A 57,671-nucleotide genomic window follows, 5' to 3' on the forward strand; every position below is an offset into this window, starting at 1 on the left:
GCCGAGCGAACGGTCGACGGACTATGGGATGCTGTCGGAGCCGTCCTCCCGCTCTTCAAACCCGACGAGTGCGCCAACTACTTCGCCGCCGCCGGCTATGAACCGGATTAAGCCGGATGCGCTCTAGGTTGCCCGGTCTCAGTATCAGGTGCGGCCCAACCGACCAACAACATGCCAGCCAGAACTTGTTCATGTGCTCGCTTGGATATTGTGTTGGTGGTCGCGATGCGCATGAGCGCACCCTTCAATTTTCTGTATAGGGCTGGTGGCGGAATTTTTGCAGCCCAAAACAATCCTGCCCAAGCCGCATCTCTATCGTCTCCGCTATCACTTCGTAAGACTGGCGAAAGATTCGTCTCCGTCCATTCGAGAGCAACGAAGTTTAACCACACGAGGTTGTGGCAGAATATGACAAGGGCGTGGCACCTCGGCTCGCCCCCCAAGGCAAGAAGAGCATTGGCGTGTTTCAGCCAGTTTTCCGGCAGCCCTTGCCCTTTGCCCACCCCGTTCGTCGATGGAGTATTGAAGAGGGCCTGTGCGATCTTTCCAGTGGGCGCATTTAGCGCCTCGGTTGCCCAATCGTGATCGCCAGTTCCCCGGATAATCGCAGAATTGCCGGAGGTAGGGTCGGCACGAATGATATCCGCAATTCTACCAACGACCTCGAAGAATAATGTCTCATCGCGCTGCGAAAGAGCCGTGGACACGTTTACGGCCCACTCTGACAAGGGGTAGATCAGCCCTGAAACGTCCTTCAGCGGATAAGATAGAAGTCGTCTGGCAGTAAGCAGCACGAACCTCGAGCTATCACTCTTGCGAGTCTCCGCCGTGAGGAATGTGCGCCACGCCCATTCAGGGTATTCCCCATTCTTTGCAGCGAGATGCAAGGCTGCCAGTGCTCTAACGGGCTTTTCTTCCACTAATCCGGAGAAAGGCGACCTTTCCACAAACTCTTCGCTCCGCCCGCTGAGCTCTTTAGCCTTTGCCAAGATGGCGGACAGAGGAACTGAGACCAAGCCGGACGTGTCTTTTTCTGTTCGAACCCAGCCAACTCGGCCCTCTAATGATGCAGCTGCCGACGCGGAGTATTCAGGTTTCCACTTGGGAGCGCGACGTTGAAGTTCCTCACTAAGCTTCGCCAGATCAACCCTAAGACTGCAACCTTGGTCTTCTAGCCAATGTACCCGATTGAGGACGGCGAATGCCGACCTTTCTATAAATTTCCGTTCCTCTTCATCCTTCCAGCGATCAGGTCCGGCAACGATTCTTTCCTCAATGCGCTGCTGTACCGTTTCGCTAAGTTCATTCCACCGACGTTTCAGTGACAGAAGCAAGTCCCGTTGGTCACGAGAGCCCCAGAACGCCTCATCGGGCAGAAGTCCGGCCTGTCGTAAAAAATCGTCCACAGGAACTAGCGTATTGTTCCCCATCGCCCATATTCGCAGACGATTGAAAACCGGATCGTCTGAACCCCACGCGCTGACTTCAAATTTGGCTGCTTGAGGATTGATTTCCGCTAACCGCTGCAAGAGAGCGGCATACTCGATTATATGAGAGCCAAGTCCGTGGTTGCGCTCGTATTGATCGTCGCCAACGTTGTCGTCCGCCACGATGGGGCAAATAGCCATCAAGCCGTAGCCCCCGATTTCCTTTTCCAGAAGAACTGCCACCTCTAGATTCCGGCTCAGGGCCCTTACCGTTTGTGCTAACCACTCGTCCGGAATTTCGATTTGCACGTGCTTTTCTGGATATTTTACATCCATCTGCGCAAGATCACCGACCTGCAAATCGGCCCCCGAACTCGGCGGCTTTGGTCCTCCCCAATAGTTACTTTGGGATTCGAAATACGGCTGTCGAATAGATGAGTACTGTCTAACTGCGGCGGAATCCCATCCGTCCTTCGTTATCTGCGCCTCGAGTTCAAAGATATCTCGATGAAATTCGCCCCGATATGAATCCCAACTTTCGAAAAGATACCTCCAGGCCTTACGGATTTCCGGCTTCGAAGGTTGCGAAGCACTTTCCAACTGGCTCCTGATGCGGTCCCGTATGTCGGGATGAAGCGCAAATTGATGCGCCGCCCACCAAACGCTAGCGGCTTGGTTAGACACTCGCGTCAACCAATGGCTCAACACGGAAATGCGGGGCACCAATCGCGGTGCGTTTCTCGACCAGTGTCCACGCAGCGCCGGAAAATTATCGTCTCTGAGCGCCTGACGATCTATGCGGTTTAGTGCGAATGCATCCCACGAACCACTTGGCACTTCTCGTCTTACGTTGTGCTCGTCGGGCTCGGGCTTGTCCGGAACAGAGTCGGAGTCCAACCCGTAAAGGTCGAAAGGATCGACGTATTCGCCCTTCTCTACAAAAGTTCCCAAATGCCCCGGTCTTGCATAGCGGCGATATGGATCAAAAACGCAAAGCCATTCCGCAGGAGGCGGGATTTCCTCTTCTGCAAAGCGTTTCGCACCTTCGTATGATGACACGACGTGTGCCACCTGCCCGCGCTCATGCGGAGCTAGAGCCTCAGGCCCTTGTTGCGACATGCGAATAACGTCTCGATGCCAGCCATCCACATCTCTGGCTCTTGCAGACCAAGCTTCCAATGTCCGCCAAAGCGCTGCATGACCATCAGAGTCATCGTAGGCGATAGCCTCCACTCCTTTGTGGCGCCATCGCGCCGCCGCGTCGGCCTCACCACCGGACTGTAAAGCGTACACATAATCCAGCCGACCGGGAACTTTGTTCAGTGCTTCAAGTAGATATTGGACAGGGGGATCGTCGGCTGCATAACCGACAAAAACGACCACAAACCGCGCCAAAATGGATCGGAAGAACTCCGTCGCCCATCCGTCCGCGAGGTAAGCTCGCCCGAATTCCGAACTCGAGAGAACGAAGCCGTCACCCTCGGCGCCATCGTATGCTTCGGTGGCACGACCGTGGAGATACACAATTCCGTTTAGCTCACCTGCTCGTCGCGGATCGGGAAGTCGCGGCGGCTGCCAAGTCTGAAGATTGCGGCCACATTCATCAAACAATCGGTCAAAGTTGGTTGTGACGAGGCGAACCACGCCGTCGGTACTTGTTGCTAAGTCCAGCAAGACGCGGTGGGCGCTTAAGTCACAGGGTCTGCGTGGCTTCAGCGCGGATGCTACTGCCGCCTCTATATCTCGGGCAACGAATTCACGTTCCAAGAAGCCAAAGACACGATCAGCGGATATCACTCCGGCCACACCAACACGGTCATCGATCTCGCGTGCCTCTTCCACCAGTCGGCACGCAGGGCTGTCTTTAGGCACGCCCAGTGAAGTGATTACCTCTTCCGCAAGGCCGAAGAAGTCAGGAAGCTGCGCTCTAGCCCTAGAAACCCCTGCACCACAAAAGAATACGACGCGCCCCTGATCGCGTGCCCAAAGCAACTCATCAGGGATTGATGGCCCGTCTTTTATGAACCTCACGTGCGCCCCCTTATGCGCGAAAATAATAGAACCCGACACGTAGGGGTCAGACTACAACATTTGTGAGTTGCGTCACCATGCAGCCTCACCTTGCGTCGGGGCGTGACGCTTGGGCGCAGGAGTCAAATGACCCTTTTGGCATGCGCAATGGCCCCTGCTTGGTCACCCGTGATGTCCGCTTTCAGGCATTGGTAAGGTGAACCTTGACGGCTGAGATGGGCGCAAACCCACCGTCGCCTTCCACAACCAAACACCCCAGCCACCACCTTCCCTCCCCGCCGGCTGATCTCTATATGTTCCGGCATGGCTTCCAGACCCCGCAAATCCCCCCGCCGCCCCGAGTCCTCTGACTCGGCGCCCGATGAACCGGCCTTCGATCCGTCCGCGCCGGCGCGGCGCGGGCCGTTGCAGGATTTTTCGGAGGCCTCGACGCGCGCCGACGATGCCGGCGAACGGCAGGGGTTCGGCGAGGCGCCGCAGGCGTCCTTCGACGCTGGCGAAGCCTATGCCGGCTCGATCTCCGGTTGGGCCGAGGAGATCGCCCGGGCGACCGAGACCACGGCGGAACGGGCGGCCGATGCCGGCGTCGATCCGGGCAAGGCAGCGGCTGCCAAGCCGAAGACCGCGCGCGGGCCCAAGGCGAAAGCCGAGCAGAAACCCGGCAAGACCTCCCGTGGCACCTCCATGGGCGGCACCTCCGACCCGAAGCAGCGCGCTGCCGCCGGGCTCAATCCTGTCGCCGGCATGGATGTCAGCCTGGAGGATGCCAAGTCGCTGCCCGAAGGCGGCGTCACCGCGACGGTCGAGGCGCTCACCAAGCTGATCTCCGAGGGCAACCCGCTGATCAAGAACGGCGAGGTCTGGCTGCCGCACCGGCCGGCCCGGCCGGACAAGTCGGAAGGCGGCGTGCCCTTCCGCATCGCCTCGGACTACACGCCCATGGGCGACCAGCCGACCGCCATCGCCGATCTCGTCTCGGGCATTGCCGATCACGACAAGACCCAGGTCCTCCTCGGCGTCACCGGTTCGGGCAAGACCTTCACAGTCGCCAACGTCATCGAGCGCACCCAGCGCCCGGCGCTGATCCTCGCGCCGAACAAGACGCTGGCGGCCCAGCTCTATGGCGAGTTCAAGTCCTTCTTCCCCGACAACGCCGTCGAGTATTTCGTCTCCTATTACGACTACTACCAGCCCGAGGCCTACGTCCCGCGCTCCGACACCTTCATCGAGAAGGAATCCTCGATCAACGAGCAGATCGACCGGATGCGCCACGCCGCCACCCGCGCTCTGCTCGAGCGCGACGACGTCATCATCGTCGCCTCGGTCTCCTGCATCTATGGTATTGGCTCGGTCGAAACCTACACGGCGATGACGTTTCAGATGAGCATCGGCGACCGGCTCGACCAGCGCCAGCTCCTCGCCGATCTCGTCGCCCAGCAATACAAGCGCCGCGACATGGATTTTCAGCGCGGCAGTTTCAGGGTCAGGGGCGACACGATCGAGATCTTCCCCGCCCACCTTGAGGATCGCGCCTGGCGCATCTCCCTCTTCGGCGACGAGATCGAGGCGATCCAGGAGTTCGATCCCCTCACCGGCTCCAAGACCGACGACCTGAAGTCGGTGAAGATCTACGCCAACTCGCACTACGTCACCCCCCGCCCGACCCTCAATCAGGCGGTCAAGCAGATCAAGGAAGAGCTCAAGCATCGCCTCGTCGAACTGGAAAAGGCCGGCCGCCTGCTCGAGGCCCAGCGGCTCGAACAGCGCACCCGCTTCGACATCGAGATGATCGAGGCCACCGGCTCTTGTGCCGGCATCGAGAACTATTCGCGCTATCTCACCGGCCGCCAGCCCGGCCACCCGCCGCCGACCTTGTTTGAATATCTCCCCGACAACGCGCTGGTCTTCATCGACGAGAGCCACGTCACCGTGCCGCAGATCGGCGCCATGTATCGCGGCGACTTCCGGCGCAAGGCGACGCTGGCCGAATACGGCTTTCGCCTGCCCTCCTGCATGGACAACCGGCCGCTGCGCTTCGAGGAATGGGACGCCATGCGCCCGCAGACCGTGGCGGTCTCGGCCACGCCCTCGACCTGGGAGCTCGAAGAATCCGGCGGCGTCTTCGCCGAACAGGTGATCCGCCCCACCGGCCTCACCGACCCGCCCGTCGAGGTGCGCCCCGCCCGCTCGCAGGTCGACGACCTCCTCGGCGAGATCCGCGAGACCGTCGACAAGGGCTACCGCGTCCTCTGCACGGTCTTGACCAAGCGCATGGCCGAGGACCTCACCGAATATCTGCACGAGCAGGGCATTCGGGTCAGGTACATGCATTCCGACATCGACACGCTGGAGCGCATCGAGATCATCCGTGATCTGCGCCTCGGCGCCTTCGACGTGCTGGTCGGCATCAACCTGTTGCGCGAGGGCCTCGACATCCCCGAATGCGGCCTCGTCGCCATTCTCGACGCCGACAAGGAAGGGTTTTTGCGCTCCGAAACCTCCCTCGTGCAGACGATCGGCCGCGCCGCACGCAATGTCGACGGCAAGGTCATCCTCTATGCCGACCAGGTCACCGGCTCGATGGAACGGGCGATGGCCGAGACCACCCGCCGCCGCGAAAAGCAGGAGGCCTACAACGCCGAACACGGCATCACGCCGGCGAGCGTCAAGGCCAAGATCGCCGACATTCTCGACAGCTACTACGAAAAGGACCACGTCCGCGTCGACGTCGGGCCGAACGCCAGGGAAGGCGAGCTCGTCGGCAACAATCTGCGCGCCCATATCGAGCATCTGGAAAAGCAGATGCGCGAGGCGGCCGCCGACCTGGATTTCGAAAAAGCGGCCCGCCTTCGGGATGAGATCAAGAAACTCAATGCCAAGGAACTGGAATTCGGCGGCAACGTCTCCCTCGACGCCGTCGCCGACGCTGGCGCCTCAAAACTGAGCCCTCATCCTGAGGCGGCCGGAACGGCCCTCGAAGGACGAGGGCGCGGCGGAAACGGCGGCGGGACATCCCCTCGCCCTTCGAGGCGCGCTTCGCGCGCACCTCAGGATGAGGGGATGACTGACGCCGACCCCCTTGCCGACGCCGTCGCCATGGAGGAATCCGTCATGGGCCCCTCCACCGGCCGCACCAAGCACGGCAAGAAGGCCAAGCGCGACCGCGCCCCGCAAGGCGACGAACGCTTCGGCCCCCGCGGCGAGGTCCTCAAGGCCCCCGGCTCCGGCACAGTCGCTGCCCCCGCCTCGCTGTTCCGCAAGCCGTCCTTGGATGACATGGGCCCCGGCACAGACACGGCGGTCCCCGACCGCCCGTCCCTGTTCCGCAAGAACACCCTCGACGAAATGACCGTCGGCCGCACCGAAAAGCCCACCGGCAAGGCAAAACCAGAAAAGCCGGCGCCCTCAAAACAGCCGATCTCCCCCCCGGCGGGGGAGATGTCCGGCAGGACAGAGGGGGGCGCGCCGGGCTCGACGTCACAGGCAAGGGACGACTCCCCCGCCCCCATCCGCCGCGAACGCGTCGGCCGCGGCTCCTACGAGGACCCCGGCGACCAGAAGCGAAAGCGGCGGCCTTCGAAGACCGGGCGGCCGGGGCGGTAAGGCCGCAAACACGGGCGCCCCTCTCTCCCCCTTGTGGGAGAGAAAGCCATTCCAAGGCGTTGGGCCGAGCGAAGCGAGGTCCAAACCTTGAGAATGGCAAGAGAGGGGTCTCACCGCGTCAATCGCCGCTAACATCGACCCGTGACACCGCAACGAGGTCGCCGACGTCGGCAAAACCGGATCCGGTGAAACCCCTCTCTTGCGATTTCTATCACTTGGCTACGCCAAGACGATGAAGTCGCTTTCTCTCCCACAAGGGGGCAGGGGTATCGCATATGGAAATGCGCAAAGAACTGAGGGGCGAAAATCTGGAGCCATGGAACGCTTTCGCGGGGAAAAGGAAACTTTCTGCGAGTATCGATTTCGTCCAACGAGCGCCGAATTCGCCATATGCGATAGCCCTGCACAAGGGGGAGAGACGGCGCTCTCGCCCGACGTCATGCACACGCCTCCCAACCGGGCGCCCACCCCTCCGCTTCGTCATCCTCGGCCCGCAGCGTCGGGGATGACGAAGCGTTGGTGACGCGCCCCTTCCGAATACCACCCCCTCCGCCGCGAACGCATCGGCCGGGGCGCCTAACAACCCCGGCAACCAGAAGCGCAAGCGCCGCCCGACCAAGGCCGGCCGGCCGGCCGGGGCGGGGAGGTCGCAAGCACCGGCCAATAGTGTCGCTCCGGCCGAGGCCAAAAGACCCCAATTACCCGCGCATCCTCCGGAGTTTAAAATAGGCCGTCGCATCAAGCCAAAGACAGAGGCAACGGCAACGAAAGCAGCACTCCATCACCTTCATGATTTATCGAATATTGCCATCCTCGAGATACCACGTCGATCGGCGGAACTGAATTTTTTCCAAAGAGAACGATGAACCGCCATGCGTTCGTCGAGAAATATCTCTGCATTGCCCCGAAATATCCAGCGTTGCCGATACTCCTTCCGCTGAACATTTTGCACTTGAAAATCATTACCGACAGCACCCAGCCGATACAAATCAATGATTGCTGCTCTTATAAACTCTTGAGTGAGTATTTTTTTTGAGCGGCACTGGAGATTTTCGACTTCGCTCTGTAGAAAAGTTCTTCCAAGAAAAAATACGAATAAAAACCGAGAAAAAGCGACTCTATTGCTCTAGCTTCCTCGATTGTATATGTTGTAATCAATTCGTCAAAAACCTCTTCCCAGATACCATTTGAGTACGACAATGATGTCTCATCGAATGACGCCTGAGAAAACGATGTTGCCGCCGGCCTAAAATCGCGGGCTACTGACAGACGCCTCACAATATCTCTCGGGCGAAACAAAGAATTGTATAGTAAGAATTGTTTGATCGGTAAATCTCCGATTTTTTCTGGAAAATACACACTCCACACATCACCTTGAAGTGGCACTCCCATTTTCTCTTCGTATGAATTTCGTATCTTCCTTTCGACAATATCTAGAAGCGGATGAGCATCGCTATTCATACCCTCGTCCCAATTAATTCGAAAACCTAGGTCCTGCACATCCCGCGTGACCTCTTGACCAATTTCAGAAACAGAGTGCAAGACCTCAGAACGGACGGCCGAAATAAAGAAGAAACTTGAGCTGTACTCTGACAATTTTTGGTTGAAATTCGTCAAGGCGAATATAAGGTCCCGAACCATTCTACGATCTCGGTCGAACTGATCGGATTTATTGAAAAAAATTTCAAGCTCGTCGAATATTATATAGACCTTTTTTGGAATTCCAGGTATTGCGAGTAGCAATTCATCGAGATCATTGACGATGTCAGAAAATGAATTATACGTTCGATCGCCCTTACCCGCAACGCCTATGTTCAGAGATGCCGTGAGCTTCTCTAAATTTAGCTTAAGATCTATCGATCCGTTGACGGTAAACGGAAGTATCTTTGTGATTTTCTGCCACCAGGTATCCGATTCACTCGCAAATACACTCACATAGTTGGCGACTGATTCCGGTACATCGCCCTCATCATAAATACCCTTGACGAGAAACGCAATCGTCTTGTGAATGTATATCATCCAAAACTGCTTGAAATCTTGCTCAAAGGCAAGACTTCGAGAGTTATCCCTTTCAACAATTGAAAAGCCTGCGATTTTTGAAAGTCCGCTACGCTCTTCCTCCGTAATGTTCGACTTGAATAATACCATATGGGTTACGCAACGCGGATCAGAATCCAGCTGTTCTTTTATAAATCTCAGGAGCGCAGTCTTACCTGTTCCCTTGTTTCCGGCGACAAACACGGTCGATCCGCCCAGTATTTGTCCGATATCAAGAGCCGGAGGCATCACGAATGAATTGAAAAAGACACTTGATCCTATCTTGTTCTGCTTGATTATTTCATTTTTTGCATCAAGATCTCCAAACCGCATATCTGACAAATTGAATGTTTTCATCTCACTGCCTCTAAGGTGTCCTCGTAGCCTCCGTCATAGCGCCGCCCGGCATGTATGGCAATGTAAGGTGGTGCTGAACTTCTCTGCACGTAGGATACGCCTCGGAAGCCAAAGACGACGCGCACGCGTTGGGCGCTGCACCGCAACTCGGCAAAACCACGCTCTTGCGATTTTTATCATTTTGTCTCCCCTGAGGGAGAAAGAACGCTTCGTCCTTCCCCCGCCAATATCTCCCTCCCCATTGCCTACCAACCCCCTGATTCCCCTCACACTCCCCAAAAATCTTATCCCCACCCCCTCACCCTTCCCCCATACTCCCCCCATCGCCGGTCTACCCGACACCAGTCGACGGGAACCGGGCACGGGCGCTCGCCGGCAGCGTTCGCGGGCTGGCGACGCGGTCTTGGCGCTGTTCGCCCTTCCGGAGGGCGGGCGTCCCGGACCGCCTCCCGGTGCCGCTTCCTGAGCCTTTCGAAGGGTGCTCGCGTCATACGGCGCCGGTGCGGATCGGTCCGCTTGGGGTCGCCGCGCTGAAAAGGCGCGGCGGGTGAAGCGCCGGCCGGCGCCTGAACCCTTCGATCAGGTAGGCGACTGTCCCTTGGGAGGCAGACAAAAGCCGCGCAGCGCCCCCCAGAGGCGAGCCGGGCAGCCCTGGCAGTGTCCTACCCCGCCGCCATCATGTGATCGCAGTGGCGGATCTTCAGGCTGTAATAGCCGCGCTTCGTCTCGTCCGCCGTTGCCAGGGCGCGGTCGTAATAGGCGCGCGAGACGGGGTAGACGCCGGTCTTTTCCAGAAGCTCGGCATAGTGCGGATAGGCCGGCTCATAGTCCGGCACGCAGCGCAGGAGCTTCTGGATGGCGATGAAGGCCTTGGGCCATTCGTTGCGGTTGCGGTGATAAAGGGCGACGGCGAGAACGAAGGCGGCGCTGGCGTCGTCGATCTCGATCTGGACGCTTTCGTCGCCGATCAGGTTGATCATCGCATCGAGGCGTTCGGGGAAGCGTTCGACAGCGGGGTCGACCGGCGCCAGCGGCAGGGCGACCTCGGCGGAGGCGAAGGCCAGGGAATGGCCGAGGCGGTTTTCGATGTATCGCTTCGCATTGGGAAACCTGTCGGAGATCATCCCGACCGTGACGTAATGGCGATAGGCCTCTTCGAGCGGCATGTCGGGCCGGTGCAGATAGGTCGTGGCGTAGAACGCCCGGTCGAAGTGAAAGCCCTCGCGAAACGGCAGGCCCTTTTCCAGACCCCGCGTCATGAAATGCTCGATGCAGGTGGCCTTCGTCAGGCTGCGATCGGGCTTTGCGCCGGGCTTCGAAGAGGCCAGGAAACGACTGCCGTAATATCTCTCGTCGAAATAGGAGATGAACATCAGCGGCAGGGCGGGGAACATCTTCTTGATGCGAAGGATGTCGGTGTCTTTCCGGGTTTCCGCTTCCATCTGATCGTGGCCTTCCAGTGCACCGTGGCGAGCGCCGGGCGCCCGCATGACATTCTGCGCGGCTTATCATATGGCCCCATCGCCGGACAATGGATTTGCGCGTGCGGGGACTTTTCGCGTGCGGCGACCGCCATGCGCCAAGGGGGCGGCATGAGACGCCCGTGCCCACGGCCGGCAACGGTCCCCCGGCCCGCGACGGCGGCGGTGGTCGGCACGCTTGCCCTTGGCCTGGAAACTTGATTGTATCCGTTCCAGATCAAACGGAGACCGCCGCCATGTCTCGCATCATCCGAAATCTCGGGAAGTGGCGGCTTGGCCGCAACGACCTCGAGAACCACGTGCTCGACGCGTTCCTGTCGGGCCGGCTCGACCGTCGCTCCTTCCTGCGCCATGGCGCCTGCGTCGGGCTGTCGGTCGCGGCGATGGCCGCGGCCATGAAGGGCTTCGGCTTCGATCCGGTCACGAGCGCGCTCGCCCAGAACGGCAAGCCGGGCGGCACCATCCGCATCGCGCTGATCGCGCCCTCGGGCCTGATCGACCCGGTGACGGTCGCCGACCAGTACGGCCTGCTCGTCCTGCAACAGGTCGGCGACTTCCTGGTGCTCGACGGGCCGGACCTCGTGCTGAAGCCGATGCTCGCCACCGAATGGTCGCCCAACGAGGACGGCTCGGTCTGGACCTTCAAGCTGCGCGACGACGTTAAATTCCACGATGGGCGCAAGATGACGGCGGACGACGTCGTCGCCTCGATCGAGCGGCTCGCCGACCCGGACAACGGCTCGAACGCACTCTCCGCCTTCAAGGGCGTGTTGTCGAAGGGCGGCACGAAGAAAGTCGACGACCACACCGTCGCCTTCCATCTCGACGCGCCGAACGGCAACTTTCCCTATTATCTCTCCTCCGACAATTACAACGCCATCATCCTGCCGGCGGACTATTCCGGCAATTTCGAAGCCGAGATGAATGGGACCGGCCCCTTCAAGCTGGAAAAATACACGCCGAAGGTCGGCGCGACCTTCGTGAAGAACGCCGATTACTGGGGCGGCGCGCCGCTGCTCGATCGCGTCGAGCTGAGCTTCTACGACGACCAGCAGCCGCAGGTGCTCGCCCTTCTCGGCGGCCAGGTCGACGTCATCCAGCAGGTGACGGTGCAGGGCTCGCAGAGCCTGTTCAACAATCCGGCGGTGAAGATCATCCAGCTGCCGTCGAATGCCCATCGCGAGATCCACATGAAGTGCCAGTCCGGGCCCTTCGCCGACAAGCGGGTGCGCCAGGCCATGGCGCTGACCCTCGACCGGCCGCGTCTCGTCCAGGGCCTGTTCCGCGGCATGGGCGTCGTCGGCAACGACTCGCCCTTCGCGCCGATCTTCCCCTCCACCGACAAGACGGTCGAGCAGCGGGTGAAGGACATCGCAAAGGCCAAGCAGCTGATGGCGGATGCGGGAACGAGCGGCTTCGACGTCACCTTCACCACCATGCAGATTCAGGAACTTCCCGCGCTCGCCAGCCTGATCAAGAATGCGGCGGCCGAGATCGGCATCAACGTCAATCTCAAGATCGAGGATTCCGGCGCCTATTACGGCGATGCCGTCCCCGGCAAGTCGGACTGGCTGGATTCGGAATTCGGCATGACCGACTACGGCCATCGCGGCATTCCGAACGTCTTCCTCACCGCGCCCCTGAAGAGCGACGGCACCTGGAACGCGGCGAATTTCAAGAACGCCGAATACGACAAGCTGGTCACCGACTACGTCGCCGCCCTCGATCTCGACGCGCAAAAGGAGGTCGCCGGCAAGATCCAGCGGCTGCTGCTCGACGAAACGCCGATCATCTACCCGTATTTCTACGACTATCTGACCGCCACTTCGCCCAATGTGCAGGGCATTCAGCCGACGGCCATGGGGCAGATCTTCCTCGAAAAAGCGACCGTCGGCTGACGGCTGTGAAATCGCTCTTCGGGCGCTTCCTGCTGCGCCGTCTCGGCCTCAGCCTTCTGACATTGTGGCTGGTGAGCGTCGTCGTCTTTCTCGGCGCGCAGGTCCTGCCCGGCGATCCGGGCCGGGCCGTGCTCGGGCCGCTCGCCGATGCGCGGGCGGTCGCCGCGCTTAACAAGGAGCTCGGCGCCGACCGACCGCCGGTGGAGATCTACCTCTCCTGGGTCGGCGGCATGCTTGAGGGCGACATGGGCCAGTCCTACGCCTACCGGGCGCCGGTGGCGCCCTTCGTCGGCGAAGCGCTGCTGCGCTCCCTGAAGCTCGTCGGGGTGATCTTCATCATCGTCGTGCCGCTTGGCGTTGGGGCCGGCGTCGTCGCCGCGCTGAACGTCGGCAAGCCGATCGACCGGATCATCTCGGTGGCGAGCCTGTCCTTGACCGTGATCCCCGAATTCGTCTCGGCCATCGCACTGATCCTCGTCTTCGCAGTGATCCTCAGATGGCTGCCGCTTTCGGCAAGCTGGCCGGACGGTGCCGGGCCGCTCGTCCAGATCGAACATCTGATCCTGCCGGCGCTGCCGCTGGTGATCGTCCTTTTCGGCTATATCGCGCGGATGGCGCGCGCCGGCACGATCGAGGCACTGTCGTCAGATTACACCCGAACGGCGATCCTCAAGGGCCTGCCCTGGCGAACGGTGCTGATCCGCCATGTCCTGCGCAACGCGCTGGTGCCGACCATCGCCGTCATCGCCGCCCAGACCGGCTATGCGCTCGGCGGCCTCGTCGTCGTCGAGGCACTGTTTCGCTATCAGGGCATCGGCAATCTCGTCCTCAGCGCCGCCAAGGCGAAGGATTTCGCCATGCTGCAGGCCGGCATCCTGACGATCGGCGCCTTCTTCGTCATCGCGACACTGATCGCCGACTGCCTCACCGTGATGCTGAACCCACGCCTTCGCGCGGAGCTGGGCAAATGAGCGCCACGAGCGACGGCGCCGAAGCCGCGACGACCTCGCCGCCGGCACCCGCGCCGACGATGCGCAAGGAGCGTACGACCCTCGGCATCCTGATGCGCAGCCCGGCCTTTCTCATCGGCGCGGCGATCGTCCTGTTCTGGGCCTTCTGTGCGGCCTTCGCGCCCTACTTCGTGCCCTACGATCCGCTGGCCGACGATCTCCTCAATACGCTGGCGCCGCCTTCGGCCGCACACTGGTTCGGCACCGATCAGATCGGCCGCGACGTCTTCTCCCGCGTCCTCGTCGGCGCGCGGGACATTCTCACCATCGCCCCGCTCGCGACCCTTCTCGGCACGGTTCTCGGCACCATCGTCGGCCTCGTCATGGGCTATTTCGGCGGCTGGGTGGATGCGATCGTCGGCCGGCTGATCGAGGTGATGCTGTCGCTACCGCTGATCATCGTCGCCTTGATGGTGCTCGTCGCGCTCGGGCCCTCGACGCCCACCGTCGCGGTCGTCGTCGGCCTCGTCTTCACGCCGCTCGTCGCCCGCACGGTCAGGGCCGCCGTCCTCTCCGAGCGCCATCTCGACTATGTGCCTGCCGCCGCGGTGCGCGGCGAAGGCGCGCTGCATGTGATGTTCGTCGAGATCCTGCCGAATATCTGGCCGCCGATCATCGTCGAGACGACGGTGCGGCTCGGCTATGCGATCTTCACCATCGCCTCGCTCTCCTTCCTCGGCTTCGGCGTGCAGCCGCCCTCGCCCGACTGGGGCCTTGCGATCGCCGAGAATTACGGCGTTCTCGTCGGCGGCTTCTGGTGGACGGTGGTCCCCGCGACCGTCGCGACGGCCTCGCTGGTGGTGGGCGTCAATCTCGTCGCCGAGGGTTTGCAGAGGGCCGTTGCCGAATGACAGACCGCGCCCGCGACGCCTCGGCTCCGGCCCTTCATCTCGACGATCTCAGCGTCGCCTATACCGTGCGCGGCCGCGATCTGCCGGTTCTGTCGAATGTCGGCCTGACGATCGAGCGAGGCGAGGCCTATGGTCTCGTCGGCGAATCCGGCTCCGGCAAGTCGACCGTCGCGCTCGCGCTCCAGCGCGTCCTGCCGCCGAACGGGCGGATTTCCGGCGGACATGCCCGGGTCGCCGGCAAGGACGTGATGGAGCTCGGCACGGCGGCGCTGCGCAAGATGCGCGCCAACGACGTCGCCATGGTGTTCCAGGATCCCGGCAAGGCGCTCAACCCCTCACTCACCGTCGGCCGCCAGATGGCCGAGGTCTACGAGATCCTCGGCGCATCATCCGCCGAGGCGCGAAAACGCGGCGAGGCGATCCTCGGCCGGGTGCGCATCTCCGATCCCGGCCGCGTCATGGCGAGCTTTCCGCACCAGCTTTCGGGCGGCATGCAGCAGCGCGTCGTCATCGCCATGGCGCTGGCGAAAGACCCCGCCCTTCTCATCCTCGACGAGCCGACCACCGGCCTCGACGCGACGATCGAGGCGGAGGTGCTCGACCTCGTCGACACGCTGCGCCAGGAATTTGGCGCGGCCGTCCTGTTCATCAGCCACAATCTCGCGGCCGTCGCCTCGCTGTGCAATCGGGTGGGCGTGCTCTATGCCGGCAAGCTCGTCGAGGAAGGCCCGGCCCGGGCGCTGTTTGCCGATCCGCGCCACCCCTACACGGCCGGGCTCTTGCGCTGCCTGCCGCGTGCCGGCTTCAAGGGCGGGCCGGCGCTCGACAACATTCCCGGCTTTCCGCCGGTGCCGGGTTCGATCACGAAAGGCTGCGTCTTCGCCCCGCGATGCGGCCTTGCCGAGGATCGCTGCCGCTCCGAGGAACCGCCGCTCTACGACGTCGGCGAAGGGCGCGGTAGCCGCTGCCACTTCCACGACCGCATCGACGACCTGCCGCGCATGAGCGAGCCGCCGCCCGTCAACACGCCCGAGCGCGGCCCCGACGTCCAGCCGGTGCTGATGCTCGAACGCCTGTCGAAGACCTACGAGCTTCCCGGCAACCGCCAGGTCCAGGCGCTGCGCGACGTCTCGCTGACGCTCAACCCCGGCGAAACCCTCGGCCTCGTCGGCGAATCCGGCTCCGGCAAGTCAACCCTTGCCAATCTGATCCTCGGCCTTGCCGAGCATGATGAAGGCGGTGCCATCAGCCTCGACGGGACGCCGGTGGCGGCGAGCGTCCACGCTCGCCCACGTGAAGCGATCCAGGCCATCCAGATCATCTTCCAGAACCCGGATTCGGCGCTCAACCGCGCCCATACGGTCAAGCATCTGATCGGCCGGGCGGTAGAACGGCTCGCCGGCATCACGGGCGCGAAACGCAACACCCGCGTGACGCAGCTGCTCGAGGCCGTGCGCCTCACCCCGCGCCAGCTGCCGGCCAAGCCGCGCCAGCTCTCCGGCGGCATGAAGCAGCGTGTCGCGGTCGCCAGGGCGTTTGCCGCCGATCCGCGCGTCATCGTCTGCGACGAGCCAACTTCGGCCCTCGACGTCTCGGTGCAGTCGGCGATCCTCAATCTTCTCTCCGAGCTGCAGGCCGAGCGGCAGGTGAGCTACATCCTGATCTCCCACGATCTCGGCGTCGTGCGGCATCTGTCGGACCGCATCGCGGTGATGTATCTCGGCCGGCTGATGGAGATCGGCCCGGCGAAGAGCGTCCTTACGGGCCCGCACCACCCCTATACCGAGGCCCTGCTCTCGGCCGCGCCGACGGTCACCGGCGAGCGCGGCACGCGCATCCGGCTCGAAGGCCAGATCCCGAGCCCGGTCAATCCGCCGTCCGGCTGCGTCTTCCACACGCGCTGCCCGCGGAAATTCGGCCCGATCTGCGAAACCGAGGAGCCGGGCTTTTCCGCCGACACCGAGGGCCACGCCATCCGCTGCCATCTCGACCGCAGCGAGATGGGGCGCGGACGGGAGATGAAGGGTGTCGAAATCGTCGAGGCGAATGGTTGAGGAGGCGCGGCGGTGGGAACCGCTGTGGTTGCGCCGTCAAGTGCGAAGGCTCGGCGCCGAGGCGCCCCCCTCTGCCCTGCCGGGCATCTCCCCCACAAGGGGGGAGATCGCTTGGAACCTCTGCCTGTCCCACCTTGCAACGCTTTAGCCTTGCAGATCCGGTGAAAGAAACGCGATCGACTGCAAAGCCTCCGATCTCCCCCCTTGGGGGGGAGATGCCGGCAGGCAGAGGGGGGTAACCGGGCGCGACGTCAAACCAAAGTCGGATATCCCGCCGCAACCGCCTCCTCTTCAAGACCGAGCACGACCGCGTAGTCCTGCGCCGAAACCGGCTCTATCCCCCGCAAACCCAGCTCTTCCACCGCCCCGCCAAGGCCCGGATCGGCAATCGCATCGAACACCGCCTCACGCAGCAATGCGATCTCATCCGGCGTTGCGCCGGCGCGGGTGACGAACGGCAAGGCCGGGCTCTTGGCAGTCTCACCGATCACCCGGACGGCTTCGACGAGCTCCGGCCGGTGCCGCGCGATCAGAGCGAAGGTGACGCAATCGATCGCTGCGATATCCGCTTTCCCTCGAGCGACGTGGTCGAGGCTCGCAAGATGGCTGCCGGTCGTGACGACGTGTGAGAAGAACCGCCCGCCGCCGGCAAGCTTCGCAACCGCGTGGCGGAACAGATTCATGCCGGAATTGGAGTCCGGCCCGTTGATCGCCGCGCGCCTGCCGCGAAGGTCGGCAAGGGTCTCGACGGGCGATCCGGCGGCGACGACGATGAAGCTGCAATGGCGAGCACCCTCGCAGCCGGGCCAAGCGTAGACCGGCGCGGCAAACGGCGTGACGGTGCCCTGCAAGGCCGTCATCAGCGGATAACCGCAGGTCTGGGCGAAAAGCAGCGCCGGGTCGCGCCAGATTTCCAGGAGCGGCCGGTGCCGATCGAGCCGGTCGGGAACGTCGATCGTTCCAGCGGCCGCGAGCCGCGCGGCAATCTGTTCCCAAAGCGCGTCATTCGCCCGATTCAGCCATGGCATGTCGTACATTCCAAGGCTGGCGACGGGGCTGGCGATGCGGGGCACGGCGTATCCCTCCAGAAATGCTCAGGCCGCCGCCTCGCCGCCATCCACCTTGTCCGGTGCACGTCCGAGCGGATGCGGCGGCCGGTCATGCGGGGCGAGCAGGAACCGCCGGAAGACCTCGCCATAGCCTTCGTAGAGGAGGCCGCCATTGCCGCCAAGCAGCGCCCCGCGGTTCTCGCGATACCAGCTTGGCAGGCAATACCACGGAAGCGTCGGATGGGCATGATGGGCAGCATGGAGGTTGTTGTTGAGGAAGAGCAGCGCCAGGATCGGCGAGCCCTCGACGATCGCCGTGCGCTTCGACACCGCCCCGTCCGCCTTGTGCTCGGCAAAGGAGCGCACGAGCTGCAGCGCGGTGCCCGGATAGACGAAGATCAGGAGATAGGCGAGCGGCGAGAGCCCGCAGACGCTCCACAGCCAGGCGAGGATCACCGCGACGCCGACGAGATGGCGCGCCCAGATCGCCGCAACGACGCGGTCGCCGGCCCGCATCGCCCGAAACTCGGTGAACAGGAAGCGCGAGATCGACCAGAGAGGGCCGATGACCAGCCGGCCGGCGAGGCAGGTCTGCGCCTCGACCAGACCGCGAGCGAGGGGGCTCAGCCTCGCCCAGTCCTCGTCGGACCAGTAGTAGGATTCGGGATCGTCGAGCGGGTCGGTCAGCCGATCGTCGCGATGGTGGCACAGATGCAGCGTCCGGTAGCGCTCGAACGGCACGAAAAGCGACAGCGGCACGAAGCCGAGCGCGCGATTGACTCTTCGCCAGCGTGTCGGATGGCCGTGAATGATCTCATGCTGCAGCGAGCCGTGCCAGGCGATCGTCCAGGCCGCGGCAGGTACGAGCAGCCACAGGGGAATGAGATGGTGGAAAAAGCCGAGGAGCCCCCAGCCGGCGTAGATCGTGATTGCCAAGAGGGCCGTCGGCCATTCGAGGGCCTGGCCGTGCCGAAAGGGCTTTGCTGAGATTCGAGGCGCTGTCGTCATGCGCCCATGATTCGGGCAAAACAGTTGCGCATACAATCACGCACTTCACCAAGCCGTGATGACAGTTGTCGCTGTTTGCCTAGGAGTTATGATTTTTATCAACAGCCGGGAGAAGAATCCCGCTAAATAGTCAGCCGCCTATTCATACGATCTCACCGCTCCTGTCCCGAGCGCCGAACGACCACGTCCCGATCGCACAGCCGCCCCCGCTCCCGACGTTCACGTCCCTGCCCGCTCCAGCGCAAGCGCCTCTTCCAGCGACATGCGGCCCGCCGCATAGCGAACCATGTCCTCGTGCGAGCGTTCGCCGGCGATCGCCGCCGCGACGCCGTCGCCGATCAGCGGGCCGAGCTTGAAGCCGTGGCCGGAACAGGCGCTGACGACCCAGGCCCTGGAGCCCAAGGGCCTCACCTGAAACTCTTCGCTGGCGTCGCGGGTGGTGGTGTAGAAGCAGATCTTTCGCTCCAGCACCCGGTAGCGATCGAAGTCCTTGTAGGCGAGCCGCGCCGCGCGGTTCAGCCGGGCGAGATCGGCCTCGGTGGCGATGCGGTCGCCATCGGCGTCGCCCTGGCGCGTAAAGACGTGATCGCCGATCTTCAGCCGCGTGCCGTTCTTCGGCGGCAGCGTGTAGGTGCCACTGTCGGTGCCGAGATCGATCATCACCGGAGCCTTGCTCCAGGCGTCGACCATGTCGGTCGGTGCGCTGATATACATCAGCGCCTGGCGCGAGGGCACGACCACGTCCTCGACCAGCGACGTCAGCTTGTTGACCCAGGCTCCGGCGGCGATGACGATCCTGTCGGCGCGATGGGTCTGTCCGTTGGCGACGAGCGTGCCGGCCTCGGGGTCGATGTCGCTGACCCTTGCGTCGGAATGGAACACGACACCCTGATTCCCGAGCCAGACGGTGAGATCGGTGAGGATGCGGATCGGAAAGAGCATGCCGCCCTCCTCCGTCTCGACCACCCGTGTCAGACCGTCCGTCTCGATCATCGGGAAGCGGTCCGGCACCTCGGCGAGCGGAATGTCGAAGAAGCGCTTGCCCATGGCCGTCATCGTCCGCGAGACCGGCTCGTACCAGTCGACGTCGTCGCGCATGAAGTAGACGACGCTGCCCGGCAGGAAGTGCCGCGCGCCGATATCGGCAAACAGTTCGTCATAGAGCGCGAAGGCGCGCGGCATCAGATAGCCGTAGCCCTCGAGCGTGCCATAGGCATGGCGGGTGATGCGGTGCTCGTCATAGGAGGAGGCGCGGGGATTGGGGATCGCCCCCTGCTCGAAGACCTCGACGGAAAAGCCCCGGCGCGTCAGCGCCCAGGCAGTGGACAGACCGGCAATGCCGGCGCCGACGACGAAGATCTTGCCGCGGGATTGTGACATGGGATCAGAGGCTTTCTGCAAGAGGCTTCTGGGCCGATGGGTGCCAGTTCTCAATGGCATTTTAGCTGGCAAACGCCGAATGTTGAAAGCGCGTCTTCATCCAACGCGTCGTCATTCTCGGGCCCCGTCCCGAGAATCTAGAGATCGTCGGGCGCTCTCCGTCTCCGCTGCAAAGGCGGGCGTTGCCGGCGCAGCGGCGGCCGCCCCTGGATTCTCGGGACGGGGCCCGAGAATGACGATGGTGGCGTCGCCGCGGCCCTGCCGGAGCGGTTTGCGAAAGACAAGGGCGCTTGATCACGCCGGGTTTTCCATCCGCTCCAGTCGCTCGTGCGGCAACGTCGCCGGGCTCGGCGAAGTCCCGCATCAACGCGCCGCCACCCTTGCTTCCACCGCCCCCGGCGCCAGCCAGCCGAGATGCTCGCGCCAGTCGGGCCTCAGCCCCTCGAAACGCGACAGCGACAGCTTCGACAGGTCGGCGAAGCTGCAGGCGCCGTCGATGACGAGATCGCGGATCGCGTGGCCCGTCGCCGGGGACAGGCCGAAGCCGACGCTGGACATGGTGGCGACGGTGACGTTGTCGGGCGAGGCCAGCCGTTCGATCACCGGCCGGCCATCGGGCGTGTTCTCGATGACGCCGGACCAGGAGCGGATCACCCGGGCATGGGCGGCTTTGGGCAACAGCTCGGCGACGCGCTTCGCCAGATTGCGTGTGACCGAGCCCGAGGGCTTCGGCGGCGCCTCTTCGAGCCCGACGTCGTCGAACCATTCATGCGGGCCGCCGCCATAGGCGAGATTGCCGCGCAGGGTCTGGCGGCCATAAAGGCCGTTGCCGTCGACACCGGTGAAGGGCATCATTTCCAGAGGCTCTGTGACGATCATCTCGGCCCGCGCCGCCGCCATCGGCAGGTCGATGCCTAGCATGGCGAGGAGCTTGCCGGTCTGCGGGCCCGCCGCGACGACGAGCGCATCGCAGCCGATCGTGCATCGCGCGGTCTCGACACCCGTCACCCTTCCGCCTGAGGTGACAAGACCCGTGACGGCGGTGTGCTGCATGATTTTCGCGCCGAGATCCTGCGCGGCCCAGGCATAGGCCTGCGAGGTCCGCTGCGGATTGGCATGGCCGCCGAAATGAAAGCGCACACCCGAGACGACGTTGTCGCCGGCGAGCGGAACGAGCCCGCGAACCTGTCTCGGCTCCAGCACCTCCCAGTCATAGCCCTTGGGAAGCCGCAGGCCGAGGCCCTCGTGGAAACGCTCCTTGCGCGGATCGACCTGGAAGATGACGCGGCCGCGCTGATATTCGGTCGGATAGCCGAGAAGCTCGTCCATCTGCGGCCACAGCCGCTGCTCCTCGTGAAACAGCGGGCTTTGATAATGGGTGCAGCCGCCGCCATTGCGGCCCGACGCCTCGAAGCCGACGATGCCCTTTTCGATCACCGTCACGGCAACGCCGGAGCGCGCCAGCCACCAGGCGGCGGAAAGCCCGGTCACGCCGCCGCCGACGATGACGACCGATGTGCCCTTGTCGCTCATGGGTGTCTCCTCACAGCATCGGCCGAAAATCCGAAAGGATTTTTGCAAAGCACGATGCGTCGCTTCAATAGGGCATGCCGGCGCGAAGCTGCTCGGCCTCGCGTTCGGTGCCGATGTCTTCGTAGCCGATCCACTGGGTGGCTATGCCGAACCAGACGTTCCAGCCGGCATCCATGTCGGCGCCCTCCTCCCAGTCCGCCAGTACCGACAAAGGCAGCGGCCGCACCGGCGCGCGGTAGCCGGCAAGCGGCACGCTTTCGGCCGGGACCCCCGCCCCGATCGCCATCATCAGCGCCACCTGCTCGCGGCAGCGCCGCGCCTGGCACTGGCCCATGCAGGCCCGGGTCAGCCGCTTGATCTGATCCTGATTGACCGGCCCCTCTTCTGCCAATGTCGCAAGATCGCGCCGGCCGGGAGCATTCGAACGCCAGTCGAGATAGCGCGGCGGCCTGACGCCAAGGAGATCGCCGCGGGTCACGCCCTCGCAGATGCAGGCAAGGACGTCGTCGCCGCCCGTCGCGAGCATCGCGCGGGCCCAATCGAGCTGATAGGCAAGCCCGGCGGGCTGCTTGAGCGCGGCGTCCTGCGTCACTGTTTCGTCGGCGCCTGTCGCGCTGACCGCCTTGCCGAGCGAGGCGAGCGCCGCGCGCCCTGCCCGTCGTCCGGCCGCCTCGGCGCCGCTTCCAAGGCCGGCGCAATCGCCCGCGACGAAGATCTCGCCAAGCGACGTCGCGCCGTCCTCCCCGACCACCGGCACGTGGCCGCCGCGATCCGGGGCCATCTCGCGCTTCGCGCCGAGGACGTCGAGAAGTTCGATGACCGGCACGCTTCCAACCGCCATGACGACGGTATCGCAGGCGATCTCGCGGCGGTGATCGGCGTCGTCACGATCGGCGACGACGAGACCGGTGACGCCCTCGGCATTGCCATGGGCGGCCAGCGGGACGTGGCCTGTGACGATCTCGACGCCCCTCGCCTCGAGCGCCGCGACCGCATCGGCCGGCCCCTGCGGCTCATCGCGGACTTCGATCAGCGCCGCCACCTCAAGGCCCCGCTCCAGCGCCGATTGCGCCGTCTGGGTGGCAAGAGCGCCCGAGCCGACGATGACCAGCCGCCGGCCGGCGAAGGCGTCGTAGCGCGCGATCAGCGTGTGAAAGCCTTGCGCGCCCATCACGCCCGGCTGGTCCGAGCCGGCAAAGGTGAAGTTGAGATCCCGGGCCCCGGTGGCGATGACCAGCCTGTCGAAGCCGACGAGCCAGCTTTTCCTCTCGTCCGCCAGACCGGCGACGCCGCTCGCAAGGCCGCAAAGGCCGGGCGCATTGACCCATGCGCCCCACACGCTCGTCGAAAGCCGTATGTCGACGCCGAGTTCCAGAGCCTCCGCCAGCGCGGGGCTCGTCTCCAAAGCCTGTTCGACCAGACGTTCAGGCGTCTGCACGGCGTTGGTCGCGCGCCCGCCGAAATAGAACGGAACGTCCATCCCCACGAGCCCCGCCGAGACCGGATTCTCGTCGACCAGCACCACCGAGGCGCCGGCTTTCGCAGCCTCGATCGCCGCCGCGCAACCGGCGGCGCCGGCACCGACGACGAGGATTTCGGCGCGCTCCTCGACGGCGACGGTCTTGCCCCTGAGCGAGAAGCGATCGGGGGGCGGAAGCGTGACTGCGGTCATCGGATTGCGTCCAGGGCCTGAGCGAGATCGGCGATGAGATCGTCCGGATGTTCGATCCCGACGGAGATGCGAAGCGAGGAATCGGTGACGCCGACCTCGCGGCGGATTTCGGCCGGCACCAGATAATGCGTGGTCGAGGCCGAATGGCAAATCAGGCTTTCCGTGCCCCCGAGGCTGACCGCCATGCGGAAGACCTTCAAGCGGTCGAGCATCGCGAAGGCTTCAGCCTCGCCGCCCTTGATGGAGAAGGAGAAGGTCGATCCCGCCCCGCCGCATTGCCGATCGTAGACCGCCTTTGCCGGCGAGCCCTCGTCGAGAAAGCCGAGATAGGTGACGCTCTCGACCTTTGGATGATCCCGCAGAAAGGCGGCGATCGCGCCGGCATTGGCATTGGCCCGGCCGTTGCGAAGCGGATAGGTCTCCAGCGAGCGCAGCAACAGCCAGCTCGTGAACGGGTCCATATGCGTGCCGAGAAGCGTGCGCAGCATGCGCACCGGGCCGACCCGCTCGAGCGATCCGGTGAGACAGCCGCCGAGAAGGTCGCTGTGCCCGGCGGCATATTTGGTCAGCGACGTGATGCACAGATCGGCGCCGTGCTTCAGCGGCTGTTGCAGCAGCGAGCCGAGAAAGGTGTTGTCGACCGAGATGACCGGGCGCTTCTCCTGCCGCCTTGCCAGCTCGTCGGCAAATTCCGCGATCATCTCGATGTCCGCGATGCCGGCCGTCGGATTGGCGGGGGACTCCACATGGATGAGAGCAATCGGCCCGTGCTGGCGCGCGACCTCCGCCGCCTTCGCGACGCTCTCTTCGCTGAGGCCGTCGGCGATCGGCACCGCCTTGATGCCGAGCCCGGCGAGCGGTCCGTAAAGGAGGCCGTGCGTCCCGCCATAGAGCGGCGTCGTATGGATGACGCTGTCGCCGGGTTTGAGATGAGCGAGCATCGTCGCCGAGATCGCCGCCATGCCCGAAGCGAAGGCCGCCGCATCCTCGGCACCGTCGAGGACGGCGAGCCGCTTTTGCAGCAGCGACAATCCCGGATGGTCGAGCCGGGCATAGATGTAGGGCGCGTCGCGCTCCGGAGACGGACCGTCGAAATAGGCTTCGTGCACGGCCTTGGCGGCCGCCGCCGAGGGATAGGCGAAGGTCGAGGAGAGGACGATCGGCGGCTTCACCGCGCCATAGGCGGTCTCGGGATCGTAGCCGAAGCCGACAGCCAGCGTATCGGGATGGAGATCGCTGCCGGGGGCCGACCCCGGTCTTTCCGGCCGTTTCACGCCGCTCACGCCTGATCCGGCCGCTGCTCGGCCGCCTCACCCTCGAAGGGGTAGGCCGGCGAGCGGTCTGCCCATGCGTACCCGGTGGCAGGTTCGCTCCCGGCGAGCGCGCCGGCGAAGGTCTCAGCGACGGTCGACGCCACCTCCGCCGCCCGCGGCCGCCGGTCGATGCCACTGCGCGCGGCGATGAAATCCTGCGCCTTGTCGCAATACCAGTCGACGAAAAGCTGCACGTAGGATTCGCGGTCCGTGCAATAGGGCCCCGGCGTATAACCCAGCGAATTGACGCCGCGCTGGTTGAGCTCGACGAGATCGCGATCCTGCATGTTCGTGACGTTCCAGAGCCTCGTCAGCCGCTCGACGTCGTAATCCACGCCCTCGACCGCGTCCTTGTGGACCAGCCATTTGCAGGTCACCACCGTCTCACCCGCGGCGGTCGGCATGGCGCTGAAATAGACGGTCGTGTCGGCCGTCGAATGACAGAAGCTGTGCGGCTCGATCGCCCAGCGCAGCGAGCCGACGTCGGGATCGTCGCCTTCGATCATCAGCTTCTTGACCGCCGGCTGCCCGTCCATCGTCAGGGACACCTGGCCTTCACGAAGCGGGAAGCGCTCGATCTGCCACCAGGGCCCGAGACACGGCCCCTTGGCGAGACCGGCGGCGGCGAGCCGCGCGTCGAACGAGAGGTGATGCGGATCGTTTTCCTTGGCGAACTGGCCCCCGCGCGCCTCGTTGATCGGGAAGGTCACGGCGAGTTCCGGATGGCCGACGGCGCAGTGATAGCACTCGCGGGCGTTCTCCATCACGAGCTTCCAGTTGCCCTTTTCCACCAGCGTGTTCTGGTGGGCGATCTTGGCTTCGCCCAGGCGATGCGGCGCGAGCAAGGGTTCGAGCCCGGCACGGAACCGGTCGAAGGCGTCCGGTCGCTCGGCCATCGAGACGAAGACCGCGCCGGCGACCTCTTCGACATGGATCGGCTTCAGCCCATGCTCGCCGGCATCGAAGCTCGGCTGCATGTCGCCGGCATGGACGAGCTTTCCGTCGAGGCCGTAGACCCACTGATGATAAGGGCAGGTCAGGCGCGCCTTGCCGCCCGATCCGTCGGCGCAGACCTGCGCCCCGCGATGCCGGCAGGAATTGTGGAAGGCCCTGAGCGCCCCGTCGCGATCTCTCGTGATCACCACCGGCGAGCGGCCGATGGTCAAGGCCATGTAGCCGCGTGGCTGCGGGATTTCGCAGGAAAAGCCCGCGAGGATCCAGGACTGCCCGAAGATCGCCTCGAGATCGAACTCGTAGACGTCCGCGCTGTTGTAGAGAGCCTGGGGCAGTGAATGGCCCGGCTTGCGCTCGGCGAAAAGTGCCGCAATCATGGACAAGTCGCGCATGGTGTCTCCTTTATGGGCAGGAGCCTGTCAGCGACGACGTCGGCGGGCAAATATCGTTTTTGCATCGCCCTATCGAATTGAGGCAAGACATGCCGGTGCGTGCACCAGAGCCGGTCGATGACCCGCGAGACCAGCCGAAAGTTGCAGTCGCGGCGGGAGCGGACGGCGCGCGGCTCTGGCTGCCGCTGAACGCGCTTCGCGCCTTCGAAGCGGTGGCCCGGTGCCTGAGCTTCACGGGGGCGGCGACCTCGCTGCATATTTCCCAGAGCGCGCTCTCGCGCCATGTCAGCCGGCTTGAGGACCTCATCGGCTGCAAGCTTTTGGAGCGGCGGCCACAGGGGCTCGCGCTGACGCCGGCCGGCGCTGCCCTGCTGCCGGTGGTGACGAAGTCCTTCGACGGCATCGAGACCACGATGCAGGGGCTGCGCCGCAAGGCCGGCACGAGCGGGCGGATGCTGCGCGTTCACATGCCGCCGACATTTCTCCACGTCATGGGCATGGCGCTGCTTCGCGAATTTCGCCTCGCTTTTCCCAATATCTCGATCGACCTCTTCTCCTGGAACGGCGTCGGCCTGCCGAGGGCCAGCGCCTCGGACATCGCCATCGTCTTCGATCGGCCGAAATACGACGACGCGGTGCGCGATCCGCTCTGGCTGATCAGCCAGACCCCGGCCGCGACGCCGGAAATCGCCGAGCGCTGCAAGGGCATGGATCTCGAGACCTTTCTCCGCTCGAACGAGCTCTTGCACACGCGGCTAGAGGGAGAACCCTTCGGCGTCCTCTGGTCGGCCTTCGCGAGGCGTTTCGATCTCGACATCGACGCCGAACGCGGCCTGACACTCGACAGCGAGGCCCTGACCGTCGAATGGGCCAAGGGCGGCAATGGCGTCATTCTGGTCGATGTCGACATGTTCGCCAAGGACCTCGCCGACGGGCATCTGGTGACGCCCTACGACGCCACCTGTGAATCGGGCTTCGGCTACTATCTCGCCGTCCATCCGGACGATATTTCGGACCCCGCCATCGCCCTCTTCCGCTCCTGGGTGCTGGAGCGCTTCGCCCGCATCAAGACGTCCGACTGAGAATGACGGTCTGCGCCGTCCAAAGCGCGTGTTTCGTCAGCCCGATCAGGCCGCACCGTCCGGTGTCCGGCTGCGGGGCGCTGGAATGCTCTGGCGCCAGATCAGGCGTCCGGGCACCTGCACGTCGATCCCCGGCTGGATCGGCCTCAAAGGCTCGTCGAGATGCAGGATGTCGAGCGCCTTTTCGACCATCGTGTCGATCGGCTGGCGGACGGTCGTCAGCCGGTAGGGAAAACGGCGACCTTCGGCGATGTCGTCGAAGCCGCCGATCATGACGTCGTCGGGGACCTTCAGGCCAAAGCGTTGCCCGAGTGCGTCGATCGCCCCCATCGCCATGATGTCGTTGATGCCGAAGATCGCATCGGGAAGCTTCGCCTTTCCGTCGCGATAGTGACGGCTGACGGCATTGAACGCGCCGTCGTAGACGGAATGGCCTTCGAGCGAGGTGATGGCGCTGCGCGCGATGCCGGCCTCCGCCAGCTTATCAACGAAGCCGCGGGCCCTGTCCTGGCTCGTCGTACCCTTGGGATCGCCATGGATCATCGCGAAGGTGCGCGCGCCGGCCGCCAGAAAGGCTTCGGCGATGAGCCGCCCGCCCTCGGCATTGGCGCAGCGCACGCCGGAGGCGTCGCTGCCCGGGATGTAGCGGTTGAACAGGACGACGGGAATGCCGCGATCGTGGCACAGGCTGACCATGCGCGTCGAAAGCTGCGCCGATGTGAGAATGACCCCGTCGACCTGGTAGCGGAGCACCCGAAGGATCGCCTCGTCGCTGTCGCCACCATTCGGCACCGTGAAGGTCAGCACCTGGCGCCCCTGCCCCTGCAGGCGCAGGATGAACGCCTCGAGCACCTGGAGATAGAAGGGATTGGCCGTATTGCCGAGAATAACGGCGACGATGTTCGATCGCCGCGTCGTCAGGCTTCGCGCGATCGAATTGGGGACGTAGTTGAGCTTCTTCGCCGCCTCGACGATCCGAAGACGCTTCTCCTCGGCCAGACTCGATCCCGGCGTGAAGGCGCGGGAGACGGCCGATTGCGACACTCCAGCCAGCGCGGCGACGTCGGATGATGTGGCGCCAGATCGCTGACGGGTGCTCATTGCCAAGGAACCTCTCGCAATGCGTGAATTCGGCGTCCGTCACTCACCTGATTGCGCTCGCAACTTTTGCATGGGCCGCGCCATCTGCCGAAAACTGCATCATGCCTGATGTTTTTCTCGGCAATACTGTGAGCGGCATGAAATTTCAATCCTTCCGGCCGACCTGCGGCGATTGACACCCCTGCCGTCGTCGCGCAAAGTTGAATGCGTATTCAAGGGGCGGGCTGACTGCAACTGCATGGTTGCCTCGCCGGATATGGCAATGAGGGAGACATGATGGTGCGCGTTCGCTTGGATCTCGTGAGCTTTGTCGCCGGCGCCGTGCTGGCTGCGGGAACGTTGCCCGCCTTCGCCCAGGACGCAGAAGCCGGTGTCGAGCGCGCCAGGCAGGCGCTCGCCGTCTATCAGGAAAAGCCGGTCTTCAAGGCGCCGGCCGAGCCCTTCGATGCCAAGGCCTGCGCCAAGGGCAAGCGAATGCTCTCCATTCCCAATTCGAGCGCAAACCCCTTCCTGAAAGGGATCATCGACCGGATGAAGCTCGTCGGCAAGGAGCTCGGCCTCGACGTCGTGGAGTGGGAGAACCAGGGCCAGCCGAGCCAATGGGTGCAGGGCTTCGAATATGCGATCCGCGACAAGTTCGATATCATCGACCTGATCTCGGGCATCGATCCGGCGACGGTGGCGCCGCAGGTCAAGGCGGCGTCGGACGCCGGGGTCAAGGTGATGACCTCGCACTTCTACGACCCGTCGGACAAGCAGAGCCCGCTCGTCTCCAGTTCGCTGACGATCGGCTTCAACGAGATCGGCAAGATCCTCGGCAATTGGGCGATCGCCAACACCGACGGCAAGGCCAATATCATCCTCGTCGTGTCCAACGAGGTTCCCCCGACGGCTCCCCTGGTCAGGGGCATCAAGTCCGCGCTCGCCGACAATTGCCCGGACTGCAAGATCGCGCAGGAGATCAATGTCGGCGTCACCGAATGGGCGACCAAGATCCAGCCCTCGGTGCAGTCGGCGGTCCAGGCCGATCCCGACGTCAACGTCGTCATCCCGATCTACGATTCCATGTCGCAATTCGTGGTTCCGGCCCTCAGGCTGACCGGCAAGACGGGCAGCGTGAAGGTCGCCACCTTCAACGGCACGCCCTTCGTGCTTGATTTCATCTCGCAAGGCGTCGTCGACATGGACATCGGCGAAAGCCTCGACTGGATCGCCTATGCCACGATCGACGGCCATCTCCGCGACGCCTGCGGCCTGAAATCGCCGAGCGCATTGAACGTGCCGTTCTACATCTTCGACAAGAACAACGTCGCCGACGCCGGCTCGCCGGCGAAATTCGACACCGGCTATGGCGACGCCTATGTCGCCGGGTTCAGAAAGCTCTGGGGCCTCGGCGCAGAGTGAGTTTCGGTGATGGCGAAGGGGCGCTGACGGCCCGGTCCGAAGGTTCCGCCTCGCGGACAGGTTTACCCCCGGTTCTGCGCCTTCGAAATGTCGCGAAGACCTTCGGCGGCGCCGTCGCGCTGGGCGGCGTATCGCTCGATGTCGCGGCCGGCGAGGTCCACGGCCTCCTCGGCAAGAACGGCTCCGGCAAATCGACGCTGGTGAAGATCCTTGCCGGCTTCCATGCGCCCGATCCCGGCAGCAGCATGGAGGTCGACGGCCAGCCGGTGGCGCTGCCGCTGAAGCCGGGTGATTTCCGCCGGCTGGGCATGAGCTTCGTCCACCAGAATCTCGGCCTCATCCCTTCGCTGACCGTGCTGGAGAACCTGCGGCTTTCCGCCCTCACGTCGCCCGGCCGGGCGTGGATCGACTGGAAGGCGGAGCGCAGCGCGGCGCGCGAGGCACTGGAGACGTTCGGCCTTCGCCTCGACATCCTGGAGCGGGTCGACCGGCTGAGCCCGGTCAACCGGGCGCTTCTCGCCATCGTCAGGGCCTTCGAGGATATTCGCAGCGGCCTCGAAGGCAGCGGCCGTCCGGGCCTTGTCCTGCTCGACGAACCGACGCCCTTCCTGCCGCGCGAGGGCGTCGAAAAGCTGTTCGGGCTGGTTCGCTCTATTTCCGACCGAGGCTCCAGCGTCGTCTTCATTTCCCACGACATCGATGAAGTCATGGCCATCACCGACCGTGTCACCGTCCTGCGCGACGGCCACGTCGCCGGCAGCCTCGTGACGAAGGATGCCAGCCACGACGCGGTCGTCCAGCTGATCGTCGGACGCGAGCTCGCGCGCTCGGCGCCCGCCCGCACGGCCCGGAAGGTCGAGCGCCCCGTCCGCGCCGTCATCGAGGGTGTCGAGGGCCCGCGCCTCGCCCCTTGCAGCGTCACCATCGCGCAAGGCGAAATTCTCGGCCTGACCGGCCTGATCGGCTCGGGCTACGAGGAACTGGCCTATCTCGTCTTCGGCGCGACCAGGGCTGCCGGCGGGACGCTCGCTCTCGACGGCGCTGAACCGCTCGAGCTCCCGGCCATGACGCCGCGGCGCGCCATCGATCGGGGACTGGCGCTTCTGCCCGGCGACCGCCAGAATGCAAGCGGCGTCGATTCCCTCTCCCTTCTCGACAATATGTTTCTGCCGGACGTGGACCGCTTCTTCCGGCGCGGCCTGCTCGACCATCGCGCCATGCGGCAGGAGGCCGAGGCCCTTGGCAAAGCCTTCGAGGTCCGCCCCAACGACCCGATTCAGAAGCTCTCGGCCCTGTCCGGCGGCAACGCCCAGAAGGTGCTGATCGCGCGCTGGATGAACCGCAAGCCGAGCCTCCTGCTCCTCGACGAGCCGACCCAGGGCGTCGATGTCGGCACGCGCCAGCAGATCTTCGCGGCGCTGAGGGCCGCCGCCGCCGACGGCATGTCCGTCATCTGCGCCAGTTCCGACGCCGAGCAGCTCGCCGAAATCTGCGACCGCGTCCTGATCTTCGCTCGCGGCCGGATCGTCAAAGAACTCGTCGGCGCCGAGATCACCAAGGACCGCATTGCCGAGGCAACCTACGCCTCGCTGGACGGCATGGGCGCTCTCCCGCCCGACGAACGACCCGAGGACGAGATGCAATGACAGAAGCCGTGGCCACCCGAAAAAAGCCCGCCGTCAATTACCACCGGCTGTTCGAGCGGGTCGCGCTCGTCCTCGTCTGGCTGATCATCATCGCGGTGTTCGGCGCGATCATGCCCCGCTCGTTTCTGAACTGGGGCAACTTCTCGATCATGTTCGCGTCCTATGCGCCGGCCGCGCTTCTGGCGCTCGCGATCATCGTGCCTTTGACGGCCGGCGATTATGATCTTTCCGTCGGGGCGACGCTGACGCTGTCCTCCTGCGTCATCGGTGTCCTCAACGTCTGGGCGGGGCTGCCGATCCTCCTCGTCGTCCTTTTGGCGCTGCTCGCCGGGCTCGTTGTCGGCCTCGTCAATGCGTTCTTCATCGTCTATGTGCGCATTCCCTCGCTGGTCGTCACGCTGGGCACCACCTCGCTGATGACCGGCATCGTCCAGTGGATGACGAATTCCTCGACCATCGGCGGCATCGACAATGCGCTGATCATGGCCGTCGTCGGCGGCCGGCTGTTCGGCGTGCCCTACGCCTTCTACTATGCGCTCGTCGCGGCGATCGCGATGTCCTACGTCTTCGACTTCACCCCGCTCGGCCGGCGGCTCCTGTTCGTCGGGCGCGGGCGCGAAGTCGCGCGGCTGAACGGCATCGCGGTCGATCGGGTGCGGGTCGGCGCCCTCGTCGCTTCGGGCGTCATCTCTGCCGCGGCCGGCGTCCTTTATGCCGGCGTCCTCGGTTCGGCCGATCCCTATTCCGGCCTGAACTATCTCTTGCCGGCCTTTGCAGCCGCCTTCCTCGGCGCGACGACCATCCTGCCGGGGCGTTTCAACCCGTGGGGCGCCATCGTCGCGGTCTATTTCCTCGCAACGGGGATCACGGGCCTCACCATGCTCGGCATTCCGCTCTGGGTGACCAACGTCTTCAATGGCGGCGCCCTGATCCTCGCGGTGACGATCTCGCAGCTGACCCGCGGCCGCGAGGCGAGCGACATCGGCTGACGACCGCGCGAGCGCCGGCAAGGCCATCAGTCTCCCGGCCGTTCAGTATCCGGCCAGTCTCGGCAGGAAGAGAAACACGCTCGGCAGGAACACGACGGCGAGCGTCACTGCGATCTCGATCGCGATATAGGGCCAGACCTCGCGGATGATGTCGCCGACCTTCAGACCAGTGATCCCGGCCATCAGGAACAAGAGCACCCCGACGGGCGGCGTCAGCATGCCGACGATCAGCGTCAGGATGAAGACCAGCGCGAATTGCAGCGGATCGACACCGTAGGTGAGCGCCATCGGCGCGAAGATCGGCACCAGCATGACATAGGCGGCGGTCGATTCCATGAACATGCCAACGATGACGAGCATGACGAAGATCAGAAGCAGGAAGACCGTCGGATCGCCGGTCAGGCCCTGCAAGAGCGCACGCAGATCCATCGGCAGGTGATCGATCGAGAAAATGAAGGTGACTGTGGAGGCAAAGGCGATGATCACCGTGACGACGCCGGTCGTCATCGCCGCGTCGCGCAGTGCCGGCACGACGTCGGAGAGCTTCAGTTCCCGCGTGTAGAGAAAGCCGAGAAGCGCCGCCATGACGACGGCGATCGCCCCGCCCTCTGTGGCCGTGAAGGCGCCGCCCATGATGCCGCCGATGACGACGACGGGAAGCGCGATCACCGGGAGCGAGCGCAAGCCGCTGCGAATGACCGCCCTGATGGAAAATGGCGTGCCCGAAACCGGGAAACCCCGGCGCCGCGCGGCGAAATAGACATAGACGGACATCAGCCCGGCAATCAGACATGCGGGCAGGACGCCGCCGATGAACAGGGCCGGCAGGGACAGGCTCGGGCCGGCGATCGTCGCATAGACGATCATCGCGGTCGACGGCGGCAGGATCGGGCCGAGATTGCCGGTGGCCGCGATCAGCGCGGCACCGAATGGGCGGCCATAGCTCTCGCCGAGCGGCTTGATCAGTGCGGAGCCGAGCGCCGCCGCATCGGCGACCGCAGCGCCCGAAACCGATGCCAGCCCGAGCCCTGAAGCGATGGTCACATGGCCGAGACCGCCATCGACCCGGCCGACCACGGTGTTGGCGAAATCGATCGCCACGCGCACGACGCCGCCGCGCACCATCAGTTCGCCGGCGAGCATGAAGAAGGGGATCGCGAGCAGCGGAAACGAGTTGATCGCGAACATCATCTTCGAGGCCAGAAGTTCGATCGGCAGACCGCTCATCCACAGACCGGTCATGCCGGCAAGGCCGAAGGCGAAGGCGAGCGGCACTCCGATCAGGCAGACCGCGAAGAAGACAGCGGCAATCGTTGCGCTCATGATGGCATCCCGGCTGTCGTTTCCGAAACGGCCCGCTGCCGGCTTCCGCCTTCCACCAGAAGAACGAGGAGGTGGACGATCGACCAGGCGGATCCGAAAGCCAGCGGATAGAAGAACCAGGCCGCCGAAATCGGCAGCGTGTTCAGCATCTCGACCGAGCGCCGTTCGATGCTGATCCATGCGCCGGCAAAGACGACCCCCATGAGGACGATCGTGGCAAGGCAGCCCGCCCGGACGAGAAGACCCCTGAAAACGGCGGGGACGCCGTCGATGACACTCGTTATGGAGACGTGCATCCCCCGCGAGATGCCGAGGGGCATGACCAGGAAGGACATCCAGAGGAAGGCCAGGCGGCTCAACTCGTTGGCGAAGATCAGCGAATGGCCGAAGCCATACCGGCCCACCACGTCGATGGCGACCACCACGACGATGATCGCCAGTGCGATGACGACGACGCCCGTCATGACGCGATCGACGAAATCCAGCACCTTGTGCATCAGGCTACTTGGCAGCGTCGACGTCTGCGAGGAACTCGTCGACGAGCCCGGCTCCGAGCCGCTCACGGACCAGATCGTAGACCGGCAGGGTCGCCTTGCGGAAATCCTCCCGCTCCTCGGGCGTCAGCCTGGTGAAGGTCACGCCGTGCGAGAGGATCGACTTCAGATCCGCCGCCTCGTCTTCCTTGGCGAATTTTCGTTGCGCCTCGGTGGCGAGCCGGCCCGCGTTGAGGATCGCCTGGCGGTCTTCGGCGCTCATGGCGTCGAGCATGGACTTGCTCCCTGCAAAGACGATGACGTCGAAGAAGTGGCCGGTGTCGGACATGTATTTCTGTCCGGCGTCGTAGAGACGGAAGGCGTTGATCACCGAATAGGGGTTTTCCTGCGCGTCGACGACGCCCTGGCTGAGCGCCGCGAACATCTCGCTGCCGTCGATCGACACCGGGTTCGCGCCGAGCTGGCGGAAGGTCGCAATGTGGACGGGGTTGTTCTGCAGGCGGATCTTCAGGCCCTTGAGGTCTGCCGGCTCGGCGATCTTGCGCACGGAATTGGTCACATTGCGAAAGCCGAGTTCCATATAGCCGAGAACGACAAGCCCGCTCTTTTCGAACAGCGGCTTGAACTTGTCGCCGAACGGACCGTCGAAGACCTTGAAGGCGGTCTCGCGGTCGGGAAAGACGAAGGGCAGATTGGTGACGCCAAGCTCCGGCACCTGCGAATTGTAGAAGGCCGACGAGACGTAGACGCCGAAATTGATGCCGCTCTGGGCCTGGTTGACCATTTCGGTCGCCTGGCCGAGTTCGCTGTTGGGGAAAACCGAGACGGTGTAGCGGCCGTCGGTCAGTTCTTCGACCTTGCGAGCGAACACCTCGCGCAGCGCCCTCGTCGCGGAGTGGTTGTCGCCGAAACCGGATGCGATTCTGAGCTCCGTGGCACTGGCCTGCGAGATTCCGGCAGTCAGCATCAGCGCGCCGGCAAACAGGCCGATCATCGTCTTAAGGCGAAACATGGCAACTCCGTTGGTCTGGTTCGTGCCGCGGGCAGCGGCGAGGTTGGCAAGGACGCGATCTTTACGAATGGCCGCCGCGCAGAGCGGCCGGGACCATGCTTCATGAGTTTCCAGCCGGGCGGGCGCGCGCCGCCCGAGGCTTGCGAGTTTCACGCGGCCGCGAGGCCGGCCGCCGTCGCGCCGGCGAGCCGGCCGAGCGTGATCGCCGTTGCAAGGCCGGCGGCCGGCAGATAGCCGTCGACGCCGTTGCCGGAGATGCTGCACGCCGTGCCGCCGCCGGCCAGGAGATTGGGCAGCGGAGTGCCGTCCTCGCGAAGGACGCGGGCGCCGGCATCGACCTTTAGGCCGCCCTGGGTGTGAAACAGCGCGCCGGTCGTCTTCAAAGCGTGAAGCCGGCCCGAAAGCGGCGGATGCCTGGTGAAGTCGCGGCCGAAGGGGCAGGTTATTTCGCCCTTCGTCAGGCGCTCGACGTCGTCGAGCGTCCGGCGCAGCGCGTCGGCGGGCACCTTGATGAGGGCGGCGAGCGCGTCGGAGGTTTCGGCGGTGCGCACGGCGCCGAGCGACGCCAGTTCCCTGTATTCGGGCAGATCCTCGACCAGCGCACGACGCTCGTCGTCGAAAATGATCCAGCCGATCCCGTCGGGCTGCCGCAGGATGTTCAGGGCCTGCGCGGATATGTCGGCGTTCTCGTTCGAAAACCTTTCGCCGAGGGTGTTCACGGTGATCGCCCCTTGCATCACCATGTCGTAATTCACGATGATCCCGTAGGGTTCGGCGAGAGCGCCGTAGCCTTGATAGGCGTCCATGCAGCCGAGGGCACCGCCCAGTTCGACGCCCCACTGGATGCCCTCGCCGTCGTTCCCCTCATGGCCGAAATAGCGGTAGTAGGGCGCCGTTCCGAAAGAGGGAATGAACTTGCGGACCATCTCGTGATTGGCGCCGAAGCCGCAGGTCGTCAAAACCAGCGCGTCGCAGCCGACCTTCTCGACGCCGCCATCGCGGCGCTGGATGCGAACACCCCTGACCGTTCCGTCCGCATCGGCATAGACCTCGTCGACATGCGCGCCTGTCACCAGCGTGACGCCCGCCTCCTCGGCGGCGCGGATCAAAGATCCGTGCAGTTCCTCGCCGGTCCGCGACGGAACGCCGTGCATGCGATTGACCGAATGGCCGAAAAAGCCGGCCCATGAGATGTTGAGACGAAACGGGATCGCATGGCGCTCCACCAGCCAGTCGATCGTCTCGCCGGCATTGTCGGCGACGGTGCGGGCGACGACCGGATCGGCGGTGCCCTTCGTGCGGGCCATGATGTCGGCGAAGAATGTCTCGCTGCCGTCCTCGATGCCCTGTTCGCGCTGGATCTTCGTCCCGGCGGCGCAGGCATAGCCCTGGGACATGCTCGTGCTGCCGCGCGGATGGGGATCGCGCTCCAGCAGGAGCACCTCGGCGCCGGCGTCTCTCGCCGCGAGTGCCGCGGTCAGGCCGGCCGCCCCGGCGCCGACGACGACGACCGGCATGTGAAAGTCGAATGCCTGATCCGTGGCTCGCGAGACACCCATGCCCATTCCCCCGTCCAGCGTCCTTTTGGCGACCGCCGACCTGCCGCGCATGATCACGAAGGCTCAGGGAGCACGACGACGATCATTTTTGAATACGCTTTCATAGTTCTTGAGTGATGCGCCGCCTGTCAAGATAGCAAATGAAATGGCCGGGTTGTCCAGCGGATTGTCCGGCAATCCAGCGATGAAGCCAGCAATTGTCCACAAACCCGACTTGGGCATTGACAGGAGGCGGAGCCCAGCTTTGAATAGGAATTCAAGCCGGAATCAAACGACAGGCCGTCATCATGTCGGCGGGACGGTGAGGGTCGTTCGGGAAAGGCATGCGGGCCGTCGCCTGCCATGGCTTTCGACGCCCGAAAAGACCGATCGCTCAGCGGCGGCCGCGTTCTTCGGGTCGCATGTATTTCTGAAGGCCGTCAGGCCTCCATCCACGTCATGCTCCATCCATTCATGAGGGAAATACCGTGAAGGACGCCTCCAATCCGCTGCCTTTTCTGGCGAAAAGAGTGGCCGATCAGCGCTATGACGATCTTCCCCCCAATGCCGTCGAAAAAGCCAAGACGTTCCTGCTCGACACCTACGGCGTCGGCGTGGCGGGCTGCTACGGCTTTCGCCTGAAGAACATCATCGCGGTCGCGCAATCCTGGGGCCATGGTGACGAGGCTAGCGTCTGGGTCAGCGGCGAACGTCTGCCGGCGCCGGCCGCGGCCTTCGTCAACGCCTATCAGATCCACAGCCTGGAATTCGATTGCGTCAACGAGGATGCGGTCCTGCATCCCTTCGCGACCATCCTTTCCGCCGTCATGGCCTATTGCGAGAGGCGGTCGGCCGCCGGACGCCCGGTCGACGGGCGGGACTTTTTGACCGCCATCGTCATGGGCGTCGACGTCTCGATCTTCCTCGGCAAGGCGTCCAACGGCCCGATCCGCTTCTTCCGGCCGGCCGCCGCCGGCGGGTTCGGCGCGGCGGCGGCGATCGGCAAGCTCGAAGGCTTCGATGCAAAGACGATCATCCACGCGCTCGGCAATCAATACGGCCAGAGCAGCGGGACATTGCAGCCGCATGTCGAGGGCTCGCCGCTTCTCGGAATGCAGGTCGGCTTCAATTCGAGGGCCGCGATCGGCGCCTGCGATTTTGCCAGAGAGGGCATTCTCGGCCCCAGCGACGTCCTGACCGGCCAATACGGCTATTTCCGCCTGTTCGAGAACGACGAATTCGACGTCGAACATGGCCTAGCGCAGCTTGCGGCGCATTTCGAGATCGAATGCATGTCGCACAAGCCGTTCCCCTCCGGCCGGCTGACCCACGGCGTCATCGACGGGCTCGGACGGCTCTTGTGGACCCATGACTTTGCCGTGGACGACATTGCCGCGATCGACTGCGAGGTGCCGCAGCTCGTCAACCGCCTCGTCGGACGCCCCGATATCCCAGACCCGGCCCCGAACTACGCCAAGCTGTGCCTGCCCTTCGTCGCCGCCACCTACCTCGTCCACGGGACCGTCGATGTCGAGCATTTCATCGGCGACGAGATGCTGAAGAACCCGCGCACCCATGCACTGGCATCGCTGGTGACGGTGCGCCAGAACGACAATCCGAGCCACAGCGCCATGGCCCCGGTGACGGTCAGCGTCACGCTGAAATCGGGAAAGACCCACCACGTCGTCGTCGAGGCGGTCTACGGCAATCCCGACAATCCCCTCAGCCGCGAGGAGAATCTCGACAAGTTCTGGCGTTGCTGGCGCCGGGCGGACGGCATGGACGACGAAGCGGGCGAAGAGCTGATCGCAACCGTCGACGCCATTGAGGAGGTCGAGGACGTGGCGACCATCACCTCCCTGCTCGTTCGCAAAGACGCCGGGCGAAGGTCTTAGCTCTTGGGCAGGCTGGAACGCGCCGTCGGCGCCCTCTCGCGCGCATTCGCCCGCCTCGGCGGTCTCATGATCCTCGTCATCGCAGTGATCGTCTCGATCGACGTTCTGACGCGCAACGTGCTCGGCATATCGATCCTGAATTCGCTCGAACTCAGCGTCTATCTCTTCGCGGTCGCAATCAGTTTCGGCATGTCCTATACGGCGCTTTGCGGCGCCCATATCCGCGTCGACGTTCTTTATGCGCGATTTCCCGCCCCGCTTCGCCGGGCGATGGACTTTCTCGCCTTCGCTTCGCTGGCGGCGCTCAGCATCTTCCTGTTCGTGTCTACTTTCGGCCTCGTGGTCGAGAACGCCGAGCACGGGACACGGTCGAATTCGGTCATCGCCGTTCCCCTCGCGATCCCCCAGGCATTCTGGGCACTGGGTCTGTTCGTCTTCGCCGTGACCGCGAGCCTGCTCGCTCTGCGCCATGCGACGCTGCTTTTCAGGGGCGATGGCGCACAGGCCGATCGCGTCGGCCGCTTCGACGCCAGCGACGAGGTGTCGGAAGCCGTCGACGACGCGCTCGTCCGGGAGGGCTGACATGCTGACCACCCTCCTCGTCCTGCTCTTCGGCCTGATCGCCATCGGCATTCCGGTCGCCGCCGTTCTCGTCGCGGTGACCGTCGTTCTCGATCAGCTGTTCTCGTTCTTTCCGGTGCTGCCGGCGGTCGGCGACATGATCTGGGGCGGCGCGACGAACTTCTCGCTGGTCGCCGTGCCGCTGTTCATCCTGACAGGCGAACTCCTGCTCAGCTCCGGCATCGCCGCCGGCATGTTCGCCGCGATCGACCGCTGGGTGAGCGTCGTGCCGGGCGGCCTGCTTCACACCGTGATCGGTTCGAGCGCGCTGTTCTCCGCAACGTCGGGCTCGTCCGTCGCGACCGCCGCGACGATCGGCACGGTCGCCATCCCGCAGATGAAGGCCGGCGGCTATTCGCCGCCTCTGTTTCTCGGATCGATCGCCGCCGGCGGCACGCTCGGCATCCTCATCCCGCCATCGATCAACATGATCATCTACGGCGTTCTCGCCGACGTCTCGATCGGGCGCCTGTATCTTGCGGGGCTGATCCCGGGGATCATCCTTGCATTGATCTTTTCCGCGGTCATTCTCGGCGCCTGCATCGCCAAACCCGCGATCGGTGGCGGACGCCGCTTGCATCCCTCATGGGCGGAGCGGTTTTCCGCCCTGCCGGGGCTGCTCCCGCCCCTCCTCCTCTTCGTCCTGATGGTCGGCTCGATCTATCTCGGCATCGCGACGCCGACCGAGGCAGCCGCGCTCGGACTGATGGCGGCGCTGGCGCTGACGGCGCTTCGCCGCAAGCTGTCGGTCGCCATGCTGATGCGCGCCTTCGAGCGGACGATGCGCACCACATGCATGGTCATGCTGATCGTCCTTGCGGCGGAGCTCCTGAACTTCGTCATGGTCTCGATCGGCCTTGCCGAGCAGATCCGCGGGCTCGTCGAGAGCCTCGATGCTCCCCCCCTCCTCGTCATGCTCGGGATCGTCGCCACCTATCTCGTTCTCGGCTGCTTCATGGAGACGCTGTCGCTGATGATCGCGACGACGCCCATCGTCGTGCCGATCATCGTCGGCATCGGCTACGATCCGATCTGGTTCGGGGTCGTCTTCATGATCCTGATCGAGGCGGCGCTGATCACCCCGCCGATCGGAATGAACCTCTTCGTCGTCCAGTCCGTGCGCCGGGACGGCCCGTTTCGGGACGTCGCCCTCGGCGCGCTGCCATTCGTCGTCGCCATGCTGGCGATGATCTTCCTTTTGATCGCCCTGCCGCAAATCGCGACATGGCTGCCGTCGATCGTCCGCTTCTAGCCACCATCCCAAGCCCCTACGAAGGACCTCCTGATGAAGACTTTGATCGGAACCCTGACGGCAATTCCCCTCCTGGCCTCCACGGCTCTCGCCCAGGATCTGCCGAAGACGGAAATCAACGTCGTCGGCAATCTCGGCACGACGACCCAGAGCCGCCAGCTCGAAACGCCGTTCTGGACCGAGCAGGTCGAAAAGGATTCGGACGGCGCGATCACCGCGAGGTTCCGGCCGATGAACGAACTCGGCCTCAAGGGGTCCGAAATGTTCGGCCTTCTCGGCAAGGGCGTGATGAATATCGCGACAGGCCAGCTCGGCCATCATTCCGGCCAGGACCCGATCAACGACGGCAACGATCTCGCCGGCATGTCGGCGAACTACGACGAATTCGAGAAGGTCTCCAAGGCCTTCTTCCCGATCCTCTCGGACTATTACAAGGAGAAGCTCGGCCTGCATCTCCTGACGCTGCAGTCCTATCAGAGCCAGGTCCTCTACTGCGCCAAGGAGTTCAAGGGCCTCACCGATCTGAAAGGCAAGCGGGTGCGCACCTCGGGCGCCTCGCAGTCGGATTTCGTCGCCTATCTCGGCGGCTCTCCGATCGACATGCCCTTCGGCGAAGTGCAGCAGGCCCTGCAGCAGGGTGTGATCGATTGCGCGATAACCTCGACCGTCGGCGGCTACACCTCCCGCTGGTACGAAGGCTCGAACTACATTTACGATCTGCCGGTCAATTTCGGCGCCGGCGCGACGGTCGCCAACGGCGCCTGGTGGGACAAGCTCGATCCCGCCGTGCAGAGCTTCCTGACCAAGGAACTCGACGAACTCTCCGCCAAGATGTGGGAACAGAACCGCCGCGAGGATCGCGAAGGCATCGCCTGCAACACCGACGGCCCCTGCTCGATCGGCGAGCCGGCCGGCCAGACACTGGTCGAGGCGAGCGACGCGGATCTGAAGCTGCGCCGCCAGGCCTTTCTGGAGGGTGTCCTTCCCGGCTGGCTGAAGCGTTGCGGCGAGACCTGCAAGAACGCCTGGGACAACGGCCTCGCCGAGGCAGCCGGCATGAGCGCGAAGGCCGACTGACCGTCGTCAGACAGGGCTGCATGAAAAAGGCGGGGATTGCCTGGGGCAATTCCCGCCTTTTCCGTTCTGGCGCCCTTCCACAGATGGGGGCCTACACCAAGCGTGGTGTCCGCGATCGGTCCGCTGCGCGACGCCGAGCGGGAGCCAAAATCCCGCTCGACACATCCTGCCTCAGGCGACCTTCATGAACTTGCGGAACACCGGCGCACGTGGCGCTTCGAAGCCGGTTTCCGCCTTGCATCGGCCCTTCAGTTCCTCGATCGAAACAAAGCCGCGATTGAACAGGCCGTCCGGCTTGGCGCTCGCAGCCATCTCGGCCCTCAGCGTTTCGGTCGCCTGCTCGTCGACGGCGCCGTCCGCGATCACCACGCCGTAGCGGCGGGCGCCGTCGACGGTGACGAGCTTGCGCTTGACGTCGAGGAGCACGGTTTCGGCCGGACGCTTGGCCGGATCGCCCCAGCCGCCACCGCCCCAGGTGTTGAAGTAGAGGATGTCCCCCGGGTTCACCGCGATGCGGTCGCATTTCGACGGGAGGTTTTCCTCGGTGCCGTCGGTGCGCACCAGACGCTTGGTCGAGCGCTGGCCCGGCTCGCCGCCATTGACGCCCCAGGGATAGGTCAGCCAGCGGTCGTCATGGATCGAGATCTCGCCGGTCTCGAGCATCTCATAGGCGATGACGATGGCATTGCCGCCGCGGTGCAGGCCCGCCCCGCCGCTGTCCGGGATGGTCGCATATTCGCGGATCCTGAGAGGGAAATAGGCTTCGAGAAACTCGTTCGGCACGTTGGTGAACGCCGGCCACATGGAATGTCCGTCCGGCCCGTCGCCGGCCGGGCGGCCCGGCACGCCGCCGAAGCCGATCTGGAAGAGCTGATACCACTCGCCGTTCTTGTCGAAGCCCGAATACATGAAATGCGGGCTGTCGGAGAAGCCGGCCGCATTCAGGGCGTCCGGCGCGCCCTGGCCGAGAAGGCCGCCCATCAGGTCGAAGATCCGGCCGAGCATATGGGTCCGGCAGGAGAGCGCCGCCGGCTTCTTCGGCTTGAGGATGCAGCCCTCGGGGATCTTCACCTCGACGAGATCGTAGAAGCCGTCATTGAACAGGATCTGCGGGTCGAAGAGATTGATGGTGAAGGCTCCGAAGAACATCTTGAACATCTCTTCGTTGAGCAGGAAGTTGATCGACGACAGGCTCTGCGGATCGCTTTCGGAGAAGTCGAAATAGGCGATCTCGCCCTCGCGGTGCAGCGAGCAGGCGATCTTGTAGGGGCCGTTGCCCATGCCGTCATCGTCGATCCAGTCCTCGAAGCTGGCTTTCTTGCCGTCCTTGGCCTCGGGGATGATCATCTGGATGATCGCGCTCATCGCCGCCCGATTACGGTCGAGCATGTCCCACATGGCGGAGATGTATTCATCGACGCCGAAGCGGTCGATGTTCTCGCGCACCCGGCGCTCGGCGAGGCGGAGCGCGGCGATGATGGCGAAAAAGTCCGACTTGTTCCATTCGGGCATGCGGGTGTTGGCCAGCATGATGGCGAGGATTTCCTCGGCGAGCTTGCCGCCACGATAGATCTTGGTCGGCGGGACGATCAGACCCTCCTCGTAAATCATCTTGGCGTCGGTCGGCAGCGAGCCGGGCACCTTGCCGCCGACATCGGTCATGTGGCCGAACATCGCCGCCCAGCTGACCAGCCGGCCCTCGTGGAAGATCGGCATCATCATCAGCCAGTCGTTCAGATGGCTGATCGCGCCGCCGCAGCTGTAGGGATCATTGGTGATGAAGATGTCGCCATCCTCGATGGTGCCCTCATAGCCGGCGATAAAGCCGTAGAGAAAGCTGCCGAACTGGCCGACGACCATCTTGCCTTCGTGATTGGCGATCATCGGAAAGGCGTCGTGCTGCTCGCGGATGCCCGGTGACATGGCGGTGCGGAAGAGCACGGCGTCCATCTCGTTGCGGGCGTTCCTGAGCGCATTCTCGACGATGTCGAGCATGATCGGATCGACGTCGACACGGTTGAAGGGAGCGGGTTTGGCTTCGATAATCGTTGCAGGCATGGTTCTAGGCTCCCTCAGCGTGCGTTCTGATGATCGGCGGGCCAGATCAGGATGTTGCCGACCGCATCGACGATGCCGACATGGCCGGGCAGGATGACGCTGGTCGAATCCATCTCGGTCACGATGGCGGGTCCCGGCACCTTGTTGCCGGGCTTCAGCTTGCCGCGATCGTAGATGAAGCCTTCCTGCCAGGCGCCGTCGGCGTAAAGCCGCGTCGGCTGGACCTTTGCCGAGGATGCATCTTCACCGGCCGTTTCGCCTTCGGCATTGACGAAGCTCATCTCTGCGCCCTGGACGACCGCTCTGAGGCCGACAAGTTCGTGCTCAGCGTCGAGAGCGAAGGTGAAGAGCTGTTCGTGCTCGGCATCGAAGCGGCGGGTGATGCCGGCAAGGCCCTCGCTTTCGAACTCGGCCTTGTCGACATTGACCGTGAGCTTCATGCCCTGGCCCTTGTAGCGGATGTCGACCTGATAGGTGACGGCCTGCTCGTCCGGGCCGACGCCCTCGGCGGTGATCTCCTCGGCGGCGGCGGTCTCGAGGTCGGCAAGGCGCGCCTTGATCTCCTCGTCGGAGGTCTCGCGCACCAGCGTCACGAAGGTCTGGCTGGCCTCGTTGCGCAGCCGCGTCGTCGCATCGCCGTAAGCGCAGAGGACGCCCGGGCCCGGCGGCACGACGGCCGGCCAGGACTGGGTGATGCGCGCCAGCGCGTTGACATGCAGGGGGCCTGCGCCGCCAAAGCCGATCAGCGCGAAGTCGCGGGGATCATAGCCCTGCTCGACCGAGACGAGGCGGAGCGCGCCGACCATGTTCTCGTTGACGATGCGGATGATGCCTTCGGCCGCGTCCTCGACCGAAATCGACAGCGCGTCTGCGACCTTGCCGACCGCCTCTGCCGCCATGTCCCGGCTGATCGCCATGTCGCCGCCGAGCTTGGCGTCGGACGGCAGATAGCCGAGGACGACGTTTGCGTCGGTCACGGTGGGTTCGGTGCCGCCCTTCTGATAGGCCGCCGGCCCCGGCATCGCGCCGGCCGACTGTGGCCCGACGCGCAGCGCCTTGGTGAGCTCCGGAATGTAGGCGATCGAGCCACCGCCGGCGCCGACGGTTCTGACGTCGATCGACGGCGCGCGGACGGTGACGTCGCCGACGCGGGTCTCGCGGCGGGTTCTGGCAACGGAATTCTGGATCAGCGCCACATCGGTGGACGTGCCGCCCATGTCGAAAGTGAGAAGGTTCTCGATCTTCGCCTGCTTGGCGATCCAAAGGGCACCGGAAACGCCGCCGGCGGGGCCGGACATCAGCAGGTTGACCGGCGCATCCATCGCCGCCTGGGCCGAGGACAGGCCGCCGTCCGAACGCAGGATGCGCAGATTGACGTTCTCGCCCATCCGGCTCTTCAATTCGCCCTCGAGATTGGAGACGTAGGTCGAGACCACGGGCTTGACGTAGGAATTGACCACCGTCGTCTCGGTGCGCTCGTATTCGTACATCTCCGGCATGACCGCGGCCGAGGTCGATACCGGAATATTCGGGGCGATCTCTCTGGCGATCTCCGCGATTCGACGTTCATGCACGTCGTTCACATAGGCGTTGAACAGCGCCACCGTCAGCGCCTCGATGCCAGACGACAGGAGCGTCTCGAGGTCCCGGCGGATCGCCGCCTCGTCGAGCTCCACCAGCACGTTGCCCTCGGCATCGAGACGCTCGTCGGCCTCGATCGTGTATTCCAGCGGGGCGAGCGGCGCCGTCTTGTTCCAGATGACCCAGCCGCCGAGGCCGCCGGGAACATAGGAACGGGCGATCTGCAGCGTGTCGCGGTAGCCCTTGGTCGTCACCAGCCCGACGAGCGCGCCGGAGAGCGTCAGAACCGTGTTGGTGGCGACGGTCGTGCCGTGCATCACCTCGGCAATGTCATGGGGATCGATGCCGGCGGTCCGGCAGATCTTCTCGATGCCGTTGAGAACGCCCACCGAGCTGTCCTTCGGCGTCGAGGGAACCTTCGCCGTATGGGTGCGCCCGCTGGCCCTGTCGAGGAGCAACAGATCGGTGAACGTTCCCCCGACGTCGACGCCAAGACGCCATCCCGTCCCTGCCCGCCGTTTCATCGGCGCAGCTTCATTATCCGTCATGCGTGCCTCCCTGCTCCCGGCCACTTCCCGCTTGCTCGATCGGGGCCGACAGCGACGGACCGAGCTTAGCGACAGCGGCTCGACATTGCGTCGACGCGCTGTCATTGAATGCGCATTCAAGGCAGCATAGTTTGTGATTGCAACGTCATGCAAGGGGTCTCTCCGACCGGCTCATTGAAATGGCGAAAGACAGTGGACGGCAGCGCGCAGGGAGCGGCAAGGCGATGAGCGGGCAGACACTTTACGACAAGATCTGGGACAGCCACCGCGTCAGGGACTATGACGACGGCACCTCGCTCCTTTATATCGACCGGCATCTCGTCCAGGAGGTCTCGAGCCCGCAGGCCTTCGATGGCCTCGCCGAGCGCGGCGTCACGCTGCGCAGACCGGACGCGCATGTCGCGGTGGCCGATCACGCCGTTCCGACACGGTTGCGGGCCAATCATCTGCCGAGGGGCCTTGCCGGCGACCAGATCTCGCGGCTCGTTCGAAACGCAAGGGCCTTCGGCATTCCCTACATTCCGATGAACGACCGGCGACACGGCATCGTCCACGTCATCGGCCCGGAACTCGGCTTCACCCTGCCGGGCGTGACGCTGGTTTGCGGCGACAGCCATACCTGCACCCACGGCGCCTTCGGCGCGCTCGCCTTCGGCATCGGCGCGAGCGAATGCGAGACGGTATTCGCCACCCAGACCCTGCGCCAGCGCAAGCAGAAGCGCATGCGCGTGACGCTGGCCGGCCAGCTCGGCACGGGCGTCTACGTGAAGGACATCATTCTCGCACTGATCGCGAAGATCGGGACCGGCGGCGGCTTCGGCCATGCAATCGAGTTCGCCGGCGAGGCCATCGCCGATCTGTCGATGGAGGCGCGGATGACCCTCTGCAACATGTCGATCGAGGCCGGCAGCCGGGTCGGGATGGTCGCGCCCGACGAAAAGACCATCGCCTATGTCAAAGGTCGCCCCCTCGCCCCCGAAGGCGATATGTGGACGCGCGCCGTCGAGACCTGGCGAAATCTCGGCAGCGATCCCGACGCCGTGTTCGATCGCGAGGTCGAACTCGACGTCTCGCAGATCGCGCCGCATGTCTCTTGGGGCACGACGCCGGAGGAGACGCTGCCGGTGACGGCCGCCGTGCCGGACCCCAGGCTCGAGCCGGAGCCCGACCGGCGCGCGAGGATGGAGCGCAGCCTCGCCTATATGGGGCTCGCCCCCGGAACCGCGCTCAGCGACGTGTCCATCGACAGGGTCTTCATCGGCTCCTGCACCAACGGCCGCATCGAGGATCTTCGAAACGCCGCGGCAATCGTCAGGGGCCGGCGCATCGCCGACCACGTGGTGGGCATCGTCGTGCCAGGTTCGGCGGCGGTGCGCAGCGAGGCCGAGGCCGAAGGGCTCGACGCCGTCTTCCGGGCGGCGGGCTTCGAGTGGCGCGATTCGGGCTGTTCGATGTGCGTTGCGATGAACGACGACCGCCTGCGCCCGGGCGAGCGCTGTGCCTCGACCTCGAACCGCAACTTCGAAGGCCGGCAGGGCCAAGGGGGGCGGACCCATCTGATGAGCCCGGCAATGGCGGCGGCGGCCGCCGTAGCGGGCCGTCTCACCGATGTGCGCAATCTCGACGCCTGAAAGAACAATCATGCAGAAATTCACGAAACTCTCGGGCGTCGCCGCGCCGCTCCCGGAGACGAATGTCGACACCGACGTGATCTTCCCCGCCCGCTTCCTCTTGCTTCCCAACAAGACGGGGCTCGGCGCTCAGCTCTTTCACGAACGCCGGATGAGAAAGGACGAAGACGAGACGCCGCCCTTCGTCCTCGACACGCCGCCTTACGACAGGTCCGAAATCCTCGTGGCGGGCCGGGCGTTCGGGACCGGATCGAGCCGCGAACAGGCGGTGTGGGCGCTTGCCGATTTCGGCATACGCTGCGTCATCGCGCCGAGCTTCGGCGAGATCTTCTTCGCCAATTGCTTCAAAAACGGCATCCTGCCGATCGTTTTGTCCGAAAAGGAGCACGCCGCAGTCCTCGCCGAAGCGATCGCTGCCCGGCCGATCGTCGTCGATCTGGAAAGCCTTGCCATCACCCTTGAAAACGGTCGTTCCATCGGCTTCGAGGTCGAGGCGCATCGCCGACGCTCGCTGCTTCTCGGCCTCGACGAGATCGGCTCGATCCTGATCGACGACGCCGGCGCGATCACCGCCTTCGAAACGCGCCAGCGCGAGACCCATCCCTGGCTCTTTCTCAACCAGGCCCGGCTCGGGCGTTTCGGCGACGAGGTCGAGTGAATGTCTGCGAGCGCAGACGGTCAGCCCTGCTCGGCGATCTTGTATTCGCGCATCTTGCGATAAAGCGTCGAGCGGCCGATGCCGAGCCGCCGCGCGATCTCGCTCATGCGGCCGTCATATTGCGTCAGCGCCATCCGGATGAGATCGGCCTCGACATCGACCATGCGCCGGATTTGCCCGTCCTGGCCCCGCAGCGGGAAGTCCGGTCCCGAATGAAGATCGCGCCTTCCAGGCTGCCGGCCCCCCTCCGGTCCGCCTGCGGCGTTTGTCGCAGACTGTTCGAACGGGCGAAGCGGAGCCTCGATGGTGCGTGCGCCGCCATTGCCCGCTCCCGGCTCGGATCGTCGCACCTCCCCCGATCCGGCGGCCATCAGCGCCCTTATCTGCGAAAAATCCTCCGCGCCGAGCGTCTCGTTCTCGGACAGAACAACGGCGCGGTGCAGGGAGTTTTCCAGCTGGCGGATGTTGCCCGGCCAGTCATAGGCCATGATCAGGTCGAGGGCATCCTCGCCGATCGCCGACACCTTGGAGCCTTCCTCGAGCTTCGCCACCCGGGCCAGAAACTGCTCGACGAGCCCGCGCAGCTCCGGCCGACGCTGGCGCAGCGGCGGCATGGCGATTTCCACGGCGTTGAGGCGATAATAGAGATCCTCGCGAAACCGGCCGGCCGCGACCGCTTGGTGAAGGCTGCGGTTCGTCGCCGAAATGATCCTGACGTCGACACGAGCCGGCATTCTGGCGCCGACCGGGTCGATCTCGCCTTCCTGCAGGACGCGCAGGAGCTTGACCTGGGCGGCCGGCGCGAGCTCGCCGATCTCGTCGAGGAACAGCGTGCCGCCGTCGGCTTCCGCGAACTTGCCGCGATGCTCGTCGGTGGCGTCGGTGAAGGCGCCCTTGGCATGACCAAACAGAATGCTCTCGACGAGATCGCTCGGCAGAGCGCCGCAATTGACCGGCACGAAGGGCTTCGACGCGCGATTGCCGGCGGCGCGGATCGCGCGGGCGAGCCACTCCTTGCCGACACCGGTCTCGCCCTCGATGAGGATCGGAATGGTCGAGCGCGCGGCCCGGGCCGCGACCTGGAGGACCGGCCGCATCGCCGGCGACGCGCCATCGGGCGAAAGCGTCGATACGCCGCGCTTCGGCCGCGCGGCTGCGTGGATGCGCAAGGCGTTGGCGAGCGTCTCGCGCAACCGCTCGGGCGAAACCGGCTTGACGACGAAGTCGAAGGCGCCGGCGCGCATCGCCTCGACCACCGTGTCGATCGAGCCCTTCGCCGTCTGGACGACGACCGGCACGTCGAGGTGATTGCGGCGCATCTCCGCCATCACCTCGATGCCGCTCTTGTCCGGCATCATCAGATCGAGCAGGACGGCGGCGATCTGGCGCGCATTCTTGCCGCCGAGCGCCGCGAGCGCGGCGCGCCCGCCATCGCAGAGCACAGGCGTCAGGCCCATTCGCGCCACATGCGCATCGAGCAGGCGACGCTGTATGGGGTCGTCGTCGACGATGAGGACGATGTCTGTCATTGACGCCTCCGGTCTCGTCTTGCTGCGAGAGTGACCCACTTTGGCACGGGTCGCCTGAAATCCGACTGAACGAGCGCGGACAATGAATTCTCTGTAAATTCAGTCGAATTTGAACAAATCGCAGCCTGTCACGATATGCTGGGGCACGCAGCCGGCCCGGGCACGAGACTTGGCCAAGCCCGGAAGAACCGGTATTCGGGACGAGAATTTCGCGGACATTCGAGACCGCCGCAGAACAGCGAAAGAGATATGAGGACGATGAAGACCACGATCATGCCGGTCCGTTCCGCGGTCGAGGCCGCAGCATCCAACGATACCGCGCTGCCGGAATGGAACCTTGCCGACCTCTATCCCGCGATGGATAGCCCCGAGCTTGCAGCCGATCTGGCAAAGGCGCGGGAGACGGCGACGGCGTTCCAGGATCGCTGGCGCGGGAAGCTTGCCGAGGCGGCAGCATCGCAGGAGGGCAATCTCGTCGAGGCGATCCGGGAATACGAGCGCCTCGAGGAATTGCTCGGCCGGATCATTTCCTATGCCGGCCTCGTCTATTCCGGCGACACGTCGGACCCCGCGCGCGCCAAGTTCTATGGCGACACCCAGTCGAACGTCACCGACATCGCCACGAAGCTTCTGTTCTTCGCGCTCGAACTGAACCGGATCGAGGATGGCGTCATGGACGCCGCGATGGAGCGCGACCCGGCCCTCGCCCACTACCAGCCCTGGATCGTCGATCTGCGGAAGGACAAGCCCTACCAGCTCGAGGACCGGGTCGAGGAATTGTTCCACGACAAGGCCGTCAGCGGCGCCGGCGCCTGGAACCGCCTGTTCGACGAGACGCTGACCTCGCTGCGGTTTTCCGTCGACGGCGAGGACATGGCGATCGAGGCTGCCCTCAATATGCTGCAGGATCCCGAGCCCGAGAAGCGCCGCAAGGCCGCCAACGCGCTCGCCAACGTGTTCTCGGAAAATCTCCGCGTCTTCACGCTGATCACCAACACGCTGGCCAAGGATAAGGAAATCTCCGACCGCTGGCGCGGCTTTACCGACGTCGCCGACAGCCGCCATCTCGCCAACCGGGTGGAGCGCGAGGTCGTCGACGCTCTGACCGCCGCCGTCGACGAGGCCTATCCGCGCATCTCCCACCGCTACTATGCGATGAAGGCGAAGTGGCTGGGCGTCGACCAGCTCGAATACTGGGACCGCAACGCGCCGCTGCCCGACGCCAGGCGCCGGGACATTCCGTGGAGCGAGGCCCGCTCGACGGTGCTGTCGGCCTATTCCGGCTTTTCGCCGGAAATGGCCGACATCGCCGAGCGCTTCTTCGACAATTCATGGATCGACGCGGCGGTTCGCCCCGGCAAGGCGCCGGGCGCCTTTGCCCATCCGACGGTGCCGAGCGTCCACCCCTATGTGCTGCTCAACTACATGGGCAAGCCGCGTGACGTCATGACGCTCGCCCACGAGCTCGGCCACGGCGTCCATCAGGTGCTGGCCGGACGTCAGGGCGCACTGATGGCGCCGACGCCGCTGACGCTCGCCGAGACCGCCTCGGTCTTCGGCGAGATGCTGACCTTCCGCTCGCTCTTGGATCAGGCCAAGACCGACGCCGAGCGCAAGACCATGCTCGCCTCCAAGGTCGAGGACATGATCAACACGGTGGTGCGCCAGATCGCCTTCTACCAGTTCGAGCGCCGGCTCCACACCGAGCGGCGGCAGGGCGAACTGACCGCCGAGCGGATCGGCGAGATCTGGCTGGAAGTCCAGGGCCGGAGCCTCGGGCCCGCCATCCGGCTCGGCGACGGCTACGAGACCTACTGGACCTACGTCCCGCACTTCATCCACACGCCGTTCTACGTCTATGCCTATGCCTTCGGCGACTGCCTCGTGAACTCGCTCTATGCGGTCTACCGCAATTCCGAGACGGGTTTTCAGGAGAAGTATTTCGAGATGCTGAAGGCCGGCGGAACCAAGCACCATTCAGAGCTTCTGGCGCCTTTCGGCCTCGACGCCTCGGACCCCGCCTTCTGGTCGAAGGGGCTCGGCATGATCTCCGGCTTCATCGACGAACTGGAAGCCATGGGCTGAGGCAGGCCCCGATCCCGTCACATCCAACGGCAAAGGCCGCCCCGAGTGGGGCGGCCTTTTTCCATTCGGCCAGCGCGCCCTGCCGCGAAATGGGAACAATTGCTTGCCATCCGTCACCATCCCCTAGTTTTGAAACGACCGCCCCGGAAAGGAGACCCGATGCGAAAACTCGTTGCCGCCGCGTTCGCCTTGTGCGCCATGGTCCTGACGCTTCCAGCCTTCGCCCAGACGCCGCCGAACGTCCTCATCGTCGGCCAGATCGCCGAGCCGAAATCGCTCGACCCGCAGGCCGTGACCGCGACCAACGATTTTCGCATTCTGATGAACGTCTATGACGGGCTGGTGCGGTTCAAAAAGGGCACGCTCGAGGTCGAGCCGGCGCTGGCCAAGAGCTGGGACATCACCGACGACGGCACGACCTACACCTTTCATCTGCGAGACGGCGTGACGTTTCAGGACGGAACGCCCTTCGACGCCGAGGCTGTGAAGTTCACCTTCGATCGCATGCTGAAGGACGACCATCCGTTCCACGACACCGGCCCCTTTCCCCTCGCCTTCTTCTTCTCGCAGGTCGACACGGTGACCGCCAAGGATCCCCAGACCGTCGTCTTCAAGCTGAAGGAGCCCTTCGCTCCCTTCCTGTCGAACCTCGCCTATCCGACCGGGCTGATCGTCTCGCCGGCGGCGGTGAAGAAATACGGCAAGGAATTCGGCCGCCACCCCGTCGGCACGGGGGCGTTCAAGTTCGAGGGCTGGGACCCCAACTCCAAGGTCGTCGTCTCGCGCAACGAGAACTACTGGGATGGCGCACCGCAGCTCGAAGCCGTCGTCTTCCGCCCGATCACCGATGCCAACACACGGGTTGCCGAGATGCTGTCTGGCGGGATCGACCTGATGGTCGAGGTGCCGCCGGATGGTCTTAGCCAGTTCAAGCAGGACGACAACTTCAAGGTCTACGAGGAAGCCGGCCCGCATCTGTGGTTCTTGATCCTCAACACTGAGGAGGGTCCATTTTCCGACAAGCGTGTCCGGCAGGCCGTCAACTATGCCATCGACAAGAAGGCCTTGACCGAGGACGTTCTTCAGGGCACGGCGACGATCGCCGCGGGGCCGATCCCCAAGGCGTTTTCCTGGGCGAATGACGGCTCTGTGAAGCCCTATCCCAACGACCCGGAAAAGGCCCGCGAGCTGATCAAACAGGCCGGCGTCGAGGGCAAGACGCTGACCTTCTACGTGCCGGAGGGCGGCTCCGGCATGCTCGACCCGGTGGCCATGGCAACGGCGATCCAGGCGGATCTGAAGAAGGTCGGTCTCAACGTCAACATCCAGACCTACGAGTGGAACACCTATCTCGCCAACGTCAATCCGGGCCTCAAGGGCAAGGCCGACATGGCCGAGATGGCCTGGATGACGAACGATCCGGACACGCTTCCCTTCCTGGCGCTGAGGACCGACGCGATGCCCGACAAGGGCGGCTTCAACTCCGGCTACTACTCCAACCCGGAGGTCGACAAGCTGCTCGACGAGGCGCGGCGGACCACGGACCAGAAAGAGCGCGGCAAGCTCTACGAAAAGGTCCAGAAGATCGTCCATGACGATGCCCCCTGGGCCTTCATCGCCAACTGGAAGCAGAACGCGGTTTCGACCGCGCAAGTGAAGGGCTTCGAACTGGAGCCGTCCTTCCTGCTCGTCTTGAAGGGCGTGACAAAGGGGTGAGCCGGGACATGCCCGCCTGCTCGGCTCCGATGCGTTTGCGCAGTACCCCCCTCTGGGCTGCCGCCCATCTCCCCCAAAAGGGGGGAGATCAGCCGCTTCGACATCCTGCCCGGCTCTCAGGCGTTGAGAGTACGGACCGTCGTTTGATCATGACCCGATGCGCCGAAACAGGGGCGATCTCCCCCCTCGTGGGGGAGATGTCCGGCAGGACAGAGGGGGGCGTGCAGCCGCCACTCGACAACGCAGTTGCCGCACGCGCCCACGCGTCTGCCCCACGCGCCCGCGCGTTTGCCCCACACGGCGTCATCCTCGGCCTTGTCCCGAGGATCTCCCGCCCCATCCGTAACAGAAGCGGCGCCGGCGTGCTGCCATTCGCCGACGCTTCTTTCGCGACACCGGCGGTAGATCCTCGGGACAAGCCCGAGGATGACGGCGGGGCCGTGGCGATCACGACCGGCCGCAGGTCGGCGCAACGGCTCCGCCCATGACAGCCACCATCGCCAGGCGCCTCCTCGCCGCCATCCCCGTCCTCTTCGGTCTCTCCGTCATCGTCTTTCTGATGATCGCCCTTATCCCCGGCGATCCCGCGACCGCCATTCTCGGCTCCTACGCAACGCCCGAGAATGTCGCCAGGCTGAACGCCTCGCTCGGCCTCGATAAAAGCCTGCCGCAGCAATATCTCGCCTGGATCTCCGGCGTCCTCACCGGCGATTTCGGCCGCTCCTATGCTCTCAACCGACCAGTCATCGACATCGTCATGGAGCGCTTCTCGGCGACACTGCTTCTTGCCGGCGCCTCGCTGCTGCTCGCCACCGTCTTCGGCCTCCTCGCCGGCATCGTCTCGGCGGTGCGTCAGTTCGGCTTTGCCGACAAGGCGATCACGCTCGCCGTCCTGATCGGCATCTCGGTGCCGTCCTTCTGGCTGGGGCTGCTGCTGATTCTCTTCTTCGCGGTGAGGATCAAGCTGTTTCCGGCGAGCGGCATGGTGGCGATCTATGGCGGCGGCGGGCCGCTCGACATTCTGCATCACCTCGTCCTGCCGGCGATCACGCTCGCCCTCGTCGCCACCGGCGTCATCGCACGGCTCACCCGCACGGCGATGCTGGAGGTGCTGCGTCAGGACTATATCCGCACCGCCCGGGCCAAGGGCCTTTCCGAGCGCCGGGTGATCTTTCGCCATGCCTTCATGGCCGCGCTGGTCTCGGTGATCCCGGTGATCGGCATTCAGGCCGGCTTCGTGCTGGGCGGTGCGGTCTATGTGGAGACGGTGTTCCAGTGGCCGGGCATCGGCGCGATGCTGGTCAACGCCATCTCACAGCGCGACATCCTGCTCGTCCAGGGCGGCGTCCTCGTCGTCGCGGCGTCCTACGTCCTGTTCAATCTTCTGGCCGACGTCTGCCAGACCCTGCTCGATCCGAGGCTGAAATGACCAGCGCGGCGACGACCTCCGACACGAAAGCCCAGACCACGGCCAGGGAGCGGCGCGAGCGCCCCTCGACTTTCGCCCTGATCCTCAACAACCGGCTTGCGGCGGCGGGCCTCGTCGTTCTCGGCCTCATCGTCGTCACAGCCTTGGCGGCCCCCATCCTGCCGCTCGCAGATCCGAACGCGACCGATCCGGCGAGCCGCCTCGCGCCGCTGTTTTCCGAAAATCATCTTCTCGGCACCGACGCGCTCGGCCGCGACATGCTCTCCCGTCTCGTCTGGGGAACGCGGGTCTCCCTCGTCGTCGGCTTTTCCGCCTCGTTGATCGCCGCGCTCTTCGGCTCGGCCATCGGCCTTACCGCCGGCTATGCGGGCGGGCGCACCGACCAGATCCTCATGCGGCTGATCGATCTGATGATGGCCTTCCCCTACATTCTTCTGGCGCTCGCCATCGTCGCGATCCTCGGGCCGGGTCTGGTCAACGCGCTCTATGCGATCGCCATCGTCAACGTGCCGTTCTTCGCCCGCAACATCCGCGGCATCACCGTCGGCCTCGCGCGCCGCGAATTCGTCGACGCCGCCCGCCTCTCCGGCAAGGGACCGCTGCGGATCCTGTGGTCCGACATCCTGCCCAACGTGCTCCCGACCATCGTCATCACGCTCTCGACCACCGTCGGCTGGATGATCCTCGAAACGGCGGGGCTCTCCTTCCTCGGCCTCGGCGCCCAGCCGCCCCAGGCCGATCTCGGCTCGATGCTCGGCGACGGCCGCAAGGTGATGTTCACCGCCCCGACCATCTCGCTGGTGCCCGGCCTGATGATTTTTCTCATCGTCATGAGCATCAACCTGATCGGCGACGGAATACGGGATGCGCTCGATCCGCGGCTGCGGTCGGGGGCTTCGGCGCGGCCGTCGTTTCGCACGAGGGTGGCGAAGGGGCGGGAGACGCCGGCAGGGGATACCGGGCGACAGCCTGGCAAAGCTAGCGGCAGCGTTCACCCCCCTCTGCCTGCCGGCATCTCCCCCACAAGGGGGGAGATCGATAGGACGGAGACGTCGGCGGCAGCTGATCTCCCCCCTTGTGGGGGAGATGCCCGGCAGGGCAGAGGGGGGTCGTCGCGAAGCGACAAGGACGACCAATCTGTCCACCCCACCCTCGCCGTCCGCGGCCTCGAAACCCAGTTCCACATTGGCCAATCGGTCTACCGCGCCTCAAATGGCGTCGACCTGACCATCCGCCCCGGCGAATGCCTCGGCCTCGTCGGCGAGTCCGGCTCCGGCAAGTCGGTGACGGCGATGAGCATCATGGGGCTCGTCCCCTCGCCCCCGGGCGTCATTGCCGGCGGGCGTATCGGCTTCAAGGGCGAGGACCTCACTGACGCCAGCAACGCCCGCATCCGGCAGCTGCGCGGCGGCGCCGTCAGCCATGTGTTCCAGGACCCGCTGGCGACTCTCCACCCGCTGTTTTCCGTCGGCGACCAGATCGTCGAGGCGATCAGAGCTCATCAATCGCTATCGACGCGCGAGGCCGACGCGAAGGCCCGCGACCTCCTCGATCTCGTGCGCGTGCCCAATGCCGCCCAGCGGATGAAGGCCCTGCCGCACGAGCTGTCCGGCGGCCTGAGGCAGCGGGTCTCGATCGCCATGGCGCTCGCCAACGACCCGGAGCTGATCATCGCCGACGAGCCGACGACGGCCCTCGACGTGACCGTGCAGGCAGAGGTTCTGCGGCTCCTCGACGGTCTTCGGCGCGACCGCAACACCGCCGTCCTGTTCATCACCCATGATTTCGGCGTCGTCTCGGAAATCGCCGACCGGGTCGCGGTGATGTATGCTGGCCGCATCGTCGAGACCGGCCCGACGGCGGAAATCCTCACCCGACCCGCCCATCCCTATACGCGCATGCTGATCGACTGCGTGCCGGTGATGGGGGAGCCCGGACGCCGCCTCGACGCCGTGCCCGGCCGGCCACCGGCGGTGAACCGTCTGCCCGCCGGCTGCGCATTTGCCGACCGCTGCCCGCGTGTCGAGAGCGACTGCCGCAGGGGCGAAATCCCGCTGGAGGAAAAGCGCGGCAATCTTGAAGCGCGCTGCCTGCATCCGCTGGAGGCCGGCGAAGCCCTTTCCGGCGATGTGCGAACGGCCGCGACGACGTCGGATGGCACCCCTCGACACGGCAGATCGGCATGAACACCTCCCCCGACCCGTCCCTCATCGAAATCCGCAATCTTGCCCGAACATTCGGTGGCGGCCGCTCGCTCTTCGGCACGAAGAAGCCGGAGCTGACGGCGGTGCGCGGGGTCTCTCTGGACCTTGAAAAGGGCGAGACGCTGGGCGTCGTCGGCGAATCCGGCTGCGGCAAGTCCACCCTCGCCCGCATGCTGGTCGGCCTCGACACCCCGTCGCGCGGCACCATCCGCCTGTCCGGCGAAAACCTCACCGACGGCGGCACCAGGGCGCTGGCGCGCAGGGTGCAATACGTCTTTCAGGATCCGGTCTCCTCCCTCAACCCGCGCCAGACCATCCGCGACATCCTCGAAGCGCCGATGCGCCATCTCCTCGGCCTCGGCAGCAGGGAGCGCAAGGAGCGGCTGGAAAGGCTGATCGAGGACGTGAACCTTCGGCCGGAATTCCTCGAGCGCTATCCGCATGAGTTCTCCGGCGGTCAGGCCCAGCGCATCGGCATCGCCCGGGCGCTCGCCGCAGAGCCCGCCGTCGTCGTCCTCGACGAGCCGGTCTCGGCCCTCGACGTCTCGGTACAGGCGCAGGTTCTGAACCTCCTCGACCGGCTGAAACGCGAGCGCGGCCTCACCTATGTCTTCATCAGCCACGACCTCGCCGTCGTCGAAAGCGTCGCGACGCGGGTGGCGGTGATGTATTTCGGCGAGATCGTCGAGACCGCCCCGGCGCGCGAGATGTTCCGGGCGCCGCTGCACCCCTATACCAAGCTCCTGAT

Annotated in this window: 38 protein-coding genes and 1 pseudogene (1 of these 39 running past the window's edge); 21 read left to right on the forward strand and 18 right to left on the reverse strand. The window is 64.6% G+C overall.

All coding sequences use genetic code 11. The features are described from left to right. Positions 1–111: pseudogene (locus J6595_RS17530) on the forward strand (IS630 family transposase); the annotation flags it as partial. On the opposite strand, the gene J6595_RS17535 reads toward J6595_RS17530, so the two are convergent. Beyond that, the gene (locus J6595_RS17535; RefSeq protein ID WP_209596138.1) at positions 108–3,458 is read right to left on the reverse strand and encodes an SIR2 family protein; all 3,351 of its coding nucleotides are present in this window, start codon (positions 3,456–3,458) and stop codon (positions 108–110) included. The pseudogene J6595_RS17530 and the gene J6595_RS17535 sit on opposite strands and share 4 nt — an antisense overlap. Positions 3,459–3,761: 303 nt before the next feature. On the opposite strand from J6595_RS17535, the gene uvrB reads away from it, so the two are divergent. Then, positions 3,762–7,061 carry an excinuclease ABC subunit UvrB gene (gene uvrB, locus J6595_RS17540; protein WP_209596140.1) on the forward strand — a complete coding sequence of 1,100 codons (3,300 nt, stop codon included), beginning with the start codon at positions 3,762–3,764 and terminating at the stop codon, positions 7,059–7,061. 1,005 nt (positions 7,062–8,066) lie between these two features. Here uvrB and J6595_RS17545 read toward each other — a convergent pair. Next, positions 8,067–9,455, reverse strand: a complete 1,389-nt coding sequence (locus tag J6595_RS17545; RefSeq protein ID WP_209596142.1) for a P-loop ATPase, Sll1717 family — start codon at positions 9,453–9,455, stop codon at positions 8,067–8,069. A gap of 662 nt (positions 9,456–10,117) precedes the next feature. Continuing rightward, the gene (locus tag J6595_RS17550; protein WP_209596144.1) at positions 10,118–10,897 is read right to left on the reverse strand and encodes a tetratricopeptide repeat protein; all 780 of its coding nucleotides are present in this window, start codon (positions 10,895–10,897) and stop codon (positions 10,118–10,120) included. 275 nt (positions 10,898–11,172) lie between these two features. Between J6595_RS17550 and J6595_RS17555 the strand changes: the two genes are divergently transcribed. From J6595_RS17555 to J6595_RS17570, 4 genes are read left to right on the forward strand one after another with little or no spacing between them, the layout of a single operon-like run. Continuing rightward, on the forward strand, positions 11,173–12,834 hold the full coding sequence (locus J6595_RS17555; RefSeq protein ID WP_209596146.1) for an ABC transporter substrate-binding protein: 1,662 nt from the start codon (positions 11,173–11,175) through the stop codon (positions 12,832–12,834). Positions 12,835–12,839: 5 nt separating this feature from the next. Beyond that, positions 12,840–13,805 (forward strand): ABC transporter permease, encoded by a 966-nt coding sequence (locus J6595_RS17560; RefSeq protein WP_342453241.1) that lies wholly within the window; start codon positions 12,840–12,842, stop codon positions 13,803–13,805. Beyond that, positions 13,802–14,695, forward strand: a complete 894-nt coding sequence (locus tag J6595_RS17565) for an ABC transporter permease (protein WP_425342168.1) — start codon at positions 13,802–13,804, stop codon at positions 14,693–14,695. Before J6595_RS17560 ends, J6595_RS17565 begins: the two co-directional genes overlap by 4 nt. Next, entirely contained in the window at positions 14,692–16,749 is a 2,058-nt protein-coding gene (locus tag J6595_RS17570; protein WP_209596148.1) for an ABC transporter ATP-binding protein, read from the forward strand. The genes J6595_RS17565 and J6595_RS17570 overlap by 4 nt, the downstream gene beginning before the upstream one ends. A 251-nt stretch (positions 16,750–17,000) precedes the next feature. Here J6595_RS17570 and J6595_RS17575 read toward each other — a convergent pair whose 3' ends face one another. The 7 genes from J6595_RS17575 to J6595_RS17605 all read right to left on the reverse strand — a co-directional run bounded on the left by J6595_RS17575 (position 17,001) and on the right by J6595_RS17605 (position 26,050). Further along, a complete protein-coding gene (locus J6595_RS17575; RefSeq protein WP_209596150.1) occupies positions 17,001–17,822 on the reverse strand; it encodes a phosphate/phosphite/phosphonate ABC transporter substrate-binding protein in 822 nt (273 codons plus the stop codon). A 21-nt stretch (positions 17,823–17,843) separates the two neighbouring features. Then, positions 17,844–18,734 (reverse strand): fatty acid desaturase, encoded by an 891-nt coding sequence (locus J6595_RS17580; RefSeq protein ID WP_245198757.1) that lies wholly within the window; start codon positions 18,732–18,734, stop codon positions 17,844–17,846. Between the two features lie 291 nt (positions 18,735–19,025). Continuing rightward, positions 19,026–20,186 (reverse strand): NAD(P)/FAD-dependent oxidoreductase, encoded by a 1,161-nt coding sequence (locus J6595_RS17585; RefSeq protein WP_209596154.1) that lies wholly within the window; start codon positions 20,184–20,186, stop codon positions 19,026–19,028. 363 nt (positions 20,187–20,549) lie between these two features. Beyond that, complete coding sequence (locus tag J6595_RS17590; protein ID WP_209596156.1) at positions 20,550–21,719, reverse strand: NAD(P)/FAD-dependent oxidoreductase; 1,170 nt, start codon at positions 21,717–21,719, stop codon at positions 20,550–20,552. Between the two features lie 64 nt (positions 21,720–21,783). Next, positions 21,784–23,391, reverse strand: coding sequence for an FAD-dependent oxidoreductase (locus J6595_RS17595; protein ID WP_209596158.1), 1,608 nt, complete (start codon positions 23,389–23,391; stop codon positions 21,784–21,786). Beyond that, positions 23,388–24,665 (reverse strand): cystathionine gamma-synthase family protein, encoded by a 1,278-nt coding sequence (locus tag J6595_RS17600; protein ID WP_209596339.1) that lies wholly within the window; start codon positions 24,663–24,665, stop codon positions 23,388–23,390. The genes J6595_RS17595 and J6595_RS17600 overlap by 4 nt, the downstream gene beginning before the upstream one ends. A 5-nt stretch (positions 24,666–24,670) precedes the next feature. After that, a complete protein-coding gene (locus tag J6595_RS17605) occupies positions 24,671–26,050 on the reverse strand; it encodes an aromatic ring-hydroxylating oxygenase subunit alpha (protein ID WP_209596160.1) in 1,380 nt (459 codons plus the stop codon). A gap of 95 nt (positions 26,051–26,145) precedes the next feature. Here J6595_RS17605 and J6595_RS17610 point away from each other — a divergent pair, with 95 nt between their 5' ends. Continuing rightward, the gene (locus J6595_RS17610) at positions 26,146–27,132 is read left to right on the forward strand and encodes a LysR family transcriptional regulator (RefSeq protein ID WP_209596163.1); all 987 of its coding nucleotides are present in this window, start codon (positions 26,146–26,148) and stop codon (positions 27,130–27,132) included. A 45-nt stretch (positions 27,133–27,177) separates the two neighbouring features. Here J6595_RS17610 and J6595_RS17615 read toward each other — a convergent pair whose 3' ends face one another. After that, positions 27,178–28,233, reverse strand: a complete 1,056-nt coding sequence (locus J6595_RS17615; RefSeq protein ID WP_209596165.1) for a LacI family DNA-binding transcriptional regulator — start codon at positions 28,231–28,233, stop codon at positions 27,178–27,180. Positions 28,234–28,506: 273 nt separating this feature from the next. Here J6595_RS17615 and J6595_RS17620 point away from each other — a divergent pair, with 273 nt between their 5' ends. The 3 genes from J6595_RS17620 to J6595_RS17630 are packed head-to-tail and all read left to right on the forward strand — an operon-like array spanning position 28,507 to position 32,272. Next, positions 28,507–29,637 carry a sugar ABC transporter substrate-binding protein gene (locus J6595_RS17620; RefSeq protein WP_209596167.1) on the forward strand — a complete coding sequence of 377 codons (1,131 nt, stop codon included), beginning with the start codon at positions 28,507–28,509 and terminating at the stop codon, positions 29,635–29,637. Continuing rightward, positions 29,634–31,283 carry a sugar ABC transporter ATP-binding protein gene (locus tag J6595_RS17625; protein ID WP_209596169.1) on the forward strand — a complete coding sequence of 550 codons (1,650 nt, stop codon included), beginning with the start codon at positions 29,634–29,636 and terminating at the stop codon, positions 31,281–31,283. Before J6595_RS17620 ends, J6595_RS17625 begins: the two co-directional genes overlap by 4 nt. Continuing rightward, positions 31,280–32,272, forward strand: a complete 993-nt coding sequence (locus tag J6595_RS17630) for an ABC transporter permease (protein WP_209596171.1) — start codon at positions 31,280–31,282, stop codon at positions 32,270–32,272. The genes J6595_RS17625 and J6595_RS17630 overlap by 4 nt, the downstream gene beginning before the upstream one ends. Before the next feature lie 42 nt (positions 32,273–32,314). Here the strand turns inward: J6595_RS17630 and J6595_RS17635 are convergent, their stop codons facing one another. From J6595_RS17635 to J6595_RS17650, 4 genes are all read right to left on the reverse strand, one after another. After that, entirely contained in the window at positions 32,315–33,595 is a 1,281-nt protein-coding gene (locus tag J6595_RS17635) for a TRAP transporter large permease (RefSeq protein ID WP_209596173.1), read from the reverse strand. Continuing rightward, positions 33,592–34,092, reverse strand: coding sequence for a TRAP transporter small permease (locus J6595_RS17640; RefSeq protein ID WP_209596175.1), 501 nt, complete (start codon positions 34,090–34,092; stop codon positions 33,592–33,594). The genes J6595_RS17635 and J6595_RS17640 overlap by 4 nt, the downstream gene beginning before the upstream one ends. A 4-nt stretch (positions 34,093–34,096) precedes the next feature. Beyond that, complete coding sequence (locus J6595_RS17645) at positions 34,097–35,101, reverse strand: TRAP transporter substrate-binding protein (RefSeq protein WP_209596178.1); 1,005 nt, start codon at positions 35,099–35,101, stop codon at positions 34,097–34,099. Between the two features lie 149 nt (positions 35,102–35,250). Beyond that, positions 35,251–36,660 carry an FAD-dependent oxidoreductase gene (locus J6595_RS17650; protein ID WP_209596180.1) on the reverse strand — a complete coding sequence of 470 codons (1,410 nt, stop codon included), beginning with the start codon at positions 36,658–36,660 and terminating at the stop codon, positions 35,251–35,253. Positions 36,661–37,127: 467 nt separating this feature from the next. On the opposite strand from J6595_RS17650, the gene J6595_RS17655 reads away from it, so the two are divergent. Genes J6595_RS17655 through J6595_RS17670 form a run of 4 tightly spaced genes read left to right on the forward strand, consistent with a single transcriptional unit; the run spans position 37,128 to position 41,484 of the window. Next, complete coding sequence (locus J6595_RS17655; protein WP_209596182.1) at positions 37,128–38,534, forward strand: MmgE/PrpD family protein; 1,407 nt, start codon at positions 37,128–37,130, stop codon at positions 38,532–38,534. A gap of 3 nt (positions 38,535–38,537) precedes the next feature. Further along, on the forward strand, positions 38,538–39,116 hold the full coding sequence (locus tag J6595_RS17660) for a TRAP transporter small permease subunit (protein ID WP_209596184.1): 579 nt from the start codon (positions 38,538–38,540) through the stop codon (positions 39,114–39,116). 1 nt (position 39,117) lies between these two features. Then, the gene (locus tag J6595_RS17665) at positions 39,118–40,407 is read left to right on the forward strand and encodes a TRAP transporter large permease (protein ID WP_209596186.1); all 1,290 of its coding nucleotides are present in this window, start codon (positions 39,118–39,120) and stop codon (positions 40,405–40,407) included. Positions 40,408–40,440: 33 nt separating this feature from the next. Further along, a complete protein-coding gene (locus J6595_RS17670) occupies positions 40,441–41,484 on the forward strand; it encodes a TRAP transporter substrate-binding protein (RefSeq protein ID WP_209596188.1) in 1,044 nt (347 codons plus the stop codon). A gap of 171 nt (positions 41,485–41,655) precedes the next feature. On the opposite strand, the gene J6595_RS17675 is transcribed toward J6595_RS17670, so the two are convergent. Further along, a complete protein-coding gene (locus J6595_RS17675) occupies positions 41,656–43,542 on the reverse strand; it encodes a hydantoinase B/oxoprolinase family protein (protein ID WP_209596190.1) in 1,887 nt (628 codons plus the stop codon). Positions 43,543–43,556: 14 nt separating this feature from the next. Beyond that, a complete protein-coding gene (locus J6595_RS17680) occupies positions 43,557–45,671 on the reverse strand; it encodes a hydantoinase/oxoprolinase family protein (protein WP_209596192.1) in 2,115 nt (704 codons plus the stop codon). A 224-nt stretch (positions 45,672–45,895) separates the two neighbouring features. Between J6595_RS17680 and leuC the strand changes: the two genes are divergently transcribed. Together leuC and leuD are read left to right on the forward strand one after the other, a co-directional pair. Beyond that, positions 45,896–47,302 carry a 3-isopropylmalate dehydratase large subunit gene (gene leuC, locus J6595_RS17685; protein WP_209596194.1) on the forward strand — a complete coding sequence of 469 codons (1,407 nt, stop codon included), beginning with the start codon at positions 45,896–45,898 and terminating at the stop codon, positions 47,300–47,302. 10 nt (positions 47,303–47,312) lie between these two features. After that, positions 47,313–47,960, forward strand: coding sequence for a 3-isopropylmalate dehydratase small subunit (gene leuD / locus J6595_RS17690; protein ID WP_209596195.1), 648 nt, complete (start codon positions 47,313–47,315; stop codon positions 47,958–47,960). A gap of 20 nt (positions 47,961–47,980) precedes the next feature. Here the strand turns inward: leuD and J6595_RS17695 are convergent, their stop codons facing one another. After that, complete coding sequence (locus tag J6595_RS17695) at positions 47,981–49,489, reverse strand: sigma-54-dependent transcriptional regulator (RefSeq protein WP_209596197.1); 1,509 nt, start codon at positions 49,487–49,489, stop codon at positions 47,981–47,983. A gap of 258 nt (positions 49,490–49,747) precedes the next feature. On the opposite strand from J6595_RS17695, the gene J6595_RS17700 reads away from it, so the two are divergent. The 5 genes from J6595_RS17700 to J6595_RS17725 form a co-directional block, all read left to right on the forward strand. Beyond that, positions 49,748–51,574, forward strand: coding sequence for a M3 family oligoendopeptidase (locus tag J6595_RS17700; RefSeq protein ID WP_425342169.1), 1,827 nt, complete (start codon positions 49,748–49,750; stop codon positions 51,572–51,574). A gap of 159 nt (positions 51,575–51,733) precedes the next feature. Continuing rightward, positions 51,734–53,290: an ABC transporter substrate-binding protein gene (locus tag J6595_RS17705; protein WP_209596201.1), complete on the forward strand. Its 1,557-nt coding sequence runs from the start codon at positions 51,734–51,736 to the stop codon at positions 53,288–53,290. A 484-nt stretch (positions 53,291–53,774) separates the two neighbouring features. Continuing rightward, positions 53,775–54,719 (forward strand): ABC transporter permease, encoded by a 945-nt coding sequence (locus J6595_RS17710; RefSeq protein WP_209596203.1) that lies wholly within the window; start codon positions 53,775–53,777, stop codon positions 54,717–54,719. Beyond that, a complete protein-coding gene (locus J6595_RS22605; protein ID WP_245198761.1) occupies positions 54,716–56,905 on the forward strand; it encodes a dipeptide/oligopeptide/nickel ABC transporter permease/ATP-binding protein in 2,190 nt (729 codons plus the stop codon). The genes J6595_RS17710 and J6595_RS22605 overlap by 4 nt, the downstream gene beginning before the upstream one ends. After that, positions 56,902–57,671: the 5' portion of an ABC transporter ATP-binding protein gene (locus J6595_RS17725; protein ID WP_209596205.1), read on the forward strand. 217 nt of this gene lie beyond the right edge of the window; 770 of the gene's 987 nt are visible here — the first part of the coding sequence; it begins with the start codon at positions 56,902–56,904; the stop codon falls past the right edge of the window. Before J6595_RS22605 ends, J6595_RS17725 begins: the two co-directional genes overlap by 4 nt.

The organism is Jiella mangrovi (genome assembly GCF_017815135.1).
Lineage (GTDB): Bacteria > Pseudomonadota > Alphaproteobacteria > Rhizobiales > Rhizobiaceae > Jiella > Jiella mangrovi.

Coding starts and splice junctions, on each gene's coding strand:
- uvrB (WP_209596140.1), top strand. CDS start 3,762: ATGGCTTCCAGACCCCGCAAATCCCCCCGCCGCCCCGAGTCCTCTGAC.
- J6595_RS17545 (WP_209596142.1), bottom strand. CDS start 9,455: ATGAAAACATTCAATTTGTCAGATATGCGGTTTGGAGATCTTGATGCA.
- J6595_RS17550 (WP_209596144.1), bottom strand. CDS start 10,897: ATGGAAGCGGAAACCCGGAAAGACACCGACATCCTTCGCATCAAGAAG.
- J6595_RS17555 (WP_209596146.1), top strand. CDS start 11,173: ATGTCTCGCATCATCCGAAATCTCGGGAAGTGGCGGCTTGGCCGCAAC.
- J6595_RS17565 (WP_425342168.1), top strand. CDS start 13,802: ATGAGCGCCACGAGCGACGGCGCCGAAGCCGCGACGACCTCGCCGCCG.
- J6595_RS17570 (WP_209596148.1), top strand. CDS start 14,692: ATGACAGACCGCGCCCGCGACGCCTCGGCTCCGGCCCTTCATCTCGAC.
- J6595_RS17585 (WP_209596154.1), bottom strand. CDS start 20,186: ATGTCACAATCCCGCGGCAAGATCTTCGTCGTCGGCGCCGGCATTGCC.
- J6595_RS17590 (WP_209596156.1), bottom strand. CDS start 21,719: ATGAGCGACAAGGGCACATCGGTCGTCATCGTCGGCGGCGGCGTGACC.
- J6595_RS17595 (WP_209596158.1), bottom strand. CDS start 23,391: ATGACCGCAGTCACGCTTCCGCCCCCCGATCGCTTCTCGCTCAGGGGC.
- J6595_RS17605 (WP_209596160.1), bottom strand. CDS start 26,050: ATGCGCGACTTGTCCATGATTGCGGCACTTTTCGCCGAGCGCAAGCCG.
- J6595_RS17615 (WP_209596165.1), bottom strand. CDS start 28,233: ATGAGCACCCGTCAGCGATCTGGCGCCACATCATCCGACGTCGCCGCG.
- J6595_RS17620 (WP_209596167.1), top strand. CDS start 28,507: ATGATGGTGCGCGTTCGCTTGGATCTCGTGAGCTTTGTCGCCGGCGCC.
- J6595_RS17630 (WP_209596171.1), top strand. CDS start 31,280: ATGACAGAAGCCGTGGCCACCCGAAAAAAGCCCGCCGTCAATTACCAC.
- J6595_RS17635 (WP_209596173.1), bottom strand. CDS start 33,595: ATGAGCGCAACGATTGCCGCTGTCTTCTTCGCGGTCTGCCTGATCGGA.
- J6595_RS17640 (WP_209596175.1), bottom strand. CDS start 34,092: ATGCACAAGGTGCTGGATTTCGTCGATCGCGTCATGACGGGCGTCGTC.
- J6595_RS17645 (WP_209596178.1), bottom strand. CDS start 35,101: ATGTTTCGCCTTAAGACGATGATCGGCCTGTTTGCCGGCGCGCTGATG.
- J6595_RS17650 (WP_209596180.1), bottom strand. CDS start 36,660: ATGGGTGTCTCGCGAGCCACGGATCAGGCATTCGACTTTCACATGCCG.
- J6595_RS17665 (WP_209596186.1), top strand. CDS start 39,118: ATGCTGACCACCCTCCTCGTCCTGCTCTTCGGCCTGATCGCCATCGGC.
- J6595_RS17670 (WP_209596188.1), top strand. CDS start 40,441: ATGAAGACTTTGATCGGAACCCTGACGGCAATTCCCCTCCTGGCCTCC.
- J6595_RS17675 (WP_209596190.1), bottom strand. CDS start 43,542: ATGCCTGCAACGATTATCGAAGCCAAACCCGCTCCCTTCAACCGTGTC.
- J6595_RS17680 (WP_209596192.1), bottom strand. CDS start 45,671: ATGACGGATAATGAAGCTGCGCCGATGAAACGGCGGGCAGGGACGGGA.
- leuC (WP_209596194.1), top strand. CDS start 45,896: ATGAGCGGGCAGACACTTTACGACAAGATCTGGGACAGCCACCGCGTC.
- leuD (WP_209596195.1), top strand. CDS start 47,313: ATGCAGAAATTCACGAAACTCTCGGGCGTCGCCGCGCCGCTCCCGGAG.
- J6595_RS17695 (WP_209596197.1), bottom strand. CDS start 49,489: ATGACAGACATCGTCCTCATCGTCGACGACGACCCCATACAGCGTCGC.
- J6595_RS17700 (WP_425342169.1), top strand. CDS start 49,748: ATGAAGACCACGATCATGCCGGTCCGTTCCGCGGTCGAGGCCGCAGCA.
- J6595_RS17705 (WP_209596201.1), top strand. CDS start 51,734: ATGCGAAAACTCGTTGCCGCCGCGTTCGCCTTGTGCGCCATGGTCCTG.
- J6595_RS17710 (WP_209596203.1), top strand. CDS start 53,775: ATGACAGCCACCATCGCCAGGCGCCTCCTCGCCGCCATCCCCGTCCTC.
- J6595_RS22605 (WP_245198761.1), top strand. CDS start 54,716: ATGACCAGCGCGGCGACGACCTCCGACACGAAAGCCCAGACCACGGCC.